Source organism: Thalassospira sp. CH_XMU1448-2 (genome assembly GCF_037027285.1).
Taxonomy (GTDB): domain Bacteria; phylum Pseudomonadota; class Alphaproteobacteria; order Rhodospirillales; family Thalassospiraceae; genus Thalassospira; species Thalassospira profundimaris_C.
In genome coordinates, this window is sequence record NZ_JAYMEA010000006.1 from 115,344 (window position 1) to 173,014 (window position 57,671).

Annotated in this window: 55 protein-coding genes and 1 other RNA gene (2 of these 56 cut by a window edge); 25 read left to right on the forward strand and 31 right to left on the reverse strand. The window is 55.1% G+C overall.

Annotation, left to right across the window (positions count from 1 at the left end; genetic code table 11):
* Positions 1-729 carry the start of a fumarate hydratase gene (locus WA318_RS18510; protein ID WP_336083521.1) on the reverse strand. 888 nt of this gene lie to the left of the window's left edge, so only the first 729 of its 1,617 coding nucleotides appear in the window; it begins with the start codon at positions 727-729; its stop codon lies beyond the left edge, outside the window.
* A 295-nt stretch (positions 730-1,024) separates the two neighbouring features.
* Here WA318_RS18510 and WA318_RS18515 point away from each other — a divergent pair, with 295 nt between their 5' ends.
* Positions 1,025-1,960: an AEC family transporter gene (locus tag WA318_RS18515; protein ID WP_336083523.1), complete on the forward strand. Its 936-nt coding sequence runs from the start codon at positions 1,025-1,027 to the stop codon at positions 1,958-1,960.
* A gap of 80 nt (positions 1,961-2,040) precedes the next feature.
* On the opposite strand, the gene WA318_RS18520 is transcribed toward WA318_RS18515, so the two are convergent.
* Both WA318_RS18520 and ssrA read right to left on the reverse strand, forming a co-directional pair.
* Positions 2,041-2,580, reverse strand: a complete 540-nt coding sequence (locus WA318_RS18520) for an SspB family protein (protein WP_114099257.1) — start codon at positions 2,578-2,580, stop codon at positions 2,041-2,043.
* A 137-nt stretch (positions 2,581-2,717) separates the two neighbouring features.
* Positions 2,718-3,084, reverse strand: a transfer-messenger RNA (tmRNA) gene (ssrA, locus tag WA318_RS18525).
* A gap of 130 nt (positions 3,085-3,214) precedes the next feature.
* Between ssrA and WA318_RS18530 the strand changes: the two genes are divergently transcribed.
* From WA318_RS18530 to WA318_RS18550, 5 genes are all read left to right on the forward strand, one after another.
* Positions 3,215-4,009 carry a thymidylate synthase gene (locus WA318_RS18530; RefSeq protein ID WP_114099256.1) on the forward strand — a complete coding sequence of 265 codons (795 nt, stop codon included), beginning with the start codon at positions 3,215-3,217 and terminating at the stop codon, positions 4,007-4,009.
* A complete protein-coding gene (locus tag WA318_RS18535) occupies positions 4,009-4,536 on the forward strand; it encodes a dihydrofolate reductase (RefSeq protein ID WP_336083527.1) in 528 nt (175 codons plus the stop codon). Before WA318_RS18530 ends, WA318_RS18535 begins: the two co-directional genes overlap by 1 nt.
* 130 nt (positions 4,537-4,666) lie before the next feature.
* A complete protein-coding gene (locus WA318_RS18540) occupies positions 4,667-5,248 on the forward strand; it encodes a TetR/AcrR family transcriptional regulator (RefSeq protein ID WP_336083530.1) in 582 nt (193 codons plus the stop codon).
* A gap of 147 nt (positions 5,249-5,395) precedes the next feature.
* Positions 5,396-6,031, forward strand: coding sequence for a class I SAM-dependent methyltransferase (locus WA318_RS18545; RefSeq protein ID WP_336083532.1), 636 nt, complete (start codon positions 5,396-5,398; stop codon positions 6,029-6,031).
* Positions 6,032-6,156: 125 nt separating this feature from the next.
* Positions 6,157-6,714 carry a peroxiredoxin-like family protein gene (locus WA318_RS18550; protein ID WP_336083534.1) on the forward strand — a complete coding sequence of 186 codons (558 nt, stop codon included), beginning with the start codon at positions 6,157-6,159 and terminating at the stop codon, positions 6,712-6,714.
* Positions 6,715-6,815: 101 nt separating this feature from the next.
* Here the strand turns inward: WA318_RS18550 and WA318_RS18555 are convergent, their stop codons facing one another.
* The 5 genes from WA318_RS18555 to cyoA form a co-directional block, all read right to left on the reverse strand.
* Positions 6,816-7,604: an SURF1 family protein gene (locus WA318_RS18555; protein ID WP_336083536.1), complete on the reverse strand. Its 789-nt coding sequence runs from the start codon at positions 7,602-7,604 to the stop codon at positions 6,816-6,818.
* Positions 7,605-7,699: 95 nt separating this feature from the next.
* Positions 7,700-8,080 (reverse strand): cytochrome o ubiquinol oxidase subunit IV, encoded by a 381-nt coding sequence (locus tag WA318_RS18560; RefSeq protein WP_336083539.1) that lies wholly within the window; start codon positions 8,078-8,080, stop codon positions 7,700-7,702.
* Positions 8,077-8,697: a cytochrome o ubiquinol oxidase subunit III gene (cyoC, locus tag WA318_RS18565; RefSeq protein ID WP_336083541.1), complete on the reverse strand. Its 621-nt coding sequence runs from the start codon at positions 8,695-8,697 to the stop codon at positions 8,077-8,079. The genes WA318_RS18560 and cyoC overlap by 4 nt, the downstream gene beginning before the upstream one ends.
* 10 nt (positions 8,698-8,707) lie before the next feature.
* The gene (cyoB, locus tag WA318_RS18570; RefSeq protein WP_336083543.1) at positions 8,708-10,717 is read right to left on the reverse strand and encodes a cytochrome o ubiquinol oxidase subunit I; all 2,010 of its coding nucleotides are present in this window, start codon (positions 10,715-10,717) and stop codon (positions 8,708-8,710) included.
* 91 nt (positions 10,718-10,808) lie between these two features.
* Positions 10,809-11,948 (reverse strand): ubiquinol oxidase subunit II, encoded by a 1,140-nt coding sequence (gene cyoA / locus WA318_RS18575; protein ID WP_443082650.1) that lies wholly within the window; start codon positions 11,946-11,948, stop codon positions 10,809-10,811.
* A gap of 440 nt (positions 11,949-12,388) precedes the next feature.
* Here cyoA and WA318_RS18580 point away from each other — a divergent pair, with 440 nt between their 5' ends.
* Positions 12,389-13,729, forward strand: coding sequence for an MFS transporter (locus WA318_RS18580; RefSeq protein ID WP_336083545.1), 1,341 nt, complete (start codon positions 12,389-12,391; stop codon positions 13,727-13,729).
* 93 nt (positions 13,730-13,822) lie between these two features.
* On the opposite strand, the gene WA318_RS18585 is transcribed toward WA318_RS18580, so the two are convergent.
* Positions 13,823-14,746 carry a LysR family transcriptional regulator gene (locus WA318_RS18585; RefSeq protein ID WP_336083547.1) on the reverse strand — a complete coding sequence of 308 codons (924 nt, stop codon included), beginning with the start codon at positions 14,744-14,746 and terminating at the stop codon, positions 13,823-13,825.
* Between the two features lie 113 nt (positions 14,747-14,859).
* On the opposite strand from WA318_RS18585, the gene WA318_RS18590 reads away from it, so the two are divergent.
* A complete protein-coding gene (locus tag WA318_RS18590; RefSeq protein ID WP_336083549.1) occupies positions 14,860-15,561 on the forward strand; it encodes a hypothetical protein in 702 nt (233 codons plus the stop codon).
* Between the two features lie 183 nt (positions 15,562-15,744).
* On the opposite strand, the gene WA318_RS18595 is transcribed toward WA318_RS18590, so the two are convergent.
* Positions 15,745-16,437, reverse strand: coding sequence for a glutathione S-transferase family protein (locus tag WA318_RS18595; protein WP_336083551.1), 693 nt, complete (start codon positions 16,435-16,437; stop codon positions 15,745-15,747).
* A gap of 155 nt (positions 16,438-16,592) precedes the next feature.
* On the opposite strand from WA318_RS18595, the gene WA318_RS18600 reads away from it, so the two are divergent.
* The 4 genes from WA318_RS18600 (at position 16,593) to WA318_RS18615 (ending at position 20,536) form a co-directional block, all read left to right on the forward strand.
* Complete coding sequence (locus WA318_RS18600; RefSeq protein WP_336083553.1) at positions 16,593-17,294, forward strand: glutathione binding-like protein; 702 nt, start codon at positions 16,593-16,595, stop codon at positions 17,292-17,294.
* A 122-nt stretch (positions 17,295-17,416) separates the two neighbouring features.
* A complete protein-coding gene (zigA, locus tag WA318_RS18605; RefSeq protein WP_336083555.1) occupies positions 17,417-18,628 on the forward strand; it encodes a zinc metallochaperone GTPase ZigA in 1,212 nt (403 codons plus the stop codon).
* 219 nt (positions 18,629-18,847) lie between these two features.
* A complete protein-coding gene (locus WA318_RS18610) occupies positions 18,848-19,999 on the forward strand; it encodes an alpha/beta hydrolase (RefSeq protein WP_336083557.1) in 1,152 nt (383 codons plus the stop codon).
* 21 nt (positions 20,000-20,020) lie between these two features.
* A complete protein-coding gene (locus WA318_RS18615; protein WP_336083559.1) occupies positions 20,021-20,536 on the forward strand; it encodes a TspO/MBR family protein in 516 nt (171 codons plus the stop codon).
* A gap of 12 nt (positions 20,537-20,548) precedes the next feature.
* Here the strand turns inward: WA318_RS18615 and WA318_RS18620 are convergent, their stop codons facing one another.
* Together WA318_RS18620 and WA318_RS18625 are read right to left on the reverse strand one after the other, a co-directional pair.
* Positions 20,549-21,391: a DUF3750 domain-containing protein gene (locus tag WA318_RS18620; protein WP_336083561.1), complete on the reverse strand. Its 843-nt coding sequence runs from the start codon at positions 21,389-21,391 to the stop codon at positions 20,549-20,551.
* Positions 21,392-21,557: 166 nt separating this feature from the next.
* Positions 21,558-22,532, reverse strand: coding sequence for a helix-turn-helix domain-containing protein (locus tag WA318_RS18625; RefSeq protein WP_336083563.1), 975 nt, complete (start codon positions 22,530-22,532; stop codon positions 21,558-21,560).
* Between the two features lie 316 nt (positions 22,533-22,848).
* Here WA318_RS18625 and WA318_RS18630 point away from each other — a divergent pair, with 316 nt between their 5' ends.
* From WA318_RS18630 to WA318_RS18655, 6 genes are all read left to right on the forward strand, one after another.
* A complete protein-coding gene (locus tag WA318_RS18630; RefSeq protein ID WP_336083565.1) occupies positions 22,849-24,066 on the forward strand; it encodes an amino acid ABC transporter substrate-binding protein in 1,218 nt (405 codons plus the stop codon).
* A 109-nt stretch (positions 24,067-24,175) separates the two neighbouring features.
* Positions 24,176-25,048 (forward strand): branched-chain amino acid ABC transporter permease, encoded by an 873-nt coding sequence (locus WA318_RS18635; protein WP_114099239.1) that lies wholly within the window; start codon positions 24,176-24,178, stop codon positions 25,046-25,048.
* On the forward strand, positions 25,045-26,025 hold the full coding sequence (locus tag WA318_RS18640; protein ID WP_336083567.1) for a branched-chain amino acid ABC transporter permease: 981 nt from the start codon (positions 25,045-25,047) through the stop codon (positions 26,023-26,025). The genes WA318_RS18635 and WA318_RS18640 overlap by 4 nt, the downstream gene beginning before the upstream one ends.
* The gene (locus WA318_RS18645; protein ID WP_336083569.1) at positions 26,022-26,756 is read left to right on the forward strand and encodes an ABC transporter ATP-binding protein; all 735 of its coding nucleotides are present in this window, start codon (positions 26,022-26,024) and stop codon (positions 26,754-26,756) included. The genes WA318_RS18640 and WA318_RS18645 overlap by 4 nt, the downstream gene beginning before the upstream one ends.
* On the forward strand, positions 26,749-27,465 hold the full coding sequence (locus WA318_RS18650; protein WP_114099236.1) for an ABC transporter ATP-binding protein: 717 nt from the start codon (positions 26,749-26,751) through the stop codon (positions 27,463-27,465). The genes WA318_RS18645 and WA318_RS18650 overlap by 8 nt, the downstream gene beginning before the upstream one ends.
* A 52-nt stretch (positions 27,466-27,517) precedes the next feature.
* Positions 27,518-28,975: an aldehyde dehydrogenase gene (locus tag WA318_RS18655; protein WP_336083571.1), complete on the forward strand. Its 1,458-nt coding sequence runs from the start codon at positions 27,518-27,520 to the stop codon at positions 28,973-28,975.
* 174 nt (positions 28,976-29,149) lie between these two features.
* Here WA318_RS18655 and WA318_RS18660 read toward each other — a convergent pair whose 3' ends face one another.
* The 6 genes from WA318_RS18660 to WA318_RS18685 are packed head-to-tail and all read right to left on the reverse strand — an operon-like array spanning position 29,150 to position 33,907.
* The gene (locus WA318_RS18660) at positions 29,150-29,623 is read right to left on the reverse strand and encodes a YaiI/YqxD family protein (RefSeq protein ID WP_336083573.1); all 474 of its coding nucleotides are present in this window, start codon (positions 29,621-29,623) and stop codon (positions 29,150-29,152) included.
* Between the two features lie 41 nt (positions 29,624-29,664).
* Entirely contained in the window at positions 29,665-30,993 is a 1,329-nt protein-coding gene (locus WA318_RS18665; protein ID WP_336083575.1) for an MFS transporter, read from the reverse strand.
* A gap of 47 nt (positions 30,994-31,040) precedes the next feature.
* Entirely contained in the window at positions 31,041-31,769 is a 729-nt protein-coding gene (locus WA318_RS18670) for an amino acid ABC transporter ATP-binding protein (protein WP_114099233.1), read from the reverse strand.
* On the reverse strand, positions 31,756-32,409 hold the full coding sequence (locus WA318_RS18675) for an amino acid ABC transporter permease (protein WP_114099232.1): 654 nt from the start codon (positions 32,407-32,409) through the stop codon (positions 31,756-31,758). The genes WA318_RS18670 and WA318_RS18675 overlap by 14 nt, the downstream gene beginning before the upstream one ends.
* The gene (locus tag WA318_RS18680) at positions 32,402-33,073 is read right to left on the reverse strand and encodes an amino acid ABC transporter permease (RefSeq protein ID WP_114099231.1); all 672 of its coding nucleotides are present in this window, start codon (positions 33,071-33,073) and stop codon (positions 32,402-32,404) included. The genes WA318_RS18675 and WA318_RS18680 overlap by 8 nt, the downstream gene beginning before the upstream one ends.
* Before the next feature lie 51 nt (positions 33,074-33,124).
* Positions 33,125-33,907, reverse strand: a complete 783-nt coding sequence (locus tag WA318_RS18685) for a transporter substrate-binding domain-containing protein (protein WP_114099230.1) — start codon at positions 33,905-33,907, stop codon at positions 33,125-33,127.
* A gap of 210 nt (positions 33,908-34,117) precedes the next feature.
* Between WA318_RS18685 and WA318_RS18690 the strand changes: the two genes are divergently transcribed.
* Positions 34,118-34,795, forward strand: coding sequence for a FadR/GntR family transcriptional regulator (locus tag WA318_RS18690; protein WP_114099229.1), 678 nt, complete (start codon positions 34,118-34,120; stop codon positions 34,793-34,795).
* Between the two features lie 103 nt (positions 34,796-34,898).
* Here the strand turns inward: WA318_RS18690 and WA318_RS18695 are convergent, their stop codons facing one another.
* The 6 genes from WA318_RS18695 to WA318_RS18720 form a co-directional block, all read right to left on the reverse strand.
* On the reverse strand, positions 34,899-35,108 hold the full coding sequence (locus WA318_RS18695) for a cold-shock protein (RefSeq protein WP_008892034.1): 210 nt from the start codon (positions 35,106-35,108) through the stop codon (positions 34,899-34,901).
* Between the two features lie 78 nt (positions 35,109-35,186).
* Entirely contained in the window at positions 35,187-37,007 is a 1,821-nt protein-coding gene (locus WA318_RS18700) for a DEAD/DEAH box helicase (RefSeq protein ID WP_336083581.1), read from the reverse strand.
* Between the two features lie 325 nt (positions 37,008-37,332).
* Entirely contained in the window at positions 37,333-37,941 is a 609-nt protein-coding gene (locus WA318_RS18705; RefSeq protein ID WP_336083582.1) for a hypothetical protein, read from the reverse strand.
* Positions 37,938-39,149 (reverse strand): YeeE/YedE family protein, encoded by a 1,212-nt coding sequence (locus WA318_RS18710; RefSeq protein ID WP_336083584.1) that lies wholly within the window; start codon positions 39,147-39,149, stop codon positions 37,938-37,940. The genes WA318_RS18705 and WA318_RS18710 overlap by 4 nt, the downstream gene beginning before the upstream one ends.
* A gap of 106 nt (positions 39,150-39,255) precedes the next feature.
* The gene (locus WA318_RS18715) at positions 39,256-40,179 is read right to left on the reverse strand and encodes a sulfurtransferase (RefSeq protein WP_336083586.1); all 924 of its coding nucleotides are present in this window, start codon (positions 40,177-40,179) and stop codon (positions 39,256-39,258) included.
* Positions 40,180-40,331: 152 nt separating this feature from the next.
* Positions 40,332-41,072, reverse strand: coding sequence for a TetR/AcrR family transcriptional regulator (locus WA318_RS18720; protein ID WP_336083588.1), 741 nt, complete (start codon positions 41,070-41,072; stop codon positions 40,332-40,334).
* 207 nt (positions 41,073-41,279) lie between these two features.
* Here WA318_RS18720 and WA318_RS18725 point away from each other — a divergent pair, with 207 nt between their 5' ends.
* Together WA318_RS18725 and argE are read left to right on the forward strand one after the other, a co-directional pair.
* The gene (locus WA318_RS18725; RefSeq protein WP_114099224.1) at positions 41,280-42,047 is read left to right on the forward strand and encodes an NAD kinase; all 768 of its coding nucleotides are present in this window, start codon (positions 41,280-41,282) and stop codon (positions 42,045-42,047) included.
* Positions 42,044-43,222 carry an acetylornithine deacetylase gene (argE, locus tag WA318_RS18730; protein WP_336083591.1) on the forward strand — a complete coding sequence of 393 codons (1,179 nt, stop codon included), beginning with the start codon at positions 42,044-42,046 and terminating at the stop codon, positions 43,220-43,222. The genes WA318_RS18725 and argE overlap by 4 nt, the downstream gene beginning before the upstream one ends.
* Positions 43,223-43,299: 77 nt before the next feature.
* Here the strand turns inward: argE and WA318_RS18735 are convergent, their stop codons facing one another.
* The 5 genes from WA318_RS18735 to WA318_RS18755 all read right to left on the reverse strand — a co-directional run bounded on the left by WA318_RS18735 (position 43,300) and on the right by WA318_RS18755 (position 49,187).
* Positions 43,300-43,992, reverse strand: a complete 693-nt coding sequence (locus WA318_RS18735; RefSeq protein ID WP_336083594.1) for a dienelactone hydrolase family protein — start codon at positions 43,990-43,992, stop codon at positions 43,300-43,302.
* 115 nt (positions 43,993-44,107) lie between these two features.
* Complete coding sequence (locus WA318_RS18740) at positions 44,108-44,671, reverse strand: sarcosine oxidase subunit gamma (protein WP_336083596.1); 564 nt, start codon at positions 44,669-44,671, stop codon at positions 44,108-44,110.
* Positions 44,664-47,639, reverse strand: a complete 2,976-nt coding sequence (locus WA318_RS18745) for a sarcosine oxidase subunit alpha family protein (RefSeq protein ID WP_336083598.1) — start codon at positions 47,637-47,639, stop codon at positions 44,664-44,666. The genes WA318_RS18740 and WA318_RS18745 overlap by 8 nt, the downstream gene beginning before the upstream one ends.
* Positions 47,636-47,914, reverse strand: coding sequence for a sarcosine oxidase subunit delta (locus WA318_RS18750; protein WP_336083600.1), 279 nt, complete (start codon positions 47,912-47,914; stop codon positions 47,636-47,638). The genes WA318_RS18745 and WA318_RS18750 overlap by 4 nt, the downstream gene beginning before the upstream one ends.
* 22 nt (positions 47,915-47,936) lie before the next feature.
* Positions 47,937-49,187: a sarcosine oxidase subunit beta family protein gene (locus WA318_RS18755; protein ID WP_336083602.1), complete on the reverse strand. Its 1,251-nt coding sequence runs from the start codon at positions 49,185-49,187 to the stop codon at positions 47,937-47,939.
* Between the two features lie 142 nt (positions 49,188-49,329).
* On the opposite strand from WA318_RS18755, the gene WA318_RS18760 reads away from it, so the two are divergent.
* The 4 genes from WA318_RS18760 to WA318_RS18775 all read left to right on the forward strand — a co-directional run bounded on the left by WA318_RS18760 (position 49,330) and on the right by WA318_RS18775 (position 54,835).
* A complete protein-coding gene (locus WA318_RS18760; RefSeq protein WP_336083604.1) occupies positions 49,330-50,355 on the forward strand; it encodes a GlxA family transcriptional regulator in 1,026 nt (341 codons plus the stop codon).
* Between the two features lie 305 nt (positions 50,356-50,660).
* Positions 50,661-52,007 (forward strand): ammonium transporter, encoded by a 1,347-nt coding sequence (locus tag WA318_RS18765; RefSeq protein WP_336083606.1) that lies wholly within the window; start codon positions 50,661-50,663, stop codon positions 52,005-52,007.
* 36 nt (positions 52,008-52,043) lie between these two features.
* On the forward strand, positions 52,044-52,208 hold the full coding sequence (locus WA318_RS18770) for a hypothetical protein (protein WP_181850417.1): 165 nt from the start codon (positions 52,044-52,046) through the stop codon (positions 52,206-52,208).
* A gap of 245 nt (positions 52,209-52,453) precedes the next feature.
* Positions 52,454-54,835 (forward strand): DUF1989 domain-containing protein, encoded by a 2,382-nt coding sequence (locus WA318_RS18775; protein WP_336083608.1) that lies wholly within the window; start codon positions 52,454-52,456, stop codon positions 54,833-54,835.
* Between the two features lie 453 nt (positions 54,836-55,288).
* On the opposite strand, the gene WA318_RS18780 is transcribed toward WA318_RS18775, so the two are convergent.
* Positions 55,289-56,653, reverse strand: a complete 1,365-nt coding sequence (locus tag WA318_RS18780; protein ID WP_336083610.1) for an NAD(P)/FAD-dependent oxidoreductase — start codon at positions 56,651-56,653, stop codon at positions 55,289-55,291.
* A 78-nt stretch (positions 56,654-56,731) separates the two neighbouring features.
* Positions 56,732-57,671, reverse strand: partial view of a heme-dependent oxidative N-demethylase family protein gene (locus WA318_RS18785; RefSeq protein WP_336083613.1) — the 3' portion only. The gene runs 101 nt beyond the window's last position; 940 of the gene's 1,041 nt are visible here — the last part of the coding sequence; its start codon lies beyond the right edge, outside the window; it ends in the stop codon at positions 56,732-56,734.

A 57,671-nucleotide genomic window follows, 5' to 3' on the forward strand; every position in this document is an offset into this window, starting at 1 on the left:
CACGGTCTTGAGGCAGGCTTCTGCCGACGTACCGCCAATGACGATGGCAAGGTGATAGGGCGGGCAAGCCGAAGTGCCAAGGGTACGGATTTTCTCATCAAGAAACTTGCGCAGGCTTTCCGGGTTCAGAAGTGCCTTGGTCTGCTGGAACAGGAAGGTCTTGTTGGCAGACCCGCCACCCTTTGCCATGAACATGAATTTGTATTCATCGCCCTTGGTCGCATACAGATCAATCTGAGCCGGAAGGTTCGAACCGGTGTTCTTTTCTTCGAACATATTGATCGGGGAAACCTGCGAGAATCGAAGGTTATGCTTCTGATAAGCCTGCCAGATGCCTTTGGACAGTGCTTCTTCATCTGAACCATCGGTGATGACCTTGCCACCACGTTTGCCCATGACGATTGCCGTTCCGGTATCCTGACACATCGGCAACACACCGCCCGATGCGATGGATGCGTTTTTCAGAAGATCCATCGCCACGAACTTGTCGTTGGGGGTCGCTTCTTCGTCATCAAGGATCTTGCGAAGCTGTTCAAGGTGCCCCGGACGCAACAGGTGCGAACAATCAAAGAATGCCTGAAGGGTCAGCTTTTCAATCGCTTCGGGTTCGACCTTCAAATAGGTCTCGCCATTGACGTCAACGGTGGAAACACCCTCATCACCGATCTTGCGATACGGGGTGGTGTCCTTCCCCTGTTCGAACATGGGTTTATAGACAAAATCACTCATGGAAGGCTCTCGTCTCTCTCAAAAACAAGGTGGGATTGTTTTTCTCAATAATTGACGCGGAACATAGCGCCTCGGCACAGAAATTTCCATGTTCTTTGCCCCTTCATGCTTTTTTTGTCCCGATTTACGCAGTTCTGCCGATATCTGAACGCCCCTTTGCCCCACCCATCTCGGCACGAACCACGTCGGACTACCCTTATGATTGATTTGCAGTAGACATTCACCAAACAGACAGTGCATCAAGGGACACGCTTGCCCACCCGATGGTCAGGCGCCTCACTTCTCAGGATCAATGATGCTGTCCCAGATTTTGATTATCCTGCCGATTTTCGCGCTGATCCTCACAGGATGGGTTGCGCGCAAAAGCGGCGCACTTGGCCCGACTGCGACGCGTGAAATCAACCGGCTTGTTGTTTATTTCGCCCTTCCGGCCCTGTTGTTTGACATCATGGCCAAGGCCGAGCCGCATGAAATCTGGCAACCTGACTTCATTCTGGCCTTCGGGTTCGGGTGCGGCTTTGTTTTCATCCTGACCATCGTGATGCGTATCGCCAGTGGCCATCATCTGGTCGATGCGGTGATTGACGGGCTGACAACCAGTTACGCCAATGCCGGATTTCTCGGCTTCCCGCTTGTGCTTGCCCTGATTGGTGAAAGCGGTCTGGCGGCCACCCTGATCGCGACGATCCTGACGGCCTGTGTGCTGTTTGCGATTGCCATCATCCTGATCGAGTTCGGCCTGCAACAGGAAGCAAACCGGTTTCATATTGTCATCAAGACGCTAAAGGCACTGATTAAAAACCCGCTGCTGATTGCACCGACCCTTGGCACGATTGTGATGTTCTCGCCGTGGGAATTGCCAGAGCCGGTTGATGTCTATCTGAAACTTGTCGGTGGCGCAGCTGCCCCTTGTGCGCTGATCGCCCTTGGACTGTTTCTGGCTGATCGCACAGCCAGTCAGAAACACGAAAAATGGAGCACCACGGGGATTTTCGTGTTCCTCAAGCTGATTGCACAACCGGCACTGACCTGGGTGATGGCCGTGCCCGTTCTGGGCTTGCCCGGACCGCAGGCCCATCTGGCAATCCTGCTTGCCGCCCTTCCGACCGGCACCGGTCCGTTCATGCTTGCCGAATTTTATGACCGCGAAAGCGTTCTGACCGGGCGGATGATTCTGATTACGACAATCCTTTCGGTCGCAACCCTTTCGGCCTATCTCGCACTCGCCTGAACCCAAACAAAAACAGGCCCGACACATTGATGTCGGGCCTGTAATCCATGCATGGGCGGTGCGCCTAAACGCAGCCTGCGTTATTTCTTGCGGAAGGCATCCAGGGCGATGACTTCGCCGGTTTCACCCGCATCCGGTTTGGATTTCTTACGGGATTTTGACGGTTCGGCAACCAGTGTCGGTGCCGGTTCCTCGTCATCCATCAGGTCCGCATCCAGATCGTCATCTTCGTCATAGTCGAAATCTTCGTCATCCATTTCTTCTTCGACGCTGAAGGTCAGCATGAAGTTGGCAGACGGATCGACAAAGGCCAGCATCGCATCAAAGGGCACGACCACCGTTGTGGGCATGCCATCAAAGCTCATGCCGACCGAAAAGTGATCATCTTCCGATTTCAGATCCCAGAATCGGTGCTGCAGGACAACCGTGATGTTGTCCGGGTGCGCCTTGCGCTGGTTTTCAGGCAATGCAACGCCGGGATGATTGGTCTGGAAGGTGATGTAATAGTGATGCTCGCCGAAAAGGCCTTCTTCCGCCACACGCGCAAGAATATCTTTCACTACGCCGCGCAGCGCCTGGTCGACCATAAGATCGTAACGGAATTCTTCCGGTTTCTGCATCAGTAATCCTGTATCTGGCGGGATACCGGCACGTCCCGGCAAACCCCGTCATTGTCATATAGCATCTTTGCCCACCAATTACATCTTGGTGTGCCTTTATGGACTCTATTCATAACGAAGCGGGGAATAAATACAAGAGTGGGGCGTTCTGTTGCTAGGTGCCCCGTCCCCCACCAAATTACCGCTCCCGGCAACCGGAATTTCGCTTTGGTGCTAGTACCGCTTACGCAGCAACAGCAACCGGAGCATTGTTGTCGTTTGCATTTACAAACATTGGCCCGATGCGGTGGTACCATGCCGAGCGCCCACATTGACTTTTACTGCTCACGTCGATCCTGTTTCGGCCCCACGAAGATTGCCTGAGTCGGGCAACCGTAAATTTGGTGGAGCCGCCGGGTACCGCCCCCGGGTCCGTAAAGCCTATTCTGTCACGCAGTTTAGCGCCGTAGTCGGGTTGCCCCGACAGGCCCTATATAGGTCAACTAACACCGGTTTCACAAGGGGAATCGGGAAAAACTTTTTACCAAACCGATGAAAACGGTCCATGCTCCAGATGCTGTGCACCTCTGCTTGCCCACGCGTTCTGACCTGACTATGCTGCCCCAAAGACGATTCCAGAAATCCAGGAACGAGCATGCAGCAATATCTTGATCTGATGCGCCTTGTGCGCGACACCGGCACACACAAGGAAGACCGCACCGGCACAGGCACCGTATCGATTTTCGGCCATCAGATGCGCTTTGACCTGTCCGAGGGCTTTCCGCTGGTCACCACCAAAAAGCTGCATCTGAAATCGATCATCCACGAATTGCTGTGGTTCCTTGATGGCGATACCAATGTCAAATATCTGCAGGATAACGGTGTACGCATCTGGAACGAATGGGCCGATGAAAATGGTGATCTGGGCCCGGTTTATGGCGGTCAGTGGCGGTCATGGCGCGGGGCCAATGGTGAAACGATTGACCAGATCACCGGCCTGATCGACCAGATCAAAAACAATCCCGATTCCCGTCGCCTGATTGTTTCGGCATGGAATGTCGCCGATGTGCCCAACATGGCGCTGCCGCCGTGCCACTGCCTGTTCCAGTTCTATGTCGCGGATGGCAAATTGTCCTGCCAACTCTATCAGCGCAGTGCCGATATCTTCCTTGGCGTGCCGTTCAACATCGCATCCTACGCGCTTTTGACCATGATGATCGCGCAGGTCTGTGATCTTGGCGTTGGTGATTTTGTCCATACGCTTGGCGATGCACATCTTTATACCAACCATCTTGAACAGGTCGAATTGCAGCTGTCGCGTGAAACCCGCCCGCTTCCGACCATGAAGATCAATCCTGACGTCAAGTCGATCTTTGATTTCAAGTTCGAGGATTTCGAACTGCTCGGCTATGACCCGCATCCGCATATTGCCGGCAAGGTTGCCGTCTGATGCCCGCCAACAATAACGACCGGATCGAACGGGTTGCCGTGGTTGCCGCCGCCAAAAACGGCGCAATCGGCAAGGATGGCTGGATGCCATGGGAGCTGCCCGAAGACCTTAAGCGGTTCAAGGCCCTGACCCTTGGCAAACCGATGATCATGGGCCGCGTCACGTTTGAGGCCATTGGCAAGCCATTGCCCAAACGCACCACCATCATCGTCACCCGCGACAAGGACTGGTCATATGATCATGAAAATGTCCGGGTTTGCCATGATATCGAAAACGCGATCCGGCTTGGCGACCAGATTGCCGCCAGCACCGGTGCAAATGAAGTGATCATTGCCGGTGGTGCGCAGATCTATCACCTCGCCCTGCCCTTTACGACCCGCTATGAACTGACCGAGGTACATGCCGACATTGATGGCGATACCTTCCTTGATCCGTTGCCAAGGGATCAGTGGCAAGAAACCGCCCGTCAGAAAATCGTCAATGATGAGGGCCCGGATTACAGCTTTGTCACACTGGATCGGGTGTAAAACCGTCAACCGCCGGCCTTACACATTGACGTGAAGCCACCGAGGTTGATTTTCCTGACAATTCGGTCCATCTTTAAGGTCGTTATAGAACACTCGTTCCAGTGTTCTGGTCAGTATCCAAGGACATGTTATGGCTCGGCCGCGCGGATTTGATGAAGAAAGCGTTCTTGATAACGCAATGAACATCTTCTGGAGCAAAGGGTTTGAATCTACCTCCGTTCAGGATCTGGTGGATGAGACCGGGCTTAACCGTGCGTCCATGTATGCAAGTTTCGGCGACAAAAAGGCCCTGTTCCTGCGTGTTCTGGATCATTACAGCCAGAAAATCAGTACCGAGCGTTTCGCAAAATTGCGCGAAATCGAAGACGGCCGCAAAGCGATCGAGGCAACCTTCCGCGACACGGCAAGAAACGGCTGCACAGACGGCAAGCACAAGGGTTGCCTGATTGTGAATTCCGGCATGGAACTGGCTCCGCACGATCCGGAAATTGCGGCCATCTCCCATCAGGCATTTCGCCGGGTCGAAGACATGTTTGCAGCGGCACTAACCCGTGGCATCAAGCACGGCACGGTTTCAAAGGAAAAGAACGTTCGTGCATTGTCACGCTTCCTTGCCGGATCGATCCAGGGTGTTCAGTTGATGTCGCGTCGTGGTGCGGATCGCGAAACGCTTGAAGATTATACCAACACCATCTTAAGCACCCTTGATTAAGTCTTCCCGGTGCTATCAAGCCATTGATTAATCTATCTGACGATAAAGCCCATATCGTGATTTCGGGTTGCGATCAGGCATGCCTTGCCCGATAGTCTGCACCTGAAAATCGATCCCGCGGGATCGGCCCCAACAGGTGGATATATCATGATAGCAAGCGACAGTTTCTGGGACAAAGCGGCGGACAAATACGCGCGAAAGTCCGTGGGTGATGAAGCTGCCTATGCCAAGACGCTTGAACGCACAGTGCAGCATCTCTCGCCTGACCAGCATGTTCTTGAAATCGGATGTGGCACCGGAACAACCGCGCTTAAGCTGGCCCCGCATGTTGCCCACATCACGGGTATCGATATTTCCGAACGCATGATCGAAATTGCCCGGAACAAGACATCGGATCAGGGCATTCAGAACGTTACCTTTGCGCATAGCCCGCATGACACATTCATCGCGCAACAGGGGGCCCAAAGCTTTGACGTTGTGATGGCGTTCAACGTGCTTCATCTGCTCGACGATCCGGCAAAGACCGTGCGCAGTCTGCGAATGCTTTTGAAGTCAGACGGGCTTTTCATTTCAAAGACCCCGTGCCTTGGTGAAATGACAAAGCTATTGCGCCCGCTTGTCTGGGGCATGCAAAAGCTGGGCAAGGCCCCTTTGGTCCATTACATCAACTATGTCACCCTTGATGACATGATCCGGGACGCCGGATTTGATATCATTGCAAGTGGCATCTACCCGGCAAAAACCAGATCACGCCTGATCATCGCCAAACGTCGCCAAGCCTGAATTTCCGCAATATTTTCTGTTAAGCCGGATCACAGTTCAGTGATCCCGGATTTAACAGCTTGTTATTTAGAACGATCATTCCATAATCATGACCAATATCCATATTGCACGTCATGAGGAATGAAATGTCTGCTATTACCCCGCTTATCCCCCGCCAGCCGGTCCCGGCTCTGAACGTACCGCTTGTCGGTGGCGGCATCTGGTCGCTGGCCGATCAGAAACCGGAAAACTTCACCATGGTGGTTTTCTATCGCGGTCTGCATTGCCCGATCTGCGGCAAATACCTCAAGGACCTTGATAACAAGCTCGCTGATTTTGCCAAACGTGGCGTGAATGTTGTTGTTCTGTCATCAGACGTCGAAGAACGCGCGATCGAAGCCAAGGCAAAATGGGAACTTGAGAACCTTGATCTTGGTTATGGCCTCAGCCTTGAGAAAGCCCGCGAATGGGGTCTTTATATCTCGACCTCAAACGGCGTGACCTCAAGCGGCTATGAAGAACCGGCCATTTTCTCCGAACCCGGCCTGTTTCTGGTCCGTGCCGACGGCACCCTCTATTTCGGCACCGTTCAGACCATGCCATTCGCCCGTCCGGCCTTTGACCAGATCCTTGGGGCCCTTGATTTCGTGATCGCCAAGGGCTATCCGGCGCGCGGCGAAGTGATTGATCATACCAACCCGTAACAAGCTTCAAGGTCGGTTCCCCCCCCCTCAACCGCCCGTCACACAAGCAAAAAGCCCGGCATCATTCGAATGCCGGGCTTTTCTTTTTCAGTGCCAAGGGATCAATCCTCGTCCGGGTCCGCATCTCCTTCGCGGCGCTTGCGCGGACGCAGAACAATCCAGGCCGCAACAAGTGTCAATGCCGCCATCCCGAACCAGGTCAGGGCATAGGACAGGTGATTGTTCGGGAAACTGATCCTGGTCAGGCCCCCGACCGGAAGCTTCGCCGGGTTGTCCTTGCCATCCGCATCGATGAAATAGGGGGCAACGTCGTTGGCATCAAGACCACGCTTGATCGCCATCGCCCGGACATCGCGCGAATACCAGCGGTCATCTTCGGGCACATTATCGCGCATGAAGGTGCCAACCGGCTCATCAAGGCGCAACAGGCCTATGACGGTAACCTCACCTTCCACCATGCCCTCGGTCCGGCCTGCGGGATCGCGGCGATCTGTGGGTACGAAGCCGCGATTGATCATTACGATTGTGCCATCATCACGCGCAAGCGGCGTCATCACCCAATAGCCTGCCCCGTAATCGGTGGCGGCATAGACATGGCTTTCAAGATCGTTGCGATAGGTTCCTGTAACGCTGACCTTGCGATATTCATCGCGCGCCCGGCTGACAGTTTCCCAGTCATCGCGGGTCGGGGCGGCAACAACATCGCCATGCACGCGCGCCTCAACCCGTTCAATCAGATCAAGCTTCCATGACCGGCGTTCCACCTGCCAATATCCAAGGGCACTGAACCCTGCAAACAGGATTGCCGCCAAGGTCAGCACGACAATCCGTGTTACCGTTGATGGGCCTGTCCGGGTTGGCTCGGACTGAGAAATGCGGTGTTCCGTCATCTCGCTTTCTTTCAAAAGACGTCAATCATTCCTGAAATAAAAAAGGCGCGATACCGGTATAAGTATCGCGCCCCTTTCAGATATCAAGCGATGGCTTAGCCAAAGCTTTTGATCATTTCATGATCCATCTGCGGCATCATGTTGGTGTTGAGGTGATACATCACCCACAGCGAACCGGCGATGGCAATCGCAACGATCACAATGGTGAAGATCAGCGCCAACATGTTCCAGCCGCCTTCGGATTTGGTGTTCATATGCAGGAAGTAGACCATGTGAACCACGATCTGGACAACGCCAAGACCCATAATCCACATCGCGGTCGCGACCTTGCTGTCAAGAACACCATCCATCACAAGCCAGAACGGGATCGCTGTCAGGATGACTGACAGGATGAAACCGATCATATAGCTTTTGAAAGTACCGTGAGAGGCACCATCGCCGTGATGGTCATCATGTGCGTGAGAATGTGCACTCATCCCAGAACTCCCAGCAGATAAACGACGGAGAAGACACCGATCCAGACAACGTCAAGGAAGTGCCAGAACATCGACAGGCACATCAGACGACGTTTGTTCGCCGGGATCAGGCCGCGTTTGCCAACCTGAACCATCAGGGTCACAAGCCAGATGATACCGAACGTCACGTGCAGACCGTGCGTTGCCACCAGCGTATAGAACGCCGACAGGAAGCCACTGCGCATCGGGGTCGCACCGAGGCTCCAGAGGTGATGGAATTCGTAAATCTCAAGACCAACGAAAGCCACACCGAACAGGCCGGTAATTGCCAGCCAGATCTGGGTGCCTGCGATCTTGCCTTTTTCCATCGCCAGCATGGCAAAGCCATAAGTGATCGACGAGAACAGCAGCATCGAGGTGTTGATCGCCACCAGACCAAGATCGAACAGGTCTGCGGGCGAAGGCCCGGCCGCATAGTTGCGGCCGAGAACGCCATGGGTTGCAAACAGGATCGCAAAGATGAGGCAGTCGCTCATCAGATAGATCCAGAAGCCGAGCATCGTACCGGTTTCCGGGTGATGCTCTTCTTTCAGGTAAAAGACCGGCGCTTCGGTCTGAGAGGCAGTAGTATTCGCCATTGTCATTCCCTTACGCCTGCTGTTTTGCCAGAAGGGCTGTACGTTCGTCTTCGGTCTTCACAACTTCCGATGCCGGGATGTGATAATCACGGTCATAGTTGAAGGTGTGTGCAATCGAACCGGCAACCAGAACGATGAAGCTTGCAACAACAAGCCACCACATGTGCCAGACAAGTGCGAAACCAAGGACGAGCGAAATCGCAGCCAGGATAAAGCCAGCGCCGGTATTTTTCGGCATGTGGATATCAATGAAGCCGGAAGTCGGACGTACATAGCCACGTTTCTTCATATCCGCCCAGGCGTCCAGTTCATGGACAACCGGGGTAAAGGCGAAGTTGTAAGCCGGGGGCGGCGAAGACGTCGACCATTCCAGCGTACGACCACCCCACGGGTCACCGGTTTCATCGCGCAGCTTGTCACGTTTGATTACCGCAACAACGATCGACAGGATGAACGAACCGATACCACCGGCAATCAGAAGCGCACCAAAGGCCGCAATGATGAACCAGATCTGAAGCGACGGATCGTCAAACTGGCTCATACGGCGGGTAACACCCATCAGGCCGAGAACATAAAGCGGCATGAAGGCGAAATAGAAGCCGATGGTCCAGAGCCAGAACGACATCTTGCCCCAGAATTCATCAAGCTTGAAGCCGAATGCTTTCGGGAACCAGTAGACGATACCGGCAAACATCCCGAAGACCACACCGCCGATAATCACGTTATGGAAGTGAGCGATCAGGAACAGGCTGTTATGGAGCACGAAGTCAGCCGGCGGAACAGCAAGCATAACACCGGTCATGCCACCGATAACAAAGGTCAGCATGAAGCCGATTGTCCACAACATCGGAACATCAAAGCTGATGCGACCCTTATACATGGTGAACAGCCAGTTGAAGACCTTTGCACCGGTCGGGATCGAGATGATCATGGTGGTGATGCCAAAGAAGGCATTCACGCTTGCACCCGACCCCATGGTGAAGAAGTGGTGCAGCCAGACGATGTAGGACAGAATGGTAATAACCACGGTGGCATAAACCATCGAGCTGTAACCGAACAGGCGCTTGCGGCAGAAGGTCGACACAACTTCAGAGAACACACCAAACGCAGGCAGGATCAGGATATACACTTCCGGGTGACCCCAGATCCAGATCAGGTTGATATACATCATGGCGTTACCGCCAAGATCGTTGGTGAAGAAGTTGGTGTCTGCGTAACGGTCAAGACCAAGCAGAACCAGAACCGCGGTCAGAACCGGGAACGCTGCAACGATCAGGATGTTGGTGCAAAGCGCGGTCCAGGTAAAGACCGGCATCTTCATCATCGACATGCCCGGCGCGCGCATCTTGACGATGGTCACAATCAGGTTCACCCCTGAAAGCAACGTACCGACACCGGCGATCTGCAAGGCCCAGATGTAATAGTCGACCCCGACCCCCGGACTGTAGACAATGTCAGACAGCGGCGGATATGCCAGCCAGCCGGTCATTGCGAATTCGCCAACAAACAGCGACGCCATGATCAGCGCGGCACCACAAGTGGTCATCCAGAAGCTGAAATTGTTCAGGAACGGGAATGCAACGTCGCGCGCACCAATCTGCAGCGGCACAACAAAGTTCATCAGACCGGTCACCAGCGGCATTGCCACGAAGAAGATCATGATCACACCATGCGCGGTGAAAATCTGATCATAGTGGTGCGGCGGAAGGAAACCTTCGGCACCGTTAAAGGCAATGGCTTGCTGGGCACGCATCATAAGAGCATCGGCAAAGCCACGCAGAAGCATGATAATTGCCAGGATGATATACATGATGCCGATCTTTTTATGATCGATCGAGGTGATCCACTCGCGCCACAGATATCCCCAAAGACGGAAATAGGTCAGACCGCCGACAACGGCGATGCCACCCACAACCACCCCCAGAAACGTCACAAGAATGATCGGATCATGGAGGAACGGGAAGGAGTCGAGGGACAGCCGGCCAAATATAAAGTGTAAAAGGTCCGGATTAGAGAACATCGGATTACTCTTCTTTCAAATGCAGAAAGGCACCGGATTTACGGTGCATAAACTGCGAAGGGCCGGCTGGCTCTCACCAACCGGCACTGCTTCAGAACCCTGTCGAAACGCCTGCGGGCGAAACGCTCATGGCGCGACCTGTCTGCCCATTGTCAAACAATGGCAGATTGGCAATCTCGCCAGAGAAACCACTTTCAGGAGTGGTGCAAAGCGAAGCCACGTAGGATTTGCTCTCGGGTAACGGCTGGCTGCCGCGCATCTGCGGAACGTCATAGGTCAAAGACATGACGTTATAGACACCGGCCAAACCGCCACCGCCATTCTCGTCGATCGCCATCATCTCGTTCATGCACATTTTCGACTGGTCAACGCACATGTTGAGAATTGCCTGGAAAAGTTCCGGGTCGACTGCGCTGTAATAGCGAACCGGTTCCTTAACGCTCGGCTTTTCAAGTTCAAGATACTGCGCACGGCCAAGGAAGTTCTCATCGGACTTCACCTTGGAGACCCATTCGCTGAACCCGTCTTCGCTCAGGCCGTGGAACTTGAAGCGCATATGAGAGAAACCCTCACCGCTATAGTTCCCCGAGAACCCGTCATAAACGCCTTCTTCGTTGATCACGGCATGGAGTTTGGTTTCCATACCTGCCATCGAATAGATCTGACCCGCAAGAGCCGGAATAAAGAAGGAGTTCATGATCCCCGAAGAGGTAATTTTGAACTGGATCGGCGTATCCACCGGAGCTGCAAGTTCGTTGACGGTCGCAATACCCTGTTCCGGGTATACGAACAGCCATTTCCAATCGAGGGAAACAACCTCAATCACCATCGGTTTGTGATCTTTGGCCAACGGACGTTCTGCATCAATACGATCCAGCGGACGATACGGATCAAGCGTATGCGTCGTAACCCAAGTGATCGCGCCAAGCGCGATAATGATCACCAGCGGTGCGGACCAGATGACGACTTCAAGCTTCGTGGAATGGTGCCATTCGGGATCGTATTCCGCATCCTTGTTGCCCTGACGGTATTTCCAGGCAAAGAAAACAGTCAGTGCCATCACCGGAACGATGATCAGCAACATGAGGATCGTGGAAACGATAATCAGATCGGACTGCTGGGACGCGATATCACCCGACGGGTCGATAACAACCAGGTTGCAACCGGCCAGAAGCGAAAACATCGAGGCTACAGCGACGCCACGTACAAGTTTTGAAAGCATGCGCTTCATACTTTGTCAGTTTCTGGAAGATGTTCTCACAGACAACAATATGCCTGCGAGCCGCATGAACGACCCATCGGAGATCGCCACACGTCGTACCCCGTCGCAACGGCATATAGGAATAATCATTCCAAACATCCACGCAAAGGGCACAATTTTGGCAAATTTTTTTCAAAAATCCGCCAAGTCGGAATTTCGCGGGAATTGCTATAGCTGCATCGCAACAATGTCAAGGTACCTGCGGCGCATAGCAGGTCTTTATGACAATTATCATTCCAATGTAAACCATACGTTGTGCGGTGCAGAAAGATAATTGACACTGACGTTTGAAATTCACATGTCTATAATTAGACTCGATCCAAAGTCGTATCGTCCTTCGAGCCGCATTTGTGATCCAATTAAAAGTAGTTAGGACCCAAAGGTCCTACCAGTGATTTAGGGAGAACGGCGTGAACCAAACGACAGAAAACTACGCGACCGCTACCTCATCAGGTTTGGAACGCGATGCGCGGCATCACAATGCCGACGCCACCAACGATCCCGGTCAGATTGCGCTTGGCGTAATCATTGGCCGAACTTCGGAATTCTTCGACTTCTTCGTTTACTGCATCGCATCGGTACTTGTGTTCCCGCAACTGCTATTTCCCGGTGAAACAGCATTGGTCGGCACAATGTATTCGTTTGCCATCTTCTCGCTGGCCTTTATCGCGCGCCCCGTCGGATCGCTTGTCTTCATGACGGTCGACCGTCGCTATGGTCGCGGGGTAAAGCTGACCATTGCCATGTTCATGCTTGGCGGCTCCACGGCTGCGATGGCCTTCCTGCCCAGCTATGCCTCGGCCGGTATCGTTGCAGTCTATCTTTTGTGTGTCTTCCGCTTCCTGCAGGGGCTTGCATGGGGTGGTGCATGGGATGGTCTGGCGTCCCTTCTTGCACTGAACGCGCCAGATAACCGCAAGGGCTGGTATGCGATGATCCCGCAGTTGGGCGCTCCGCTTGGCTTCATGCTGGCCTCATCGCTGTTTGCCTATCTGCTTCTGACCCTTCATCCAGATGACTTCCTGGCATTTGGCTGGCGCTTTGTGTTCTTCGTTGCATTTGCAATTAACGTGGTTGCCCTGTTCGCCCGGCTGCGACTGGTAGCAACTTCGGAATTCGGACATCTGCTCGAAAAGAACGAACTTGAAGCCGCCCCTGTCATGGACACGCTCAAACATAACGGACGGACCGTTCTGCTTGGCGCTCTGGTGCCAATGGTCAGCTACGCGCTGTTCCATCTGGTGACGGTGTTTGCACTGAGCTGGGTCTATCTGTATGCCAACGGCAATCCGGGTCAGTTCCTGCTGACACAGGGAGTTGGTGCGGTGCTTTGTGCCTTTGGCATCATTGCATCGGGCTTCATTGCCGATCAGCTGGGCCGTCGTCGCCTGCTCGGTTACAGTGCCGGCATCATCCTTCTGGGAGCGATCCTTACCCCGCTTCTCTACAATTATAATGTCATCAATGAAGGCATGATTGTTCTGGGCGGCTTTGCTGTTCTTGGCCTTTGCTTTGGTCAGGCAGCCGGTACACTGGCATCCAACTTCAAGCGTGAATATCGCTATACCGGTTCGGCACTGACATCCGATCTGGCATGGTTGCTTGGGGCCGGTTTTGCGCCGCTGATCGCACTTTATCTGTGCGACAAATACGGACTTCCCGGTGTCGGTGCCTATCTGCTTTCGGGTGCGGTTGTCACCCTTCTGGTCCTGCATTTCAACAAACAGTTCGGATCAAAAAACAGCGATTGATTACGGCCCCGGACTCATGGAAAACACCCCGGTTTCTGACCGGGGTGTTTTCGTTTGATCCAGAATGCATGTTCGGAAACGGCACATCACCAGCTATTGTTTGGTGCCTGCCTGCCACAACCGGCTATAACGGCGCATTGTCTCGCGCAGGAATGTCTCGAACACGCGGACCTTTCTGGGCATCCGGGCCTGTTTGGGATAAATCAGACTGATCATCGCCCCCGGATAAAGCCAATCGTCTAGAACCGGCTTCAATCGCCCGGCTGCGATATCCTCGGCAACCAGAAATGCAATCATCTGCAACACACCGCCCCCTGCTACTGCTGCGGCGACGGCGGCCTCGCTGCTTTCAAATGCCAGTCGCCCGCGGGTGGCAATATGACGCGCAATCCCCTGTTCCTCGAACCGCCAATCCAGATTATTTCCCGTTCCGCTTGAAATAATCCCGATACATTCATGATCGATCAGTTCGTCAGGCGTTTGTGGCACACCGTATTTTTTCAGGTAGTCCGGAGATGCGCTGGTGATAAACGGAATGCGTCCAAGCGGCCGGGCGATGATGTTCTGTTCAGGCGGTTCACCAATAAAAACTGCCGCATCAATATTATCACCAACAAAATCCGGAAAGCCGTTACGCGATAAAAGCTGCAAGCCAAGTTCGGGGAACGGTTCGATAAAACCCGGAAGTGCCGGGGCCACCACCATGCGCGACAGGCCAACGGGTATCTGCACACGCAATGTGCCACGCGCACGCTTTTCAGACGAACCAACGTCATCTTCAAGTTCGGCAATATCGCCCAGAATGCCGCGCGCTGAGTCAAAATACCGTTGACCGTCTTCGGTCAGGGATAACCGCCGGGTGGTTCTGCGCAAAAGCTCCACCCCGAGATGGCGTTCAAGGTCTTTGACAATCGAACTGGCCATGCCGTGGGAATATCCAAGTTCCTCAGCCGCACGCACAAAGCTGTTGCGTTCAACAACCCGTACAAAGACCTGCATTGCCCGCAAACGATCCATTTATCTGATATTTCCAGATAATCATTCCGAATATCTGATAATTATCACAAGCGTGCGCTGTGGCACAAGCACGCCTGACTTGCTAACCAACATATTCAGGACGTCAGACAGCCATGACCATCACACAGGAAACCCCGACCAAACCAAAGCCACTGGTGCAGCCCCAGGCACAAGCAGCTCCTTTGCCCCCAACACGACATGACCTTTATTACAGCGTTCACAAAGGCATCCGCTTCATGCATTGCCAGATCATGACTGCCCTTGGCACCACAGAATGGTCAAGCAATGTTGAATCCCTGCGCATGAGTTCGGAACTGCGCCGTCACATGGAAATGTGCGCCGATCATCTGCGTCACGAAGACGAGGTCATCCACAAGGCACTCGAGGCAAAGCTTCCCGGTGCCAGCATGCAGGCAGATGAGGAACATGACGCTCATCAGGTTGCCTTTGACGCGATGACACTGATCCTTGACAGCTTGCAGACGGCAACCGGGCCTGAACGCCAAAGGCTTGGCAAGATTTTATACAAGACATTCTGCAACTTCGTTGCGGCTGATCTTGCCCATATGGAAGGCGAGGAAACCGTTCTTCAGCGCCATCTGCACGAACTTTATTCTGATGAAGACCTTCAGCAGTTTGAAGGTCAGATCGTCGCAGGAATTGCACCCGACATGATGGTCCGCTTCATGCGCGCAATCGTCAGCGCCCAGAACTGGCAGGAACGCGACGAGATGCTAGGCGCCATGCAGGCCGGAATGCCCAAAGAGGCATTTGATCAACTGATGGCTGCCATCGCAGACACCCTTTCCGTCTGAAAAACAAGACACGAGCAAACAAAAATGCCGGGCAACGACCCGGCATTTCTCTTCTGACAGACAACAGTCTCAGTCGGGGAATTTGGCATTTGCAGGACCGGTTGTCTCCCCCCGGTCAGCCGGTCGCGCGATCAGGGCGCGCGTGCAATATCGCCAAACTCCCCGATGAGTGCGCCGTACCCGTTAAACGTAGTTTGACGGGAACATGGCGCGTTTGGCGTCTTCATCCATTTCAGTCTTGAAGGTGTGATCCTTGCCGACAGTGCGTGCGGCAATCGCTGCTGGATGACTGTTCATCGCATCAAACCAGCGTTTCAGGTTCGGATAGTTTTCCATCACATCAGGGTTCTTGTGAACATAAGGCGCCTTGTCGATCCAGCCCCAGGCCGAAATATCGACAATCGTCATTTCGTCACCGACGATGAAGTCGCGGCCTTTCATATGATCTTCAAGCACCTGATAATGGCGGGCGATCTCGTTGCGGTAACGGTTCACGCCATAGTCGCTGCCTTCGGGCGCGACATACTGGAAATGAACGGCCTGGCCTGAAAACGGACCGATGCCCGTGGCGATGAACATCAACCAGGACAGCAATTCACCGCGATTTTCCGGCTTGCCCAGAAACTTGCCCGATTTTTCCGCCAGATACAGCAAGATCGCGTTTGAATCGAAAACACGAACTTCCTTGCCACCGGCCCCTTCGGTATCGACAATTGCCGGAACCTTGCCATTGGGATTGATCGCACGAAAATCCGGATCATGTTGCTGACCCTTGCGGGTATCAACCGGCAGCACCTCGTATGCGAGCCCGGTTGCTTCCAGCATCATCGAGATTTTCTGCGGGTTCGGGGTCGGGTGAAAATAGAAGCGGATCATCAAAAGTCTCCTTGCGGGTCATCACATTCACACGAAACTGTGACCCGACATTGTATTTTGGAACGTTCGTTTTAAATTGACCCATAATGTCTCAGTTGGCAAGCTTGGATTATTGAAGCTGTCACCAGAAAATATGCTCAAGGAGCCCCAATCAGATGATTGAACTTTATTACTGGCCAACCCCGAACGGTCACAAGATCACCCTGTTCCTCGAAGAGGCCGGGCTGGATTACAAGATTTTCCCGATCAATATCGGTGCAGGCGATCAGTTCAAACCGGAATTCCTGGCCTTTTCGCCCAATAATCGCATGCCGGCAATCATTGACCGTGACCCGGCCGACGGTGGCGAGGCGATCACGGTGTTTGAATCCGGTGCAATCTTGCAATATCTGGCCGAGAAAACCGGCAAGTTCCTTCCGACTGACGTCCGCGGCCGCAAGACCGTGATGGAATGGCTGTTCTGGCAGATGGGCGGCCTTGGTCCGATGGCCGGTCAGAACCACCATTTCGGCACCTATGCGCCGGAAAAAATCCCCTATGCCATCACGCGCTATGTCAATGAAACCAACCGCCTCTATGGCGTGCTCAACAAACGTCTTGAAGGGCGTAAATTCATCGCTGGTGATGACTACAGCATTGCCGATATGGCGTCCTATCCATGGGTTGTCAGCCATGAAAAACAACAACAGGATCTGAATGAATTCCCGAACCTGAAACGCTGGTTCAAGGCCATCGAAGCCCGTCCGGCCACGATTGCAGCCTATAAGGTTGGTGAAGGCATGCGCGAACCCATCATGAGCGACGAGGACAAAAAAGTCCTGTTTGGTCAAACCGCAAAATCGACCCAAAACGCCTGATCACGCGTTGCTCAATCCATCCCGACAAGCCCGGCCGGATCGCCGGGCTTGTTTTTTTTGTTGCCCCGCCTTTCCGATCCAATTAAATGTTACGTTATAACATAACATTTATAGGTCCCCTGATGAAACGCCTTCCCGTAACTGTTCTGTCCGGCTTTCTTGGCGCGGGCAAAACCACCCTCCTCAATCATGTTCTTAATAACCGCCGTGGCTTGCGGGTTGCGGTCATCGTCAATGATATGTCCGAGGTTAATATTGATGCCGACCTGATCCGCAACGGCGGGTCCGAGCTTTCCCAGACCGATGAAAAGCTGGTCGAAATGACCAATGGCTGCATTTGCTGCACATTGCGCGATGACTTGCTGGCCGAAGTCCGCCGTCTCGCCGAACAGGGGCGTTTTGACTATTTGCTGATCGAATCAACTGGCATTTCCGAACCCCTTCCGGTTGCTGCCACCTTTGATTTCCGCGATGAAAATGGTCAGTCGCTTGGCGACATTGCCAAACTTGATACCATGGTCACGGTGGTCGATGGTGCGCGCATGATCGCCGATTACAGCTCTACCGAACTGCTGTCGGATCGCGGCGAAAGCCTTGGTGACGGAGATGACCGGTCCATCGTCGATCTTTTGGTTGATCAGATCGAATTTTCCGACGTCATCGTTTTGAACAAGCTTGATCTTATCAATGACGAAGAACGCAAATCCGTGCTGGGGATCATCAAGGCACTGAATGCCGATGCCGAAATCATCGAGACCACACAAGGCATCGTCACCCCCGAACGCATCCTGAATACCGGACGTTTTGATTTCGAACGGGCGCAAAACCATCCGCTGTGGGCCAAGGAACTCTATGGCTTTGCCGACCACATCCCGGAGACCGAGGAATACGGGATCAAAAGCTTTACCTTCCGCACCTCTCTGCCCTTTCACCCTGAACGTTTTCACGCCTTTATCAACAGCGAATGGCCCGGCGTCCTGCGGGCCAAGGGTCATTTCTGGCTGGCGACCCGCCCTGACTGGGTCGGTGAAATCAGTCAGGCCGGAGCCGCGGTCAAGACCGAAGCCCTTGGCACATGGTGGTGCGCGGTGCCACGTGATCAATGGCCGGACAATCCGGCATGGCGCGATCTTGTCTTTTCAAAATGGGATCCGGTCTTTGCCGACCGTCGTCAGGAAATCGTCTTTATCGGTCAGAACATGAACGAAGCCGCCCTGCGCCAACGTCTGTCGGAATGCCTTGTCGATGATAACGACGATGCCCTGACATCATCCTTTGATGCGGCACACTATGCCAACCTGCCCGATCCGTTCCCGCGCTGGTCGCGGAACTGAACCCCATCTGTCAAAGGCTTTTGACCCGATCACATCGAAACAAGCCCAAAGAAGTAATCCGTCTGGACCAAATTCGGCCTAGATTTTTCAACCATTTGCGCGAAGATAATGTCGCCACTGCAGGACGACCAACAACGCAACGGAGATGGCATGCGTCGACACAAAGCCGGTTCGCCCATATTGAAAGATTACCTGCACCGGATCACCCGGAAGACACGCATGCTCCTTGCTGTCGTAATTCCGGCCGCCGCCATCGCATCCTGTGCCTTTCCCCCCGATAACGAGCTTTATCAGCAATCCCCCGACATCCCGCCCTACAAACAGGACAGTTTCGACGAATATGTTACCCAAACCCGTGACTGGGTCGCCGAACATCGCGTCTTTATCACGCAGGACCGTGACACCGAACTGGCGCGCAACATTCCGTTTGAAAAAGGCCCGACGTCACCGGACGACAGAACACCAAAGCGCGGCGTTCTGTTTGTGCATGGTTTGGGGGCAAGCCCATGGTACTTCCACGACATTGCCACCCGGATGGCAAAGAACGGATGGCTGGCGCGCTCCATGCTGTTACCCGGCCACGGAACCCGTCCGGCAGATCTGGGCATTCCGGACTATGCGGACTGGACAGAGGCCGTTGCCCATCAGGTTGCCCTGCTCGAAGGCCAGGTCGATGAAGTCTGGCTTGGCGGGTTTTCCACCGGCGGCAATCTTGTGACCAGTTATGCCGCAGAACATTCCGAAATTGCCGGCTTGTTGCTGTTTTCACCGGGCATTTATCCCGATAACGGCTTCCTTTTCCTGACCCCTGTCATCAAGTATCTTTGGGACTGGATCGACGTTGACTCTGAAGTCAATGCCATCAATTACCAGTCGCTTTCATCAAGGGCATCAGAGCTTTATTACCGAAGCGTTCTGGATGCGCAGGAACATCTGGCTGCAAAGCCGTTTGATCGTCCGGTGGTTCTGGCGATGAGTGCCGATGACAGTGTGCTGGCCCCGATCGAGACACTTCGCGCATTTGAGAAACGCTTCACCCATCCCAAATCGCGTTTTGTCTGGTATGATGACACGCCTGCACCGACCCGTGACAAAAGGGTTGAAACCCTTAACAGCAAGCTGCCCGATCAGCAGATCAGTACATTTTCGCATCTGAGTGTGCTGTTTGCGCCAAGCAATCCGTATTATGGTGTGAAGGGCAGTTTTATCTTTGTTGAAAATGGTCAGGAAAACATCCCCCTGCCCGAAGACCTGTCAAAGATCTGGCGCAGCAGTTGGGGTTATACAGAGCCCGGCAAATATCATGGCCGCCTGACCTGGAATCCCTATTTCGACGCGTTGATCGGCACAATCGACGATGTCACCAACTAAGCCAAAGGACCAGTCAGCACCATGACCAGCAGCGAACAGGAAACGATGAACCCGCGCCCCAATCATCGCACCCGCGTTTTTGCGCTGATTGCCTTCATGGTGTTGTGCCTGATCATATCGGCATTTGGCGGGGCGGTAACCGCAACCAGTGTCAATGACTGGTACGCGACCTTGCAGAAACCTGCATTCAATCCACCAAACTGGCTGTTTGGTCCGGTCTGGACTGTTATCTATTTCCTGATCGCCCTGAGCGGCTGGCGGGTCTGGCTCAAACGCGGCATTGCCAATGCCAAGGTGCCTTTCACCCTGTATGCCACGCAGCTCACCCTTAATCTTGCATGGTCGTTCCTGTTTTTCGGCGCACAGTCGCCATTTTTGGGCCTGATCGATATTCTGATCCTGCTGGTCCTGATCATCATCAATTGCGCGATGTTCATGAAAATTGACCGGCTTGCCGGGATGCTTCTTGTGCCCTATGTGCTGTGGGTGGGCTTTGCAACCTTGCTTAACGGTGCGATCTGGCACTTGAACAGCTAGAACGAAGAAACACTAGCCGCTTGGTTCTGCGCGGACATCCATTCCCGTTTCGGTCGTCGAACCGTCATTAACGTCATTCACATTCGCAACGTCCTGATCGACATCATCCATGCCAAGCCGCCCGATGGATGGCAAACGCAGGGCCGGGCGATTGAAGTCGATCCCGAAATTAAGCCCCAGAAGATTAAGCTCGATCCCTTCTTCAAGCCCCACAGAGAACCCGAGAACCCCCAAAAGATTTGCCTGAACTCCCTGCCCGGTGGGCGACATGCCGACCGGATTGGTGAGTGCCCGGTAATCCTTGCCAATCGCATTGGCAGGCATATCAAGTTGAAGCCCCGGCACTTCGCGACCGATATGGGCGATAAAGGTATTGCTGTTCGGGCCGGGATAGCTGCGATATTCACGCGGGTACGGATAACTCGCCACCGCGGCCTCAACCTGATCAATCAGGGCTTCTGCAACTTCGCCTCGCTTGTCGGCAAGGATCTCTGGTTTGGAACCGAACCATAACCCGTCAGGGATCGCGTAATTCTTGCGCACCACACTGCCACCGCCCCAGCCAACCACGTCATAGCGGGTATAGCTGGTTTCACCGGCACGCTTGTAGATAATCCACGGATGAACGGCAAAATACCCCCGCCAGCCAAACGTGTCGGCGGCCATCACCATGACAATCGCCTGATTGGCGTGTGCCGCAGCATCCGGAGCAACCCCGGATGAATGGCGCGGCGCTGTGCGCCAGGTATAGCTGTCTTTTTTCTTCTGACTTGGCGGATCTTCCGCAAGACTGATGCCAAATGGCAGGACAAGAACCGCCATAAGTCCAAGAAACAGAGTTTTGCCTTTACCCAAGTTTTCAATCCGTTCTGATTTTGCGTTGCAGTAACATTACGATCAAAGCGGAGAAGTAAGATCAAAAAAAGGCAATGCAACACAGCATCACAATCAACAAGCTGTGAGACGCTGATACATTTTCGCGACATTTCCTGCCATTTTCCGAGATTTCCTGCAATTTCACCTATGGCCATGCGGCAAAGGTATCATCGCGGACGCGCTCGGCTGCGCGGCGCAGCCGCCGGTATCCACCCGGTGCCTCACCCATATAGCGTTTGAAAAACCGGCTGAAATAGGCCGGATCACGGAACCCCAGACCATAGGCAATCTGCGCGACCCCAAGCGGACTTTGTTCCAGTCGCATACAGGCTTCGCGAAGAACACGTTCATGGATCACGGTCAGGGGCGGCTTGCCCGTCGCCCGCAATACCGCAGATCCAAGGCGACGCTCGCTCACCCCAAGAGCCGTTGCGTAATCGGCAACATTCCAGTGTTCGCGAAAATGCAGCTCCAATATCTGCAAAAACCGCTGGAACGTGATAGAGCCCGGTCGATGTTTGTCGCGCTGCTCCATGACGCTCTCGGCCAGTCGCAAGACCATCGTCAGAATAATCTGCAAATGCGCACCGACCACAAGACTGGCACCAAGGGCATTTTGCATAAGCTCGGCCCGGATCGCTTCAAAGCTTCGGGCTAAAAGCGACAGGTTCTCGCTGCCTTCTGACGGGCTGACATTATGTACTGTATCAGCCGCAAGTCTGAGCGGCAGCCCACCGCTCGCCGGACTGCCACCAGCTATACCCCCATCGCCGCAATGACGCGCGACAAGATCGTCGGCAACAGACAACAGATACCCTTCGCTGCCCGCCGTAACCGTAAAACGTTGCGTTTCACCAAGTGGCAACCACACAAGTGCCGGTGCCTTGCACTCAATTACCCCCTGCCGCAATCCGATTTGCGCATGCCCCGAAAGCATAAGCACCGCATAGCACCGGTCGCGCCGCCCCGGATCGTTCATCGCCCAGCTCTGCGAGGATAATGGATGGTCAAACCGGTCAATCATCGCCTGGGCAGTTACCGGCAACAGATCTTCAAACGGATTATCTGTTAACCGGGCCGGACTTGAAACCGGGATATAGCGCGTGGAATACGCAGGCATGCCTTTTTATGCTCCATCTATTCCAAATCGTTATACGTATAAAAGTACAATTTTTCGTCTTAAAATGTCAATTTCGTCATCTTTACATTGGAACAATTCCATCGCTTACTAGAGTGACGGTCAATGGAACCGCAAAAATAACAATACAGATAAAAAATGCGTTCCCGTTATTTTGCATTTGCGAACTAATGGGCGGGAGGATACGCCGGAGATTTACTTTGAAACCCAAAGTAAATAATAGAATCTCTTTGCCTAAACTCCTGAAATAACGCGCAAACGGGAAAACCGTCTCTGCATAGAGATCAGGAGGAAAAGCATGGAAATTTCAGCAAAACTGCGCTTCGCGACCATTGCTGCGGCAACCACCGCACTGATGAGCTCCGCGACGCTGTTTGGTGCAAACGCACAGGAAACCTACCGCATTGGTTACGCGGTTTCAAAAACCGGCCCGGGCGCACCGGGTGCTGCCACAAGCACCATTCCCAACTACGAAATGTGGGTCAAGGAAGTCAACGATGCCGGTGGCCTGAAGGTTGGCGACAAACAACTGCCGATCGAAGTCGTTGAGTATGATGATCGCTCCAGCTCCGAAGAAGCTGTTCGGGCGGTTGAACGCCTGATCAACCAGGACAAGGTTGATTTCATTCTTTCGCCGTGGGGCACGGGTATCAATCTTGCCGTTGCGCCGATCCTTGATCGCGCGGGCTACGCTCATCTGGCGGGTACCGCTGTCACGGACAAGGCACCGCAACTGGCAAAACGCTGGAAAAACTCCTACTGGCTGCTGGGCACGGGTGAACAATATGCTGTTGAAATGGCCGAGTTCCTCAAAGGCCTGAAAGACGCAGGCAAGATCAATGACAAGGTCGCAATGATCGCCGTTGCTGACGGCTTTGGCATCGAACTTTCCAAAGCGGGCCGCGCAGCCCTAGAAGATCGCGATTTCGATCTGGTCTATGACAAGACCTATCCGCTGGGTTCCCAGGATCTTGCAACCATCGTCAATGACATCAAATCCCTTGGTGCCGACACCTTTGTGGCTTTCTCCTACCCGCCGGGCACCCTTGGCCTGACCGAACAATCCCGCGTTCTCGGCTTTAACCCCAAAGTCTTCTATGCCGGCGTTGGTACTGCCTTCCCGCTTTATAAAGATCGCTTTGGCGCCGATGCCGAAGGCGTCGTCAGCCTCGGTGGCGCGAGCGAGAATGATCCGAAAATCGCCGATTACATCAAACGCCACATTGCGTTTGCCGGTCGCGAACCGGACCGTTGGGCGTCCATCGTCAACTGGGCATCGCTTCAGTCCCTGCATCAGGCAATCGAGCGCGCCGGTTCCACCGACCGCGAAGCTGTGAGCGCCGAACTCGCCAAAGGCGGCTTTGATACCATCCTTGGCACCTACAAGCCCGGCGACCAGAATTTCTGGCAGGTCGGTCAGTGGCAGAACGGCAAATTTGTCGGTGTCGCCCCGACCAGCATGGAAGGCGCACATGAACTTGTCTTCCCGAAACCCGCATGGAAGGCCGCGAACTGATCGCGACCTGTAAGGACGACCGGGGGTTCCGTGCACGCACAACGGCACAGAATCCCCGGCACCCTATCCTTGCCCTTTGGGAAGAAATGCCCTTTCTGGGAAAAAGTGAATGTTAAGCTACGCAATCTTTTCCGGGATTACTCTTGGCGGCATGTATGCTCTCGTCGCCATGGGTCTGACCCTGCAATACGGTGTATCGCGCATCATGAACCTCGCCTATGGCGAGCTGGTCATTGTCGCGTCCTTTATTGCCTTTGTTTTCATGACCTCTTTCGGGATTAACCCCATCCTTGGTCTTTTGATCATTATCCCGCTGAGCTTTGTGCTGAACTGGGCCATTTATCGCATTTTGCTGACTCCGCTGGTCGCCCGCGCCAAAAACCGCGGAATGCTTGAAGTTGACAGCATTCTGGCAACATTCGGCCTGCTGTTCATCGTTCAGGGTGTGCTCCTTGTCTGGTTTGGCGGCAATTATTACAGCTATGACTTTATGAATAATGCCGTTGACGTCTTTGGTGCCGTCATCGCGGCCAACCGTCTTGTTGCCCTTGGCTTTGCGGTTGTCATTGGCCTTGGCTTCTATCTGATCCTGACCCGTACGCGTATTGGTACGGCACTGCGTGCCGTCGCTGTTGATCCGACATCGGCCCGCCTTGTTGCCATTGATGTCAATTTTGCATCCTGCTTTGCCTTTGCTCTTGGCGGTGCTGTTGCAGCCGTCGGTGGTGTTCTGGTCAGCATGTTCCTGACCTTTTCGACCTCGATGGGGGTTGTCTTTACCATGAAGGCCCTGATCGTCGTGATCATGGGCGGGGTGGGCAACCTTCTCGGAGCACTGGTTGCGGGCCTGATCCTTGGCGTCGCTGAAAGTCTGGTTGCAACCTATATCGATCCGGGCCTGACCATTGCGGTAACCTATGTGATCTTCCTGCTGGTCTTGCTGGTCAAACCGTCCGGCCTGTTCGGGAGGGCGACATCATGAGCATCCTGAAACCCGATTTCATCAAACCGGTTGCCATCGGTGCCGTGATCTTTGCCGCTCTGGCCTTCCTGCCAAGCTTCGCCGACAGCTATTATATGTCCTTGGCCATCAGTGTTGTCAGCTTTGCCGTGCTTGCGACCGCATGGTCGATGTTTTCTGGCCCGACGCGCTATATCTCGCTTGCCACTGTCGTATTCTTTGGCATCGGCGCCTATACCGTGGCCGTACTTGGCGAAATCATGGCCTTCCCGCTGGTGCTTGTCTGTGCCGGTCTTGCCGGAACGGTTGTTGCCCTTCTGGTTGGTTTTTCGACCTTGCGGCTGGCGGGTGTCTATTTCGTGATCTTCACTTTCGGCCTGACCGAACTGGTCCGTCAGGTGGTCAGCTGGTACGAAGTCAACGTTACCCGCGAAATGGGCCGTTATGTCTTCCTTGATATCACCCAGAATGACATTTACTGGCAGTTGCTTGCGCTGTTTGCCGTCTTGCTTCTGACCGGTTTTGTTCTGGGCCGGTCGCGCCTTGGCTTTGCTCTGCGCATCATTGGCGAAGACGAAACCGTCGCCAAACATTGCGGCATTGACGTTACCCGCGTCAAAGTGGCCCTGTTTGTTCTGTCTGCCCTATTCATGACACTGACCGGCGCAATCATCGCGCCGCGCTGGACCTATATTGATCCGGTGATTGCCTTTAACCCGATGCTGTCTTTCCAGGTTGTCATCATGGCACTTCTGGGCGGTCCGCGTCGCTTGCTGGGTCCGCTTCTGGGCGTCATTCCACTGACCCTTTTGTTTGAAGTCCTGACGGCAAGCTTCCCGAACCATTTCAGCATCCTGCTTGGCTGCGTGTTCATGGTGATTGTCTATCTTCTGCCCGGTGGTGTGGTTGGTCTGTATGAAAAATACCGTGCGCCCAAAAAGCGCACTCTTTCATCCAGCCCCGAAACCACCCAGAAGTCAGAGGAGAAAACAGCATGACCACAGAAGTTCTTCTGTCGATTTCCGGGCTGCACAAGGCCTTTGGCGGACTGATTGCCGTCAACCAGATGCAGTTTGATGTCCATGCGGGTGAAATTGTTGGTCTGCTCGGCCCGAACGGATCGGGCAAGACCACGGTGATGAACCTGATCTCTGGCGCGCTTCAGGCCAATGAAGGCAAGGTCGTGATCAGTGGCAAGGACATCACGAACCTGCCCGCACACAAGATCAGCCATTCTGGCATTGCACGCACCTTCCAGCTCGTCCGCGTCCTGCCTGATCTTGATTGCATCGAAAACATCGAAGCGGGTCTTGCCTATCGCACCAAGCCGCTTTGGGGCGATGCTGCCCATGCGGCCGCACTCGAACTTCTTGACCGGATCGGTCTTGCCAAACAGGCTCATACGCCTGCGGGTGATCTGACCTATATCGATCAGAAACGTCTGGAACTCGGGCGCGCCCTTGCCCTTCAGCCCAAGCTGCTTTTGCTTGATGAATGGCTTGCGGGCCTGAACCCGTCCGAACTTCAGGATGGCATTTCCCTTGTTCGACAACTCAAGGACGAAGGGCTTACCATCATCATGGTTGAACATGTGATGGATGCCATTCGCAGTCTGTGTGACCGGTGCGTCGTCATGAATGCCGGAACCAAGATTGCTGATGGCACGCCTGACGAAGTCCTTTCCGATCCTGAAGTCATTCGCGCCTATCTCGGAGACAGCCATGCTTGATATCAAAAACCTGTCTGTATCCTATGGCAAGCACGCAGCCCTGCGCGACGTATCGCTGACCGTTGATCGCGGCGAGATTGTTGTGATGCTCGGCGCCAATGGCGCGGGTAAAAGCAGCCTGCTCAAGGCCTGCGCTGGTCTGGTTACCGCCCATGACGATACCAGCATCAATCTTTCAGGTGCCGAACTTACCGATCTTTCCGCCCATAAAATCGTCGAGGCCGGATTGGCTCTCGTCCCCGAAGGTCGCGGTATTTTCGGTGAACTCACGGTGCGTGAAAATCTTGAACTGGGTGCCTTTGCCAAGCGCGCCCGTGCATCGGAAAAGCAAAACCTTGATCGGGTGATCGGCCTGTTCCCCAAACTGGCCGAACGTCTGGGTCAGGCCGCCCGCACCATGAGCGGCGGCGAACAGCAAATGGTCGCCATTGGCCGTGCGCTGATGTCGAACCCCGATATCTTGTTACTTGATGAGCCATCCCTTGGTCTTTCCCCCATTATGACCGGAGATTTGTTCAAGGCGCTTGCCGCCATTCGTACAACCGGGGTTGGTGTTCTTCTGGTCGAACAGAATGCGCACCAGTCCCTCGCCATATCAGATCGGGGATATCTGATTGAAAATGGAGCCATCACCGGGCAGGACACCGCCCGGGCTCTGCAGTCCGACCCTGCTGTGCAAAAAGCATTTCTCGGCCTTGGGGCTGCGTAAAGCAGTCTTTCGCCACCTCACAGCAGATATTGAGAAAGTCAGGAGAAACGCCATGAATAATGCAAAACTTTTGATCGGAAATCAGGATGTAAGCGCCTCAAACAACCGCACGTTTGAGCGCAAAAACCCTGTCACCGGCGAAACTGCAACCATTGCCGCTGCCGCCAACGCCGCCGATGCTCGCAAGGCTGCCGATGCCGCCGCTGCCGCTTTCCCGGAATGGTCCAAGATGGGCCCGGGCGCACGCCGCAAGATCCTGCTGAAGGCTGCCGACATCATGGAATCCAAGGGTGACCAGTTCGGTCAGCTTGTTCTTGATGAAACCGGAAGCACGCGCATGTGGGGTGGTTTTAACGCCCATCTCGCCGCCAACATGCTCCGCGAAGCCGGTGCCATGACCACCCAGATCACCGGCGACATCATTCCGTCTGATCATCCGGGCCTGATGGCGATGGGTGTCCGTCAGCCGGTTGGGGTTGTTCTGGGCATTGCACCGTGGAACGCACCGGTCATTCTGGGCACGCGCGCGATTGCCATGCCGCTTGCATGTGGCAACACCGTCGTTCTCAAGGCGTCCGAACTTTGCCCGGCCCTGCATCGCCTGATCGGGGAATGCCTTGTCGAGGCAGGTGCACCCGAAGGTGTCGTCAACGTTGTCACCAACGCGCCCGAAGATGCTCCGGAAATCGTTGAAGCCCTGATTGCCCACCCGGCAGTTCGTCGCATCAACTTCACCGGCTCAACCCGTGTTGGTCGCATCATTGCGAAACTGGGTGCAGAGCATCTTAAACCGGTTCTTCTGGAACTGGGTGGCAAGGCTCCGTTCCTCGTTCTTGACGATGCCGACCTTGAAGAAGCCGTCAATGGTGCAGCCTTTGGTGCCTATATGAACCAGGGCCAGATTTGCATGTCGACCGAACGTCTGATCGTTGACAATGCCGTTGCCGATGAATTTGTGGCCAAACTGGCCGCCAAGGCCAAAACGCTGACCGCAGGTGACCCGGCCAAGGCCGAGCACATTCTTGGTGGCGTTGTAAGCATTGAAGCAATCAACCGCATCGAGGAACTGGTCGAAGACGCCGTTTCCAAGGGTGCAAAACTGGTTGCGGGGACAGGCAAGGCCAAGGACGGCGTTCTGATGGACGCAACCCTTCTTGACCATGTTACCCCGGCGATGAAGATCTATTCCGAGGAAAGCTTTGGCCCGATCTGTGTCGTCATTCGTGCAGGTAACGAAGACGAAGCCGTTCGCATCGCCAATGACAGCGAATATGGCCTGTCGTCTGCGGTCTTCTCGACCAACATCCCGCGTGCGATGGAAGTCGCCAAGCGCATCGAAAGCGGCATCTGCCACATCAACAGCCCGACCGTTCAGGACGAAGCACAGATGCCGTTTGGCGGTGTGAAATCATCGGGTTATGGCCGTTTCGGTTCCCAGGCGTCGATCGACGAATTCACCGAAATGCGCTGGATCACCATCCAGAGCGGCAAACGTCACTACCCGTTCTAAGCCGCCAGGCACGATCAACCGGGTCGCAAGCTGCCCGGTTGATTTCGAGTTACGCAGGGGGGAAGCCTGATTTGTCGTGCGTTCCCTGACAAATCAGGACCTGTGTGCAGGCCGCCGGACACATGTTCGGCGGCCTGCTTTTATTTCGGGATGATGGTGTAATATGGCAGCAGCTCAGCCGCGCAGCACCGCCTGCACCAGAACTTCAAGCGCGCTTGAAAATTTCGACCGGTCTTTCTGGGTAAAGGAGGCATTACGCCCCTGCTCGCCGGTGACTTCGCGCATATGGGCGGCTATTTCGCGCCCGGCCAGTGCATTGCCGATATTGGCTTCGGTGAATTCCTGACCATTGGCCTTAAGAACCCGCGCCCCGATCTCAAGCCCGCGTGACGCCAACGGAATATCATTGGTGACGATCACATCGCGCGCGCGTGCATTTTCGGCGATCCAGTCATCAGCAGCATCGGGCTCGGGCGGGACAATCACGATTTTGATCAACGGATTGCGCGACGGGCGTATGCCACCGTTTGACACCAGGATCATCTCGATCCGGTGACGTTCAGCCACACGTTCGCACTCCGCCTTTACCGGACAGGCATCGGCATCCACAAACAAACGCGGGCGTGTATTTTGGCTTTGTTCTGACATGGCGCGATCATCGCCGGGACGCGATGAAAGTCAAGCCATCTTCATGATGCTGCCTTTGCCTTTTCGGAATGGCTGGCATCTCTCATCACCGACAGAACCAGACACCCGATCGCGGCAAAGCCACAGGCAAAAAGCGTTGTCGTCTGAAAATCAAAGGCACTGGCAACAAACCCGGTCATCAGATTGCCGACCAGTCCGCCGACAAACAGCGAACTCATATAGTAGCTGGTGGCAACGCCGGGCTGTTCCGGGGCGAAGTTCTGAACAAATGTCATACTGATCCCGGCAAATATCCCGTAATAAAGGCCGTCAAGTGCGGCCAAAACCAGCACATCGGCCAGACTGGTCGCATTGTAGATTGCAGCAAAAAAGACAACTCCCAGCACTGCAGCAATCTGCATTCCCCTGCGCTCCCCCACCTTGCGGATCAGCGACGCACAGAAATAAATCACCACCACCTCAACAAGGCATTTCACGGTGAATTCAAACCCGGCTGCGGATGGCGACAAATCAAGCTCGGTCGAGAAATAAAGCGGCATGGCCGAGATAAAGACAACATTGGCAGCACCAATGAAAAACACCGGAATACAGGCAATCAAAAGCCCCGGATTGAACGGTATTTTGACATTGGGATCACGGCTTCCGGGATGATGCGTCTTGAAACTTGCCGGTACCACCAAAAGACAGATCGCAAACCAGATCACCGCGATTGCGGCAATCGCGTAATAGGTCACCGTAAAGCCATAAGCCCCGAAAACCGTCAGCGACACAGCAGGCCCGACCATCCAGCCCAGCGACGTCTGGATCCGCAAAAGACCGTTAAACTTTGCGATATTGCGCCCGGTCTGTTCGGCAAACAGCCGACCAAACGAATACATTACCGACAGCACACCAGCCCCGATGCCAAGCAACACCGACACAATCGCCAGATACACCCAGTAAACCTGAAACGTGCCCAGCATCACCATCCCGATGGCAAAACAGATGATGCTGGGCATCACCAGAAACCTGACCGGCACACCGCGATCAATCGCCCGCCCATAGGCCCGATTGGTCAACAGGGTCACACAGACCTGAACAATGGCGACAAGGCTGGTTTTCCAGGGCGGCTCGCCAAGCCCCTCAACCACATAAAGCCCGGTCAGTGGGGCGACACAGCTGGTGGAAAACGCCCCGATCAGCAACAATCCCAACACCAGAAAAGGATAACGATCCAGCCGGGCAAGCATTGCGCTCATCACCGGCTTGTCTCCATTGTCTTCTGGGTTTGCGATCCCGTCGCGCATCACAGTCACGTCCTTGTCATCGGTGGCGATATCAAAGGACCGTTCTAGCGATTCAACCAAAAACAGCGAAATCTTTCTGCTCATTGCGCCAAAGATGTCACAAAACCATCACAGGAATGCAATTTCCCTGATCAGGCCAGCCCGCCGACAAAGCTCGAAAGTTCGGGTGTTTTGGGATTGGAAAAGACTTCTTCGGGGTCGCCGGTTTCATGAATGCGTCCCTGATGCATAAAGACCAGCTTGTCACAGACTTCCCGTGCGAACCGCATCTCATGGGTCACCATGACAAGGGTCATACCTTCTTCGGCCAATTGGCGGACAACCGCCAGCACTTCATTGACCAGTTCCGGATCAAGGGCCGATGTCACCTCGTCACACAAAAGAACCTTGGGCTTCATGGCAAGCGCACGCGCAATCGCCACGCGCTGTTGCTGCCCGCCGGAAAGCTGATCGGGGTAATGCATCATCTTGTCGGCAAGCCCGACCTTGGTCAGCATTTCCTCGGCAATGGCCCTGGCCTCGGCCTTTGACTGCTTTTTAACGACCTGCGGGGACAACATCACATTTTCAAGGGCGGTGTAATGCGGGAACAGATTGAACTGCTGAAACACCATGCCGACCTGAAGCCGAAGCGCCAAAAGGTCTGTGTCGCGTTCACTGATCTTCTTGCCATCTACCATGATGACGCCGTCATCAATTACCTCAAGCCCGTTGATCGTGCGCAAAAGCGTGCTCTTTCCCGATCCGCTTTTGCCAATCAGGGCGATGACCTGCCCCTCATCAATAGCAAGATCAATGCCCTTAAGGACTTCAAGCGCGCCAAAGCTTTTATGGATGGCATGCAATTCAACGAGCGACATTGCGGAACTTTCCTTCCAGATGACGGGCAAACAACGAAAGCGGATAACAAATCAGGAAATACATCACCGCGACACAGCCATAGACCGTGAACGGCGCATAGGTCGCATTGGTGATCATGGTCCCGGCCTTGGTCAGTTCGACAAACCCGATAATCGACGCCACAGCCGTCCCTTTGACGACCTGTACCGAGAAACCGACCGTTGGCGGAATGGCAATGCGCAAGGCCTGTGGCAACACGATATAGCGCATCTGCTGGGTGAAATTCATGCCAAGGCTGGCGGATGCTTCCCACTGGCCCTTGCCAACTGATTCAACGCATCCGCGCCAGATTTCGGTCAGAAACGCGCTGGTAAACAGCGTTAATCCGAGTGTCGCAGCAACCCAGGGCGATACATCAAGCCCGATCAGCGGCAAGCCAAAAAACACGATAAAAAGCTGCATCAAAAGCGGGGTGCCCTGAAACAGCTCGACATAAGCGCGCACCAGTCGCACCACCCACGGATTGCCCGCCGTCCGAACCATCAAAAGCAGCAACCCGACAAGCCCGCCCAGAACGAATGCCGTCAATGACAGCAACACCGTCCAGCGCGCCGCAAGCAGCAGGTTATAAACAATATCCCACAGGGTAAATTCAGACATGACGCCGCCGTTCAAACAGGAAGTTGCCCAAAACCTTCAACCCCATCCGAAGCAGAATCGACATCACAAGATACAACCCCGTCACCACGAAATAGACTTCAAAGGCCCGGAAATTGATCGCCTGGATATAGTTCGCGCCAAATGTCAGCTCCTCGGCGGCAATCTGCGAACAGACCGACGATCCCAGCATCACAATCACGATCTGACTCGAAAGGGCTGGCCAGATTTTCTTGAGTGCCGGTAACAACACGACATAACGGAAAATCTGCACCCGGTTCATCGCAAGACTTTGGGCGGCTTCAATCTGCCCTTGCGGAATGGCCAGAATACCCGCCCGGACGATTTCAGTCGAATAGGCCCCAAGATTGACGATCATCGCAAGGACTGCGGCCTGAAATTCTGAAAGCTTCACGCCAAGGGCGGGAAGCCCGAAAAAGATGAAAAACAGCTGAACCAGAAACGGCGTGTTTCGGATCAGCTCGACATAGATGCCGACAATCTGGCTGATCACCGGGGCGCGCGACGCACGCGCCCACGCCCCCATGATCCCCAGTCCAACCCCGATCACCGCCCCGATCACAGTCAGTTCCGTGGTCAGGATGACCCCGTCCACCAGAAGTTCCCAATGCGGCACGATGGCGCCGAAGTCGAATTTATAAGCCATTGATCTGCAACGATCCCGTCAGGTTAGCCAACCGAATTCCGAACCGGAAGCTCAGAGCTTTTCCGGAAGCGGAATGCCAAGCCACTTTTCGGCAATCGCATTCAGACGGCCATCGGTCATGGACGCGGCAATGATCTCGTTGACCTTGGCCATGAATTCCGGTTCTTCCTTGTTCAGGCCGACATAGCATGGCGAATTCTTGATCAGGAATTTCGGCTCCGGCTTGCGCGGCGGGTTGCGTTCAATGATCGCAGCTGCCGTGACGTTACCGGTCGCAATCAGGTCAACCTGACCGGACAGAAACGCCGAAATCGTGCCGTTATTGTCTTCATAGCGTTTGATATCGACATCTGCCGGCGCAATCTTGGTCAGTTCAAGATCTTCAATCGCACCACGGGTCACACCAACCGACATGCCCGCAAGATCCGCAGCCTTCTCGACCGAGAAATCCGCCGGACCGAAAACGCCGTTATAGAACGGGGCATAAGGCGCACTGAAATCAATCACCTTTTCACGGTCCGGGTTTTTGCCCAAACTTGAAATCACAAGATCAACCTTGCCGGTGGTCAGATACGGAATACGGTTGGCAGAGGTCACCGGAACCAGTTCGAGCTTCACACCAAGCTCCTCGGCAATCAGGGCCGCCATATCGATGTCATAACCCTTTGGCTGCATATCGGTGCCGACCGAACCAAATGGCGGGAAGTCCTGCGGAACAGCAACCTTGAGAACGCCTGCCTCGGCGATGGTATCAAGCGCACCAGCCGATGCTGCACCAAGCGGTGCGGCAAGCATAGCGACGGCCGCAATCGCCGTTTTGAAGAATTGTTTCATGAGCCTCTACCCGTCTGTCTGAGAGTTTTCTGAATTTTAATGCACGATTTTTAACCTGAATTTTACGCTGCACATTTTTTGAACTTTTGTCTATGAATATTTTTTTCCTCAGCGTAATCTCAGCCAAGGAACAACGACAAACCGCTAAAAATCCGCACTTTTTGAATATAAGAATCAGTTAAACTGGTCTGACCAGAGACAGGGAAATTCATGGCACGCAGCGAAACAGCCCCGGAACGCGCGGCGCGAGACATTCGAAATCTGATTAAAAACAAGGGCCTAAAAGCAGGTGACTCGCTCCCGGCCCAGCGCAGCCTTGCGTCCGAGCTCGGCATCAGCCGAACCAGCCTGCGCGAAGCCCTTGCAACCCTCGAAGCGCTGGGGATGATCCATATTCATGCTGGCAAGGGCGTATACATCACCGACCGCCAGAACCAGCCGCCGATGGGACAGGACCGCAACCGTCAGGCCGGGCAGGTCTATCAGTTCCGACTGGCGATCGAACCCTATGTCGCGGGCCTCGCCGCCCAGATGCGCAGCAAGGACCACCTGAACGCGCTCGAGGCCAGCATTGCCGATATGCGCACTGCCCTTTCGGCGGATGACCTGATTGCTGCGGCCACTGCCGATACGGAATTTCATGAAATCCTGCTTGTGGCGTCAGGCAATCCGATGTTCGCCAGGGCCATGCACCCCGCAGCCCAGATCATCCATGAAAACCAGATGCTGCCCTTTGCCAATGCAAAGGCCATTGCCGCCCCGCTTGCCGAACATGAACAGGTTTTGCGCTATGTGCGCGAACACAACCCGTCAGGCGCGCGCGACGCCATGCATTTCCATGTTCTAAGTGCCGCGACCCGCGCCAAGATCGCCTTTTTGCGCCCGTAAATTGCCGGACATTCTGCCATCTGGCCAAAACAAAACCCCCACCTGCTTGCGCAGATGGGGGCTTCGTTAATACGGTGCCAATCACAAGGAATGGCAAGCCGAATTAGGCAGCGGTCAGATCATCAGCCGAAACGCGACCCGAACGGGAATCGGTGCGCAGTTCGTAGTTGATTTTGTCGCCTTCCTGCGGGTGACCCATGCCAGCGCGTTCAACAGCGCTGATGTGCAGGAATACGTCATTTCCGCCTTCGTCCGGCTGAATGAAACCAAAACCTTTAGTTGCGTTGAACCATTTAACGGTACCAGTTGCCATCTTTAAATCTCCTATCGAGTATTGATTGGCGTTACGACACACCCCGCGTGGGTGCGCCTATAAGAGTTCGGAAAACAATCAGGCGCGTTCACGCCGCAACTGTTTTCCAGAAGAGTTGGCGCGACCTGCACCGCCCGGCTGCCCGCCAGACTGTGGGCCACGTTGATTGCGGTTGCGGTTTTCACCGCCGCGCTTGCCTTGCGGTCTGGCGTTCCGGGCGCCATTGCCCCCGTTGCCATTCGCGCGGCGTTCCTCGGTGCTGCCCATAAAGGACAGACCGGAAGAAATTGAATTGTCACCCTGCGCACGGTCACGACGGTTCCCATTGGAATCCACACGTTTGACCGGGCGCTTGCGACCGTCATTCTGGCCAGCTGCATTTTCTGCGCTGTTGCCACGACCGTTTGCAGGTTTGGACTTGAGCCCGCCCTTGTAACGGCTTTTGGATTTTTCCAGTGCCGGATTTACCGGGGCCTTTTCAGCACCCCCGGCCGGACCGGCATTGGTATTTCTGTTGCCTTCAGAATCACGACGCTGGGCAGATTTCTGGGCATCGTCACGATCACGACGCGGCGCTGCTGCGCGCGCGCCCTCACGATCATTGCGACCGCCACGACCATTGGCGGGGCGACCACCACGACCATTGCCGCCTGATGCACCGCGACCACCGTTTCCACGCGACTGACCGCCACCATTGCCCCCGTTACCACGACGGCCACGGTTGCTTTCGCGCGCTTCTTCGGATTCTGCTTCCATCTCGGCAGCAGCCTTGGCATCACGGCGATCAATCACAGGGATCGACTGACGCGTGGTTTTTTCGATATCGCGCAGCAAACCGCGCTCTTCGGCATCACAGAACGCAATTGCGGTTCCGCTTGCACCACCACGGGCCGTACGGCCGATACGGTGAACATAGCTTTCCGGCACGTTCGGGAGTTCGAAGTTCACGACATGGGTCACGCCATCAACATCAATACCACGTGCGGCGATATCAGTTGCTACAAGCACACCAATCTGACCGTCCTTGAAGGAATTCAGGGCACGCTCACGCTGGTTCTGGCTTTTATTGCCATGAATGGCTGCAGCACTGATTTTGTTGGCTTCAAGATGACGCGCCACACGATCAGCCCCGCGCTTGGTGCGGGTAAAGACCAGGGTACGCTTGAAAGCCGGATTATCAAGAAGCTCTGCCAGAAGCTGACGCTTGCGGGTACGCTCGATCAGATAAACAGACTGCTCAACGCGTTCCTGCGTGGTCGCAACCGGGGTCACGGAAACCTTGACCGGATCTGAAAGCATATCACCGGCAAGCTGACCGATCTGGGTCGGCATGGTGGCCGAGAAAAACAGGTTCTGACGCTCACGCGGCAACATCTTGATGATGCGCTTGATCGGCGGCAAGAAGCCAAGATCAAGCATATGGTCGGCTTCATCAAGCACGACGACATCAACATGTTTCAGGCTGAGCTTGCCGCTATCGACATGGTCAAGCAAACGACCAGGCGTCGCCACAAGCACTTCTACGCCGGGCGTAATGGCCTTGATCTGCGGGCCATGCGCAACACCACCAACGACCACGGCAACGCGGACATTGAGGAAACGGCCATAGGCACGGAAACTGTCACCGATCTGCGCAGCAAGTTCGCGCGTCGGGGCCAGCACGAGCACACGGCAAGCACCTTTGGGTGTACGACCTTCGGTTTTGGAAAGACGATCAAGAATCGGCAACGCGAAAGCTGCCGTCTTGCCGGTACCAGTCTGAGCGATACCAAGCAGGTCCTTACCTTGAAGTAGGGACGGAATGGACTGCGCCTGAATAGGGGTCGGCGCGTCATAGCCTTCTTGCGCTAATGCGCGAAGGACCGGCTCGGCCAAGCCGAGTTCGGAAAACTGGGTCAAATAAGGGTAACTCGTAAATTGGAGGCTGCAGACAGCTGGGACAATGCCCGGTGAAATTTAGTAATCAGGTCTGCGCCTTGCAGTTCTGGAAGTACCCGCGTAGCTGGACACTTCAATGCGTTCTTAGGTCAATCACTCAACAGTGGGGGACTTTCATCCCCTCTACGCTTCTGGAGCGATCAAATATCTGCGACACCATGCGCAGAGTTTTACCAGCTTGTCAAACGCCATATTTGTTACAGCCCCGCGTTTTACGCAAACAGGCCCGGCAGATTTGCGCGCCGGGCCTGTAAAACTCAACCATAAAAAAGCCAGCACATGCTGATTAATATGCCGAACAGGGGTTCGCTGCCCCGCACGGATTATAGGCCGCACAAGGGTTTGAAGCGGCACACGGATTGGCAACCGGTGCTGGCGCACAAGGCGATGCGGCGCACGGGTTATAAGCCGCACACGGATTGGCAGCGCCACAAGGATTATAGGCGGCACAGGGATTTGCCGAGCACGGGTTGATTGCCCCTGCCCCGCATGGATTGCCAGCACTGCACGGACTACATGGACTGCACGGGTTGTACGCAGCGCAGGGATTGGAGGCCGCGCAAGGATTCCCGAGATTGCGCGGATTGAGGCGCGCCGCACAGGGATTTACCGCCCCGCACGGGTTATAGGCCGCACACGGGTTTGCAGCACAGGGGTTGTAACCCGCGCCGCATGGATTGGCGGCACACGGGTTTGCTCCACACGGGTTCGCAGAACAAGGATTGGCGGCACACGGATTTGCGCCCGCTACCGGAAGCCTTGCCGGTGCGGGGCTAGAGATTGCCGGGTTGGAGATTGCCGGGATATTGGCGGTATGGCTGTAGTGATCAAGCGCGACACCACCGGTCGCAGCCAGGAATACCGCACCAAACAGAAATGTGTTTTTCTCGCTCATTTCCGGAACCCATCCATTCCAAAGGCCGGACGCAGGGCGATACCGATCCAGCTGCCCGCAAAGGCCAGCACAAACCACAGCCAGCCATGCACGCTGCCCGATGCGATGCCGCTAAAGAACGCACCGATATTGCAGCCAAACGCCAGACGTGCGCCATAGCCCATCAAAATCCCGCCGATTGCCGCCGCCACAAGCGATGCCATCGGCACGGAAACCTTGGGCGCGAATTTACCCGCAAGCGCGGCAGCAAAGGCCGCACCAATCACAATGCCGAAATTCATCACCGACGTATTGTCTTGAAGAACCGAATTGCCAAGCGCCTTGGCCGGACCGGCCCAGTTCCAGAATTCCCAGGTCTCGACCGGAATGCCGATGCCCTGGGCGATTTTCGCGCCCCAAAGACCAAAACCGAACGTAATCGACCATGGATGACCGGCGATCAGAAGTGTCGCGATGTTAAGACCTGCCAACAGCAAACCGGTCCAGACCAGCGGCCAGGGGCCATGAAACAGGCGCGCCAAACCGGCACGCGGCGCCTTGGGCGTTGCTTCAAGTGATCCATGCGCACGCTTTTCAACAATCACCGTAATCAGCGCAACCAATGCCAGACCACCAAAGGTCACGGCAAGTCCGCCGCCAACACCAAATTCACGTCCCAAGCTCATCGGCGGAAGGGCTGGCAATTCAAGCCACATCGGCAAATGCGCCGTACCGATCACCGCCCCGATGATGAAGAACACAAGGGTCAGCAACATGCGCGCACTGCCGCCGCCCACTGTAAACAGCGTGCCCGAACCACATCCGCCGCCAAGCTGCATGCCAAGGCCAAACAAAAAGGCCCCCACCAGAACCGATGTCCCGACCGGCGCCACCGCCCCGACAATCGGATTGCCCAGCGGACTGCCAAGGGCGAGCATCGGAATAAAGGCCGCCGCCGCGACCGCGATCATCAAAAGCTGCGCGCGCATGGCGCGTCCACGCTTCTCGACCGAGAAACGCCGCCAGCCACCGGTGAAACCGAATGATGCATGATAAAGGGAAATGCCCAGCAATCCGCCAAGGCCATAAAGAACGGCCTGATGCAGATCCACGGCCTGCGCAATTGCGATGCCGACAATGACAAACAAGACCGCCGTAATCGCGGCCGGTCCCTTGTCAAAGTCAAAACCCGAAGCATCCGGGCGAACTTTAAGTGTCGTTTCTGACATGGTGACGCTCAGTAACGTTAAATGAAATCTTCAAACACGAACGGAACCGGGATCACCCCGGTTCCGTTCGAATGATATTGCCTGAAAGGCCGATAGACGTCCGGGCTTACTGCGGAATGACCATCTCGCGGCTCGGATCAGCGGCCCATTCGGTCATGGAACCATCATACATCGCAGTGTTTTTGTTGCCCATCACTTCGGACAGGCCAAACCACGCGACCGATGCCCAGTGACCGGTATTGCAATAGGTGATTTCCTTGGCATCCTTGGCGACACCGGCATCAGCAACCAGCTCTTCAATCACTTCAGACGCGACAAAGGCACCGTCCTGATCGCTATAGAATTCCGACTGCGCGATATTCTTGGCACCGGGAACCGCACCGGCACGGGCAACCACACCGCTTTTGGTTTCACCTTTATACTGCGATACCGGGCGGGCATCGATCAGGGCAACACCATTATCGCGCGCCTTGGCCACATCATCGGCGGTCGCCAGAAGTTCCGGGCGGAAATTGGCATTAAAGGCCACAGTTGCCGGTGCAATCGCATCGGTCGAAACAGCCTTGCCTGCGGCAAGCCATGCACGCTGGCCACCATCAAGAATGGTCACGGCGTCATGCCCCAGAACCTTGAATGTCCAGTAGACACGGGTCGCCGCACCGAAATCCGAGCTGTTCTCACCGGCCGGGACCACAACAACCTGTTTGTCATTGTCGATGCCAAGCGATCCGATACGGTTTGAGATCACATCAAGCGGCGGCAGCATGCCGACAACATTGTCGACCTTTGCACGCCAGCCGAACTTGCCATAAGGCGCATAGACCGACCCCGGAATATGACCGGCATCATAAGGGCTGCCTTCTTTGGTCAGCGAACGGATATCGACGACAACCAGAGACGGGTTATCAAGATTTGCCTCAACCCAGTTGGCATCAACCAGGGGCTTTTCCGTAAGGCGTTCAGCCTGGGCTGCGCTGCCAGTAAAGGCAAATGCCACAACCGCAACAGCAGAAACGATAAGAGAGCGCATGGGGCCTGTCTCCATAATTCACTATATTCGAATAACTGTGAAACAGATGTAATCACCCCCAGAAAAATGTCAATAATTCTTTTACAACACAATTAATTTGTTTAATAAGGATATCTCGAAATATTTGCCAATGTGAACGACCACTGCGCGCCCTAGGCAACCGGCCGCAAATTATTCAGATAACGGGCAAATTCGCGGGCAAAGGCATCCTGGGTTTCGCGATTGCGCAAGGCAGGCGGGCGCGTCAGGAACCCGTGCAGGGATGCGATCATGAATTCCGCCACCGCCGAGGGTTCGACATCGGTGCGGACTGTCTTGTTAAATTGCGCCTTGCCAAGATGGGATGCCAGGCCACGCCGCCAGTACCGGTAAACCCCGTCAATGCGTTTGCGCAGCCCTTCATCAAGCTCCCCCGCCCCTGATGCCAGCCGCGCCAGCGGACAGCCACCTTCAAGCAGTTCGGGGGCATCTTCGCGGCCCAGCCGGTCAACCTGCGCCATCATGACGGGCAGGATATCCTCGACATCTTCAAGTTCAACAAGCCAGACCGCGTCGACATAACCGGGCAGGCATTCCTCGATCACGGCATTGACCAGCTTGGCCTTTCCCGCGAAATGGTGATAAAGCGCGCCCTTGGTACAGCCACTGACATCAAGGATATTGGCAATCGATGCGCCGCCAAATCCGGCCCGGCGGACCTCGCCAAAGGCGGCATCCAGAAGCTTCTGTCGCGTCAGATCGGGATCGCGGACCCGCTTGGGCACAAGCGCGCCGTTTGCCAGCTCTTCAAGCTCCATGCTTTCATCGACTTCAAGCGTGCCCTCATCATAATGATCATCCGGGCGGGTGATCCGCGAAAGGGCAGCAGAGATACTGAAAGGTTCTTTGGACATTGCGCCGATCTGATGTGAAATGCTGTTATGTTTCAGGTTCCTCTCTTTTCCGGCCAAGGTCAACCTGACTGCCTGTATATTGCCAGTATATTGAATGCTTTGTGTGATCATATCGATGACGCAGCCCCTTGCAATTCAATGCAAAGCATACTCTATTGTTGGAAATGCCCGAACGCGGGCGCGCCCCAATGACACGTCGGATAGCAGATGCAGCTTGATTCCATCGCCTTCGTCGCGGCCGAAACCAAAATCGCACAGGATGCGATGTACCGGCTGAAACATCGATATGGCCACATTGCGCCCGACAAGGCCGATGTGATTGTCGCCCTTGGTGGCGATGGTTTCATGCTTGAAACCCTGCACCGCTATATGGGCCGCAAGGTGCCGATCTATGGCATGAACCGCGGCACGGTCGGGTTCCTGATGAATGAATTCCGCGAGATGGACCTGACCGATCGCATTGCCGAGGCCCAGACTGTCGAACTTCACCCCCTTCAGATGGAAGCCCACACCGTTTCTGGCGAAAGCCTGTGTGCGCTTGCCATTAACGAGGTTTCGCTTCTGCGCGAAACCCGTCAGGCTGCCAAGCTTCGCATCAAGGTCGACGGGGTGGAACGTCTGGCCGAACTGGTTTGCGATGGCGCGCTTGTTTGCACACCTGCGGGCAGCACGGCCTATAACCTGTCGGCCCATGGCCCGATCCTGCCGATGGGAAGTGGATTGCTGGCCTTAACCCCGATCAGCCCGTTTCGCCCGCGTCGCTGGCGCGGTGCGTTGCTGCCGCACGGGGCCGAAGTTGTGTTTACCATCGAAAACCCGGAAAAGCGCCCGGTATCCGCCGTCGCCGACTATACCGAGGTTCGCGATGTGTCCCATGTCAAGATCCGCGAAGATCGCAACATGAAGATCAAGCTTCTGTTTGATCCCGAACATAATCTTGAAGAGCGTATCCTTAAGGAACAATTCGTCGAATGACCACCGCCGCACTTGCACCGTCACAAGACACCATCGACTGGTGCCGCAAACTGATTGCCCACCCGTCTGTCAGCATGACCCCGAACATGGCCCTGATCGAAGAGGTCAAAGCCTTTCTCGACGGGCTTGGCTATGAAACCCTTGTTGTGCGTGACGAAAGCAACAGCAAGGCCAATCTCTATGCCACCATCGGGCCAGCAGTGAGTGGCGGCGTGATCCTGTCCGGGCACAGCGACGTGGTCCCGACCGAGGGACAGAACTGGGCGTCTGATCCCTATGAGATCGACATTCGCGATGGCAAGCTCTATGGCCGCGGATCCTGTGATATGAAGGGCTTCCTCGCCTGCCTTCTGGCCAAGGCCGAGACCTTCAAAAATGCCGATCTGCGCGTCCCAGTCCATCTGGCCTTCACCTATGACGAGGAAGTCGGCTGTCTGGGTGTGCCAAGTCTGGTTGAGGCAATCAACAATCTGCCCCGCAAGCCCGCCATGTGCATTGTCGGTGAACCGACCGAGATGAAGGTCATCACCCAGCACAAGGGCAAATATTCCGCCCGCGCGCATTTCACCGGTCGATCCGGGCATTCATCGCTTCCGGGCGAAGGTGTTAACGCTGTTGAATTCGCCTCGGAATTTGTGGTCTTCCTGCGCAAGCTCGGTCGCAAATGCCGCGACGAAGGGCCATTTGATGACGAGTTTGTCCCCAATCACACCACCTTCCATACCGGCGTGATCAAGGGCGGCACGCAGCTTAATATCATTCCGCAGAATTGCTTTGTCGATTTCGAGTTCCGCAATCTGCCCAATGATGACCGCGATGCGCTGAAGGCGCAGATTTTTGACTATCTCGACACGGTCCTGATCCCGGAAATGCGCGAGACCTATGACGATGTCGGGGTCGAGATCGAAGTGGTTTCCGATATGCCAGGCCTTGCCACCGGCGATGACGAGGAAGTCACCAAACTGGTCATGGCGCTTACCGGTGCCAACACCACCGGCAAGGTCAGCTTTGGCACCGAAGCCGGGGTCTTTTCCGCGATGGGCGATATTCCGACCGTGGTCTGTGGTCCGGGCAATATCGAACAGGCCCACAAGCCCGACGAGTTCATCGAACTTGATCAGCTGGGGCGCTGCGAAGTGTTTCTCGATAAATTGCTTGCCGTGCTGGTCAAGTAACTGGCACAGACCTTGCGCATATAAAAAGGGCTGCGAATATCGCAGCCCTTTGTCGTTTCGGCCCGTTGGTCTTGCGATCAGACCAGATTGGCCTCAAAGAATTCCGCCGTGCGGCCATTGGCGGTTTCGGCATCGGCCACGTCATAATGCGCCCCGCCCTTGCGGGCAAAGGCATGATCACGCCCCGGATAGATATGAAGCTCGGTCAATGGATGATCACCAAGCGCTTCCTTGATGACCTCCTGTGCCTCGGCCGGGATATATTCATCATTGCCCGCCAGATGCACGATCAGCGGCTTTTTGATGTTATCGGCTTCAGCCATGTAATTATTCATGCCGCCCCCGTAATAGGCCGCAAAGGCATCACCATCGGTCCGCGTTGCCGACAGGAAGGTCAGCAAACCGCCAAGGCAGAAGCCAACAACCCCGACCTTGCCATTGGCCCCCTCAATACCGCGTGCGGCCTTCATGGTTGCCGCAATATCTTCAACACCCTTATCGACATTGAACGCCTGATAATAGCCAAAGGCCTGCTTCCATTCGGCCTCGGACTTGTCGGTAATATCGATGCCCGGCTCGATCCGCCAGAACAGATCCGGACAAACCGCAATATAGCCCTGCTTGGCATAATCATCAGCAATGCCGCGCATCACCGCATTCACACCAAAGATTTCCTGAATAACCACAACAACCGGTGCCGGAAGCGTGGCAGGCATGGCCACATAGGCCTCAAACGAACCGTCCGGTGTGGTCACATTCAGCTTTGTCATCGCAATCGTCCTCCTTGTTTTGATCTTTATGTGCAATCAGTTATGCCCTGAATACGACATCACAAGGGTTCATGGTCAAAAAACGTAACCACCCATCACGACAAGACCACTCTCCCTAGCCTGCATGCGGTCCGTTGAACTCGGCGGCCATCTGATGAAGCTCATGCCACAGGCTGACCGCAAAGCTTCGCAGCACCATGATTTCAAAGCAATCACCATCGGTCCGCGTGATCATCGCCCCGATATGCCCGATCTGGGTCATCGCCGATGCGCCGACCGCAAAGACACCCTCGGCAAGATCAATCATCGCCCCCTTTGCCAGAACATCGCGCACCTGCGGGCCGGAAATCATGATCCGTACGCGCCCGTGGGTCTGATCCGAAATCGCATATTCACCGGGTATCTGGCCGCTGATTTCGGCAAAGCGGTCCTGGGATACATCACAATCCCCGACCCAGAACCATTGCCCCGGCGATGGCGACCGAAGTGTCGCGCCAAGTTCCGGTGCAATATCTGAAATCAGCTTGGTCAGATGCGCCGCATCTGCATTGGCATTGCCCTTACCCAAAACATGAAAGACAAATCCCCTGGCAATCGGTGCGATATGCACCGCTGCATGGCCGTTGGCATCGGCCTTGGCCGGGAACGGCGAGACATTATTAAGCAAAAAATCACGCATGGAGCTTCTCATTCTCTGGATCGACAAAGGCCGGATTGCAAATGACACCGGTGATGCTGGCCCCGGCAAGCCCGTTCCAGATCACGACTTCCTCGCCATATCGTTCAGGCCCGCCCTTTACCAAGGCAAGACCAATGGCATGACCAAGGCTTGGCGAATAACACATCGACGTCACATAGCCCTGATCATTGGCAAGGCTGACCGCATCCCCGATTTTCAGGATATGCGATCCGGTCGCGAATTGATCGCTTGGGGATTTCGGCTTGACCCCGACCAGTGCAGGGCGCATCGGATCAACAAGACCTTCGCGCAGGTTCATCACCCGGCCGATGAAATCATCCTTCTTGGCTGAAACCATCCGCCCCATGCCCAGATCGGCTGGCGTGACCGTGCCGTTGATTTCGGCATGGGTGACATGGCCCTTTTCAATCCGCATCACGCCAAGTGCCTCGGTACCATAAGGCGCGATACCGAATGCCTCGCCCGCCACCATGATGGCATCGGCAACGCTTTCGCCATATCCGGCCGGAACCGCGATTTCATAGGCAAGCTCGCCCGAGAACGAAATACGGAACAACCGGCCCCTAAGCCGCCCACCAAACATCGACACTTCACGCGCCGCAAGGAACGGGAATGCCTCGTTGGAAATGTCGTCATCAATGATTTGCGCCAGAACATCACGCGCCTTTGGTCCGGCAACCGCCATCTGCGCCCACTGATCGGTGGCAGAAGCCAAACGCACATCAAGGTCGGGCCACAACACCTGCGCACAAAACTCAAGATGGGTCAGAACACCGGCGGCAAGGGCGGTTGTCGTGGTCATGAAGTAATGATTTTCGGCCAAACAACTCGTCGTGCCATCATCATACACAAAGCCATCCTCGCGCAGCATGATGCCATAGCGCGCCTTGCCGACCGGCAATTTCAGGAACGCATTGCAATAAACCCGGTTCAGGAATTCTGCCGCATCTGCGCCAAAAATCTCGATCTTGCCAAGGGTCGAAACATCACAAATACCGACATTTTCGCGCACATTAAGGACTTCACGATCCACACTGTCGCGCCAGAATGTCTCGCCGTCTTTCGGGAACCAGCTCGATCTGTACCAAAGCCCGGTTTCAACAAATTTTGCCCCGTTGCGCTCAGCCCAGCCATGCAGCGGCGATTTGCGCACCGGCTGGAATTCAAACCCCTTGGACGCACCAACAAGCGCACCAAAAGACACCGGCGTATAGAACGGCCGGAATGTGGTGGTGCCGATGTCGCCGGGCGTAACCCCCTTGTTTTGCGCAAGGATGCCAATCGCATTCACATTCGATGTCTTGCCCTGATCGGTCGCCATACCGTTTGTCGTGTAACGCTTGGCAAGCTCGACATGATCATATCCCTCGCGCATCGCAAGATTGATATCACCCGCCGTCACATCGTTCTGGTAATCGACAAATGCCTTGCCCTTGCTTGATGGTACGGACCAGATCGCCATCGTATTGGGCACGCTGGTCGTAACGTCTTTCACCCCGGCAAGACGGGCTGGTTCCGCACCAAACCCAAGCCCGTCCAGAACCGGCAGCACGGCCTTTGCCCCGGCATCGAAACAGGCGACAACACCTTCACACCCCGCCACCGCACCGGCGGGCACCATGCCGTCGCACTGTTCCGGTGGCATGAAACCGGCATACTCATCCGACCAGACCGGCTTTGCCCCGCGATGACAGGCCAGATGAACAATCGGGCTATAGCCCCCCGAAACTGCGAGCGCATCCACCGCAATCACCTCGTCGCGACCATCGTCATGACGGACCGTAATGGCCTTGATCGCACGGCGCCCGGCAGTATCACGAACCATGGCCCCGGCAATCAGCCGCGCCTTGCCATTAAAATCAATATCCGGGCAACTGCGCGGATCAATGATCGCGGCAACCTCGATCCCGCGCGCTTCAAGATCAATTGCGGTCTGATAGGCCTGATTGTTATTGGCAAAAAGCGCCACCCGTTTGCCCGGCGCAACACCAAAGGCATTCAGGTATGTGCGCATCGCACCTGCCGTCATCACGCCGGGGCGATCATTACCGCCAAACACAATCGGGCGTTCTTCTGCCCCGGTCGCCAGAATGACCTGCCTGGCAACAATACGCCAAAGCCGTTCCATCGCCCGATCCGGGTTGATCGCCGCCTCAGACAGATGCTTTTGCACGCGTTCGACCGCGGCAAAGACCTGATCATCATAGGCACCGAAAACGGTGGTGCGTTTCCTGATCTCGACATTGGGCAGGGCATGAAGCTCGCCGACAATATCGGCCAGAACCGCATCGGCTGCTTTATCCCCGATCAAACCGCCCTCGGCCAGCATCCCGCCGCCAAGCTGAGCACCCTCATCGGCAATGATCACACGTGCCCCGGCCCGACCGGCCGTAAGGGCGGCGGCAAGTCCGGCAGCCCCGGCACCGATGACCAGCACATCGCAATGGGCCCAGCATTTCTCGTAATAACCGGGATCGGGATCATAGCTTGCCCGACCAAGACCGGCGGCCTTGCGAATAAGCGGCTCATACACTTTTTCCCAAAATGCCGCAGGCCACATGAATGTCTTGTAATAGAACCCCGCCCCCAAAAGCGGCCCCAAAAGACCATTCATCGCGCCGATATCAAAATTCACATTCGGCCAGCAATTCTGTGATCTGGCTTCCAGCCCGTCAAACAGTTCGGCCATGGTCGCACGCGTATTGGGATCACGTCGTCCGTCACGCCCGATGGTCAAAAGCGCGTTGGGTTCTGCCGCCCCGGCCGTCAGAATGCCACGCGGACGATGATATTTGAAACTGCGCCCGACCAGCTGTTTGCCATTGGCAAGCAGCGCGGACGCAACCGTATCGCCGCCAAAGCCAGCAAGCTTTTCACCATTAAATGTAAAGCTGCGCACATCATCACGGTCAATCAGGGTGCCGCCATCAATCCGGAAACTGGTCATGCCTGCCCCTCCGCCTTCAGGGTACTGGCATCAACCACGTCGCCGGTTTCATGGGTCACGGTGTTTCGATCCAGAACCAGCCAGCGACGGCATCCGCCGGAATGGTGCCAGTATTCCCGATGCTGGCCGCGCGGATTGTCGCGCAGATAGACATGATCAAACCAGGTGCTTTCATCGGCACCGGCTTGCGGTCGCGGGGTTGCGACTTCACCACGGATGGTAAATTCCTCACGGGGGCGAAGGCCGCAATGGGGACATTTGACAAGACTGCTCATTTCCAAATTCCTTTTGCGACAATCAGTGCAGGTTGGCCTGGGCACCGACGCCCTTTTCATCAAGCAGATATCCGCGCGCAAACCGGTCCATGCGGAATGCGGTTGCGGTTTCATGCGGCGTGTCCGTTGCCAGCAAATGGGCATAGCAATATCCCGATGCCGGGGTTGCCTTGAACCCGCCATAGCACCAGCCACCATTGAAATAGAGATTGGAAAGATGGGTACGATCCATGATCGGGGATCCATCCATGCTCATATCCATGATCCCGCCCCAGCTGCGCAGGATGCGCACCCGCGACAGGGCCGGGATCATCGCCATTCCGGCCTCGGCCACATGTTCGACACAGGCAAGGTTCCCGCGCTGGGCATAGGAATTATAGCCTTCGATATCGCCGCCAAATACCAGCCCACCCTTATCAGACTGCGACACATAAAAATGCCCGGCCCCGAATGTGACGACAGTATCGATAAACGGCTTCAGCCCCTCGGACACAAAGGCCTGAAGCGCGTGACTTTCAATGGGAAGGCGCATATCGACCATCCGCGCCACATGACTTGAACTGCCTGCCACCGCCATGGCGAGCTTGTTGCATTTGATCGCCCCGCGCGTGGTCTGAACACCGGTGATCTGATCGCCATCGCGGTCAATCGCGGTAACTTCGCAATTCTGGATGATATCGACACCGTTCTGATCGGCGCCGCGCGCAAAACCCCATGCCACCGCATCATGGCGCACCGTGCCACCACGGGCCTGCATCAGCCCGCCCATGATCGGAAAGCGCGCATTTTCATAATCCAGAAATGGCAGCTTTTCACGCAGCTGGTCACGGTTAAGAAGCTCGGCATCGACCCCGTGCAGGCGCATGGCATTGCCGCGCCGGGTATAGGCATCTCGCTGAGCATCGGAATGATACAGATTGATCACCCCGCGCTGGGACACCATGGCATTGAAGTTGAAATCCTGTTCCAGCCCTTCCCACAGCTTCATCGAGAATTCGTAAAACGGGTTGTTGCCTTCAAGCAGGTAGTTCGACCGGATGATTGTGGTATTGCGCCCGATATTGCCTGATCCGAGATACCCTTTTTCAAGGACCGCCACATTACGCACGCCAAACACCTTTGACAGGTAATAGGCCGTTGCCAATCCATGTCCGCCACCCCCGATGATGATCACATCATAATGGGGTTTGGGATCAGGATTACGCCATGCGGGCTTCCAGTTCTTGTTCTTGGAAAAAGCATTGCCAAGCAATGACAGGGCTGAATAACGCATCTTTGATCTTTCGCTGTTGCCCGCTTCGGGTACCAGCTGATCTTGACATAGGCGTAATTTGCGGCTTGTCTAAAAAGGACATCTAATAACAAATTTGGGACATTCATTCAGATGCCCCGAAATGCAGGATCAGAGGCGCAAGATGACGTCCGCACACAAACCCGGAACCCGCCAGACATCGACCAGCCCGTCTGCTGCCCTGATCCATTCCGGCCCCTCTGCCTTTCCGGCCCCGCAACATATCGGCTTTTTCCTGCTGCCTGATTATGCCCTGATGTCCTATGCCTCGGCGATTGAACCCTTGCGCGCGGCAAATCTTCTGGCCGGGCGACCGGTTTACAAGGTCCTGAACTATTCAGCCACAGGCGGGAATGTGTTTTCATCATCGGGGACGATGGTGCCAACCACCCCGCTGTCACAGGCCCCGACAAGCCTGCACAGTCTGTTTGTCTGTGCGGGCGGCCATCCGTCCCAGTGGCAGGCACCGGGCATGTTGCCGGGATTGCGCAGGCTTGCACGATGGGGCGTTCGGATGGGCGGCATTTCAAGCGGGGCCTATATCCTCGCCGCGGCCGGACTGCTGGGACAACGGCAATTCACCATCCACTGGGAACATGCCCCGGCTTTGATCGAAGCATTCCCCGACCTTGAACCGATGCGCGCACGCTTTGTCATTGATGGTGACCGGATCACGTGTGGCGGCGGGGTGGCACCGCTTGATATGATGCATGCGATGATTGCTGAACATCTGGGATCGGATTTCGCCACCCGCGTGTCGGACTGGTATCTGCATACCCAGGTCGGTGTTTCCAGCGGGTCACAGCGCGCATCTCTTGCCGAACGCTACAACGTTCATCATGCCGGGTTGCTTCGGGTTCTCGAAAAAATGGAAACCACCATCGAAGATCCGAAATCCCGCGAAGAAATGGCACGCTTTGCCCGGCTTTCCACCCGCCAGCTTGACCGCCTGTTTGACCAGCATCTGGGAAAATCGTTCCTTGAAACCTATCGGCAGGTACGTCTTGACCATGCCAATCGGCTCCTGACCCAAAGCGCACTGACCATTTCCGAGATTGCCTTTGCCACCGGATTTTCCAATAGCAGCCACTTCTCGCGCAGCTACAAGGCAACCTACGGTATCACACCAAGCGTCGCACGCGGCGACTAGGCAAAGCTTCCTCCACCTCCCCCGACAGGACAAAGCATCCAACCAAGGGGTGCATTCCACAAACAGAGATTTCGACAGAATCGGCACGATTCAACGAGTCTGCATATTTGATATGCATCGATTCTTATCGACTATTTTTTCATCAACACGCTTATATCTAGACGTATAATACTATTAATTTATTGATTTTATTGTATTTTTTGCATCGCACAATAAAAAACACATTTGAACTTGTTCACTATGGGGAATTGATTTTTAATAAAAGGAATGTCCATCGGGGGGCATTTTGTGATGGAGAGACTAAAATGGAACAATCCGTACCGGAGTTGATGGCAAGGCTTGATAGCCTTGAGGCATCACTCAGCATGGCAACGACCATCAATTCCGAAGTTTTCTATTGGTGGTGTACAGCACTGATGCTGGCCATCCATGCAGGCTTCCTTGCTTATGAAATGGGTGCGTCGCGCGCAAAGAACGCGCTGGCATCGGGCATGAAAAACCTGATCGCATTCGCATTCCTTATTCCGGCCTTCTATTATATCGGCTGGTGGATTTATCTTGCGTTCCCAACCGGCTTTACCATCTCTGACGGATCAGAGGCAGGTCTGCCCTGGAGCGCGAATATGGGCCCGAACCTGACCGATAACGCATCGGGCATCTTCTATGCGGCCTTCACCCTGTTCGCAGCAACCACCGCCTCGATCATGTCGGGTTCGGTGATCGAACGTATCCGTATTTCCGGCTTTACCATCCTTGCCCTTTTCCTTGGCTCCGTTGTCTGGGTATTTGGTGCATCCTGGGGCTGGCATCCGGATGGCTGGCTCACCACCGAGTGGGGCCTTCACGATGTCGGCGCAGCTGGTGCCGTTCACACCATTGCCGGTTTCTTCACCCTTGGTGTTCTGATCAACCTTGGCCCGCGTATCGGTCGCTTCAATGCTGATGGCTCGGTCAACAATATCGACGGCCACAACATGCCGATGTCGCTGATCGGCCTGATGCTGATCGTTATGGGCTTCTTCGGCTTCCTTGGCGGCTGCATCATCTATACCGGCGACACGTGGATGACCATTTACAACACCCCGGCAACCCTGTCGGCATTCGCATTCAACACCCTGATGGGCGTTGCTGGCGGTATGATCGGTGCGTATCTGGTAACCCGCGATCCGTTCTGGATGATGTCTGGTGCCCTGATCGGCGTTATCTCGTCGGCTCCGGCACTTGATCTTTACTATCCGGGTCTTGCCTTCCTGATCAGCTTCGGCGGCGGTTGCATCATGCCGAAACTCAACGACATCCTGGTCGGCAAATTCAAGATCGATGATGCCGTTGGCGCAGTCGCTGTTCATGGCTTTGGCGGTGTATGGGGTCTGATCATGGCAGGCGTGTTCGCATCGGGTTATCCGAACGTTGCCGGTCCGGAGATCTCCTTTGTCGGCCAGCTTTCAAGTGCTGTCGTCTTCATGATCCTCGGTTTCGCACCGGGCTATGTCCTGTCCCTGATCCTCAAGGTTGTCGGCCTGCTTCGCGTTACCGACAAAGCTGAACTTGCAGGTCTCGACAAGGCAGAAGTCCCGGTCAGCGCATATCCGGAAAGCACTGTTCCGGCTGCATTCACCAACGATCCTGCTTCGCCGACCCCGGCTGAGTAATCTCGTTACCGGTTTTTCAAGACAAGGAAACTGAAAATGAACACAGCTCCGATTACCAGCTGGGAAGGTGCAGAGGCCTATTTCACCTTTGCCGACAAACCGGCCCTTCTTGTGCTGTTTACGCTGATTGGTATTGGCGTATGCGTCTGGACCATCGCATCGATGGCCAGCCATGAGAACAAAGCTTACAAAGACATGTAATCTTTGGGACTGACGGGATGTATTGCCAGCCTGCCCTGAACCCAAACGGCAATCCATCCCTTCAAGAACACGGCGAAAGGCCAGCGTCAAAACTGGCCTTTCGGTCTTTCTTCTGATGATCACACCGGACAGATCATCACCGTGCACAGACACTCGCATCTCCTGCCCGGTTGACCTGACAATCAACCGCACACAGCGACCAGATTGGCCTGTGCCCGCATAGATCATTCACCGCAGAGGCCACAATGATCGACCTTTCCCAGTCCCTTTCTGATCCTCATGCCGTGCGCGCCGCCCGCCCCAGCCGTATTATCAATGCTGGCCGAACCGCCATGGCACGCAACACCGAACGCTATGAAATTCCCGGTCGGGGCGCGGCCCTTATTGCGCTGCGCGAAGGCGATCAGCTGACCCTGACCAATAGCGAAGGCATGCAGACGGTTGAACTGATTGGTCTTGATCCGTCGGGCGGGTCACTGCCATCGATCTTTGAACATCTGCCGCATGGCAAGCCCCGCGGCCTGATTGACCTTTTATCCGATCCCTATGACACAAGCCTTGTGCGCTTTGCCCAGACACTTAAACGTCGCGATGTCACCCTTGAAAACTGTCTTGCGCTGCGCGTTTTTGGCAATGCCAGCCCGGCGGGCGACCGGATCGACCTGACGGTGCAATTTGATGGCTTTGTGATTATCGCCACCCCGGCACCGGTCATGCAGATTGATGCCCATAATACCGCAAGTCCGGTAAGCGTTGCGATCACACGCGCCCATCATCACGACACCTACAGCTTTGCCCTGCCCGATCCGCTGGCTGATCCGGTCCTTGATCTGCGCGTCAATGCGGCAACCGCACGCGCCTATGAAATCAAGGCTGGCGACTATATCCAGATTCTCGATGTCGACGGGCGGCAATGCACCGATTTTCAGTGCTTTGATGCCCGCAAGCTGGATCGTGGCATTCAAAACCCGCTTGACGTCACCACCACCCGCACCCTGATGGGCCACGCCTATCCCATGCCCGGCCTTCATGCCAAATATTATGATCAGGATATGGACCCGCTGGTCGAGGTCATTCAGGACACCTGCGGGCGACATGACGCCTTTGCCATGGCCTGTGCCGCCAAATATTACGATGATATCGGCTATCCGGGACATGTGAACTGCACGGATAACTTCAACGGGGCGCTTGCCGCACACGGGGTTGATCCGCGTGCTGGCTGGATGGCGATCAATTTCTTTTTCAATACCGGGATTGATGATCACGGCGTGATGTATGCCGATCAGCCATGGTCGCGTCCGGGCGATTATGTACTTTTGCGCGCCATGACCGATCTTGTTTGCGTGTCTTCGGCCTGCCCGGATGACACCACGGCGGCCAATGGCTGGAAACCGACCGATATTCACATCCGCGCCTATGACAGCGCGGAAAAGTTCACCCATGCCGTTGCCTGGCGACCGACTGCAGAGGCCGAAGCAAAAATGACCAAGGAAACTGCCTTTCACCCGCGTTTTGCCGAACTGACCCGCAACTTCGTCGAATATAAGGGCTTCTGGCTGGCGCATGAATATACCGGCTTTGGCATGATCGAAGAATATTACGCCTGCCGGGAAAAGGCCGTCGTGATCGACCTTTCGGCCCTTCGTAAATTCGAAATCACCGGCCCCGATAGCGAAACCCTGATGCAGCATTGTCTGACCCGTAATATCAAAAAGCTCGGCATCGGTCAGGTTGTCTATTCCGCCATGTGCTATCCCCATGGCGGGATGATGGATGACGGCACATTGCTGCGTCTGGGGCAGGACAATTTCCGCTGGATCTGCGGGGATGATTATAGCGGTGTCTGGCTGCGCGAACAGGCAACCGAACTGGGGCTTCAGGTCCTGATCCGGTCCTCGACCGATCAGATGCACAATATCGCCGTTCAGGGCCCCAAAAGCCGCGATATCCTGCGCGAGGTGATCTGGACACCACCCCATCAGCCCAAACTTGATGAAGTCGGCTGGTTCAAATTCACTATTGGCCGGATCGGTGATGCCAAGGGCGCACCGGTTGTCGTGTCGCGCACCGGCTATACCGGTGAACTGGGCTACGAAGTCTGGTGCCATCCCAAGGATGCCATCACGGTCTTTGATGCGATCTGGGAAGCAGGCGAACCCCATGGCCTGACCCCGATGGGGCTTGCGGCCCTTGATATGGTGCGCATCGAAGCAGGCCTGATCTTTGCCAATTACGAATTTTCCGATCAGACCGACCCGTTCGAAGCCGGGATCGGCTTTACGGTGCCGCTGAAATCCAAGGAAGATGACTTTATCGGCCGCGATGCCCTGATCCGGCGCAAGGAACATCCGTCCCACAAACTGGTCGGGATCGAGATTGATGGCAATGTCGCAGCCAGCCACGGCGATTGCATCCATATCGGGCGCGCCCAGATCGGGGTGATCACCAGCGCCATGCGATCCCCCATATTGGGCAAAAACATCGCCCTTGCCCGGATCGACATCGCCCATGCCGATATCGGCACCGAGGTCGAAATTGGCAAACTTGACGGTCACATGATGCGTCTTCCGGCCAAAATCACCGCCTTCCCGCATTACGACCCGGAAAAAACCAAGCCACGCTCGTAATGTGAGCAACCCTCACCTTTAGCGCAAACCATCCAAAGCACGCCCGACCTTCCCGTCAGGCGTGCTTTTTACTTCATGCTCCCCATCCATTTCCACGCAGCAAAAGGCATCTGGCCCGGTTTTGCTCCGGTCTTGCTCCGCCGCTGCTTCGGGCCTGCTCGGTCCAGCTCTGACCGTATCTGATCCAGCTCCTACCCAGATCTGCCCCTACTCTGACACTGCTCTGACACTGCCCGATCCAGCGCTGCCCCTGCCTGACCCTGCTCCGCCCCTGCCCGATACTGCCCACTGCTCCGCGTCCGCCCGATCCCACGCCGGGATGCCTCTGGCATCGTGCCTCCACAAAGGCAATCCTCATACAAAAATAACCCCGCGACATGCGCGGGGGTGACTGCGAGTTTGCTCTGCCAAGAGAAGGCCGTGCGATTATGAGTTTCTATCTAATAATAAGCGTTATTCTGCAGCGCTGCTTTTTAATCCGGTCTGCAAATAGGCTTCCAGACTGTCATCAAGTTCATCGAGCCAGGGCGTATGATGGGCCGGGGACATATTGCCGGTCATCAGCGATCGGTATGACTTGTTGCGATAGCCCATAATGTCATGGGCCTTGTCATGCTCCCATTCCTCGAAGGTCTTGTTGACCCCTTCGATATCGAACATCGGATAGTCTGTCATTTCAATGAGATGGGCGGTGTAATCGCCCTGGAACCAGATCATGTCATGATCGTCTTTCAGACCCTCTTCACGATCCCGCCAAGCCTGACTATCGGCCTTCATTTCGTCCTTTGACGGCAGATCAAGACGGCCCATGATGACATCACGGGCATACCATGCCTGTGCATCAAACATGTTGAAGGTATAGAACTGGTCCTGCATGCCCAGATACATCAGCCTGGGGTTTTCTTCCCACACCACCCCGTTATAAAGACCCAATGGCCACAAACGGTTAGCGGTTTTCAAACGCAGATCATCGGTCAGGAACGGGAAGTGATGCTGATAGCCGGTACACAGGATGATCGCATCGACATCACGCGATGATCCGTCCTTGAACCAGGCTGTGTTGCCCTCGACCTTGGTCAGAAGCGGTACTTCCGCCCAGTTATCGGGCCAGTCAAAGCCGATCGGATTGGTGCGGTGACTGACAGTGACCGATTTGCAGCCATATTTATAGCATTGCGATCCGATATCCTCGGCCGAATAGGATGTGCCGATGATCAGGATATCCTTGTCCTTGAATTCAAGGGCATCGCGGAAATCATGGGCATGAAGCACGCGCCCGCCAAAGGTCTCAAAGCCCGGGAATTCCGGCACATTTGGTGTCGAGAAATGCCCGTTTGCCACGATCACATAGTCAAATTCCTCGGTCGAAACCACATCATTTTTCAGATCGTGCGCGGTCACCAAAAACGTTTGGCTTTCTTCATCGAACTCGACACTGCGCACCGGGGTTCTAAACCGCACCCACGGGCGCACATTGGCCTTTTCCACCCGGCCCTTGATATAGTCCCAGATCACCGCACGCGGCGGATAGGATGCAATCGGTTTGCCGAAATGTTCCTCGAAGGTGTAATCGGCAAATTCAAGGCATTCCTTGGGCCCGTTTGACCACAGATAGCGATACATCGACCCGTGGATCGGCTCGCCATATTCATCAAGACCGGTACGCCATGTGTAGTTCCACAAACCACCCCAGTCTTCCTGACGTTCAAAACAGACGATTTCGGGGATTTCGGCCCCTTTGGCTGCTACTGACTGGAATGCACGCATTTGCGCCATGCCCGACGGGCCGGCTCCGATGATCGCAACACGAAGTGTCATTGCCTTTGATCCCCTTATAAACCATTTTCCTTGTCCTCCCTTCGGCTGTTTTTTGTGCCGTTTTTCGTGCCTTTAGGCTTAGTCGGGGAAAATCCCCGGCGATGTCGGCGCACCGTCGTCAAATTGCGAAAGCCACTCGACCAGCATCGGGTGATAGCGCGACAAACCCTTGTATTCGACCAGTTCCGGACGCAGATCACGCATCACACGATGCAGGCGACGGCCCCATTTCGGCTGGGTGACGACTTCGTTCATCGCCATCAGATAGGTACGGATCGGAAACAGGATCGCGTTCGAACGCGGCAACCGCCAGAAGGTCTGAAGTTCGACCCGAAGATGGACCTTTTCCCCGATATTTTCAGGCGTCACCGTGGTGCGATCCGGGCCCCATTTCGGGTAGTTTTCCGGGCTGGTATCGAGCCTGGGATTAACCGTCAGCGTCCAGTTCAGACGTCGGGACGGTTGGCCTTGCGGCAGGGAAAGCAGGAATTTCAGGGCACGCTGAAACACGCCAAGTTCATGGGCCAGCGGCACAGGTGCATGCCATTCAAAAAAGTTCATGCCGATATCAAAATCAAGCGACCAGTCGGCTTGTGCGGTAATGATCCCGGCATCAAGCCACAGATTGCCATCGCGCTGATCCAGAATGGCGTGATCGCCCTGCACCTGACGACCTATATATTCCATCGGATGGCATGGCAGGGTCGAACTGTCACCAAAGATAAAGCTGTCATCAATCTGAAGCGGCTTGTTGATCCAGTGCCAGCGATCCCCGTCAATGGTCAGCTCGAACAGATCGGGATAGTCGCGCGCCTTGGACACCATCACCAGTTCGACAAAATCCCAACCGGCTGTTTCCATATGCGGCAGGGCCTGACAACGTCCGGGATCCTCGGCCAGAACCAATGCCCGATCCTTCATTTCCGCCACATAATGTTCGTCCACATCGAAGGCATTTTCAAACGGGCTTCCGACCCGTGTGGCGTGATGCGGTTCCACATTGGTGGAATACATATAG

Excerpts from the sequence above, each read along its gene's own strand:
- WA318_RS18515 (WP_336083523.1), top strand. The coding sequence starts at position 1,025 with ATGCTGTCCCAGATTTTGATTATCCTGCCGATTTTCGCGCTGATCCTC.
- WA318_RS18520 (WP_114099257.1), bottom strand. The coding sequence starts at position 2,580 with ATGCAGAAACCGGAAGAATTCCGTTACGATCTTATGGTCGACCAGGCG.
- WA318_RS18530 (WP_114099256.1), top strand. The coding sequence starts at position 3,215 with ATGCAGCAATATCTTGATCTGATGCGCCTTGTGCGCGACACCGGCACA.
- WA318_RS18535 (WP_336083527.1), top strand. The coding sequence starts at position 4,009 with ATGCCCGCCAACAATAACGACCGGATCGAACGGGTTGCCGTGGTTGCC.
- WA318_RS18540 (WP_336083530.1), top strand. The coding sequence starts at position 4,667 with ATGGCTCGGCCGCGCGGATTTGATGAAGAAAGCGTTCTTGATAACGCA.
- WA318_RS18545 (WP_336083532.1), top strand. The coding sequence starts at position 5,396 with ATGATAGCAAGCGACAGTTTCTGGGACAAAGCGGCGGACAAATACGCG.
- WA318_RS18550 (WP_336083534.1), top strand. The coding sequence starts at position 6,157 with ATGTCTGCTATTACCCCGCTTATCCCCCGCCAGCCGGTCCCGGCTCTG.
- WA318_RS18555 (WP_336083536.1), bottom strand. The coding sequence starts at position 7,604 with ATGACGGAACACCGCATTTCTCAGTCCGAGCCAACCCGGACAGGCCCA.
- WA318_RS18560 (WP_336083539.1), bottom strand. The coding sequence starts at position 8,080 with ATGAGTGCACATTCTCACGCACATGATGACCATCACGGCGATGGTGCC.
- cyoC (WP_336083541.1), bottom strand. The coding sequence starts at position 8,697 with ATGGCGAATACTACTGCCTCTCAGACCGAAGCGCCGGTCTTTTACCTG.
- cyoB (WP_336083543.1), bottom strand. The coding sequence starts at position 10,717 with ATGTTCTCTAATCCGGACCTTTTACACTTTATATTTGGCCGGCTGTCC.
- cyoA (WP_443082650.1), bottom strand. The coding sequence starts at position 11,948 with ATGAAGCGCATGCTTTCAAAACTTGTACGTGGCGTCGCTGTAGCCTCG.
- WA318_RS18585 (WP_336083547.1), bottom strand. The coding sequence starts at position 14,746 with ATGGATCGTTTGCGGGCAATGCAGGTCTTTGTACGGGTTGTTGAACGC.
- WA318_RS18590 (WP_336083549.1), top strand. The coding sequence starts at position 14,860 with ATGACCATCACACAGGAAACCCCGACCAAACCAAAGCCACTGGTGCAG.
- WA318_RS18595 (WP_336083551.1), bottom strand. The coding sequence starts at position 16,437 with ATGATCCGCTTCTATTTTCACCCGACCCCGAACCCGCAGAAAATCTCG.
- WA318_RS18600 (WP_336083553.1), top strand. The coding sequence starts at position 16,593 with ATGATTGAACTTTATTACTGGCCAACCCCGAACGGTCACAAGATCACC.
- zigA (WP_336083555.1), top strand. The coding sequence starts at position 17,417 with ATGAAACGCCTTCCCGTAACTGTTCTGTCCGGCTTTCTTGGCGCGGGC.
- WA318_RS18610 (WP_336083557.1), top strand. The coding sequence starts at position 18,848 with ATGCTCCTTGCTGTCGTAATTCCGGCCGCCGCCATCGCATCCTGTGCC.
- WA318_RS18615 (WP_336083559.1), top strand. The coding sequence starts at position 20,021 with ATGACCAGCAGCGAACAGGAAACGATGAACCCGCGCCCCAATCATCGC.
- WA318_RS18625 (WP_336083563.1), bottom strand. The coding sequence starts at position 22,532 with ATGCCTGCGTATTCCACGCGCTATATCCCGGTTTCAAGTCCGGCCCGG.
- WA318_RS18630 (WP_336083565.1), top strand. The coding sequence starts at position 22,849 with ATGGAAATTTCAGCAAAACTGCGCTTCGCGACCATTGCTGCGGCAACC.
- WA318_RS18635 (WP_114099239.1), top strand. The coding sequence starts at position 24,176 with ATGTTAAGCTACGCAATCTTTTCCGGGATTACTCTTGGCGGCATGTAT.
- WA318_RS18640 (WP_336083567.1), top strand. The coding sequence starts at position 25,045 with ATGAGCATCCTGAAACCCGATTTCATCAAACCGGTTGCCATCGGTGCC.
- WA318_RS18645 (WP_336083569.1), top strand. The coding sequence starts at position 26,022 with ATGACCACAGAAGTTCTTCTGTCGATTTCCGGGCTGCACAAGGCCTTT.
- WA318_RS18650 (WP_114099236.1), top strand. The coding sequence starts at position 26,749 with ATGCTTGATATCAAAAACCTGTCTGTATCCTATGGCAAGCACGCAGCC.
- WA318_RS18655 (WP_336083571.1), top strand. The coding sequence starts at position 27,518 with ATGAATAATGCAAAACTTTTGATCGGAAATCAGGATGTAAGCGCCTCA.
- WA318_RS18660 (WP_336083573.1), bottom strand. The coding sequence starts at position 29,623 with ATGTCAGAACAAAGCCAAAATACACGCCCGCGTTTGTTTGTGGATGCC.
- WA318_RS18665 (WP_336083575.1), bottom strand. The coding sequence starts at position 30,993 with ATGAGCAGAAAGATTTCGCTGTTTTTGGTTGAATCGCTAGAACGGTCC.
- WA318_RS18670 (WP_114099233.1), bottom strand. The coding sequence starts at position 31,769 with ATGTCGCTCGTTGAATTGCATGCCATCCATAAAAGCTTTGGCGCGCTT.
- WA318_RS18675 (WP_114099232.1), bottom strand. The coding sequence starts at position 32,409 with ATGTCTGAATTTACCCTGTGGGATATTGTTTATAACCTGCTGCTTGCG.
- WA318_RS18680 (WP_114099231.1), bottom strand. The coding sequence starts at position 33,073 with ATGGCTTATAAATTCGACTTCGGCGCCATCGTGCCGCATTGGGAACTT.
- WA318_RS18685 (WP_114099230.1), bottom strand. The coding sequence starts at position 33,907 with ATGAAACAATTCTTCAAAACGGCGATTGCGGCCGTCGCTATGCTTGCC.
- WA318_RS18690 (WP_114099229.1), top strand. The coding sequence starts at position 34,118 with ATGGCACGCAGCGAAACAGCCCCGGAACGCGCGGCGCGAGACATTCGA.
- WA318_RS18695 (WP_008892034.1), bottom strand. The coding sequence starts at position 35,108 with ATGGCAACTGGTACCGTTAAATGGTTCAACGCAACTAAAGGTTTTGGT.
- WA318_RS18705 (WP_336083582.1), bottom strand. The coding sequence starts at position 37,941 with ATGAGCGAGAAAAACACATTTCTGTTTGGTGCGGTATTCCTGGCTGCG.
- WA318_RS18710 (WP_336083584.1), bottom strand. The coding sequence starts at position 39,149 with ATGTCAGAAACGACACTTAAAGTTCGCCCGGATGCTTCGGGTTTTGAC.
- WA318_RS18715 (WP_336083586.1), bottom strand. The coding sequence starts at position 40,179 with ATGCGCTCTCTTATCGTTTCTGCTGTTGCGGTTGTGGCATTTGCCTTT.
- WA318_RS18720 (WP_336083588.1), bottom strand. The coding sequence starts at position 41,072 with ATGTCCAAAGAACCTTTCAGTATCTCTGCTGCCCTTTCGCGGATCACC.
- WA318_RS18725 (WP_114099224.1), top strand. The coding sequence starts at position 41,280 with ATGCAGCTTGATTCCATCGCCTTCGTCGCGGCCGAAACCAAAATCGCA.
- argE (WP_336083591.1), top strand. The coding sequence starts at position 42,044 with ATGACCACCGCCGCACTTGCACCGTCACAAGACACCATCGACTGGTGC.
- WA318_RS18735 (WP_336083594.1), bottom strand. The coding sequence starts at position 43,992 with ATGACAAAGCTGAATGTGACCACACCGGACGGTTCGTTTGAGGCCTAT.
- WA318_RS18740 (WP_336083596.1), bottom strand. The coding sequence starts at position 44,671 with ATGCGTGATTTTTTGCTTAATAATGTCTCGCCGTTCCCGGCCAAGGCC.
- WA318_RS18745 (WP_336083598.1), bottom strand. The coding sequence starts at position 47,639 with ATGACCAGTTTCCGGATTGATGGCGGCACCCTGATTGACCGTGATGAT.
- WA318_RS18750 (WP_336083600.1), bottom strand. The coding sequence starts at position 47,914 with ATGAGCAGTCTTGTCAAATGTCCCCATTGCGGCCTTCGCCCCCGTGAG.
- WA318_RS18755 (WP_336083602.1), bottom strand. The coding sequence starts at position 49,187 with ATGCGTTATTCAGCCCTGTCATTGCTTGGCAATGCTTTTTCCAAGAAC.
- WA318_RS18760 (WP_336083604.1), top strand. The coding sequence starts at position 49,330 with ATGACGTCCGCACACAAACCCGGAACCCGCCAGACATCGACCAGCCCG.
- WA318_RS18765 (WP_336083606.1), top strand. The coding sequence starts at position 50,661 with ATGGAACAATCCGTACCGGAGTTGATGGCAAGGCTTGATAGCCTTGAG.
- WA318_RS18770 (WP_181850417.1), top strand. The coding sequence starts at position 52,044 with ATGAACACAGCTCCGATTACCAGCTGGGAAGGTGCAGAGGCCTATTTC.
- WA318_RS18775 (WP_336083608.1), top strand. The coding sequence starts at position 52,454 with ATGATCGACCTTTCCCAGTCCCTTTCTGATCCTCATGCCGTGCGCGCC.
- WA318_RS18780 (WP_336083610.1), bottom strand. The coding sequence starts at position 56,653 with ATGACACTTCGTGTTGCGATCATCGGAGCCGGCCCGTCGGGCATGGCG.